The 42,727-nt window shown below is 68.6% G+C and carries 42 protein-coding genes (1 of these 42 running past the window's edge); 22 read left to right on the top strand and 20 right to left on the bottom strand.

From position 1 onward, the window contains the following. Positions 1–271 precede the first annotated feature (271 nt). Positions 272–1,042 carry an SDR family oxidoreductase gene (locus tag DEU38_RS17890; protein WP_114722741.1) on the top strand — a complete coding sequence of 257 codons (771 nt, stop codon included), beginning with the start codon at positions 272–274 and terminating at the stop codon, positions 1,040–1,042. 29 nt (positions 1,043–1,071) lie between these two features. Beyond that, entirely contained in the window at positions 1,072–2,157 is a 1,086-nt protein-coding gene (locus DEU38_RS17885; protein WP_258557982.1) for a lycopene cyclase family protein, read from the top strand. 1 nt (position 2,158) lies between these two features. Here DEU38_RS17885 and DEU38_RS17880 read toward each other — a convergent pair whose 3' ends face one another. Beyond that, entirely contained in the window at positions 2,159–3,154 is a 996-nt protein-coding gene (locus DEU38_RS17880; RefSeq protein WP_181818833.1) for an alkaline phosphatase family protein, read from the bottom strand. 196 nt (positions 3,155–3,350) lie between these two features. On the opposite strand from DEU38_RS17880, the gene DEU38_RS17875 reads away from it, so the two are divergent. After that, positions 3,351–4,184 (top strand): Ku protein, encoded by an 834-nt coding sequence (locus DEU38_RS17875; protein ID WP_114722740.1) that lies wholly within the window; start codon positions 3,351–3,353, stop codon positions 4,182–4,184. A gap of 4 nt (positions 4,185–4,188) precedes the next feature. Here DEU38_RS17875 and DEU38_RS17870 read toward each other — a convergent pair whose 3' ends face one another. The 8 genes from DEU38_RS17870 to DEU38_RS17835 all read right to left on the bottom strand — a co-directional run bounded on the left by DEU38_RS17870 (position 4,189) and on the right by DEU38_RS17835 (position 11,105). Then, positions 4,189–4,680, bottom strand: a complete 492-nt coding sequence (locus DEU38_RS17870) for a DUF1990 domain-containing protein (RefSeq protein ID WP_181818832.1) — start codon at positions 4,678–4,680, stop codon at positions 4,189–4,191. Positions 4,681–4,684: 4 nt separating this feature from the next. Beyond that, complete coding sequence (locus DEU38_RS17865; RefSeq protein ID WP_114722739.1) at positions 4,685–5,095, bottom strand: metal-sulfur cluster assembly factor; 411 nt, start codon at positions 5,093–5,095, stop codon at positions 4,685–4,687. After that, a complete protein-coding gene (sufU, locus tag DEU38_RS17860) occupies positions 5,092–5,586 on the bottom strand; it encodes a Fe-S cluster assembly sulfur transfer protein SufU (RefSeq protein WP_114722738.1) in 495 nt (164 codons plus the stop codon). Before sufU ends, DEU38_RS17865 begins: the two co-directional genes overlap by 4 nt. 2 nt (positions 5,587–5,588) lie before the next feature. Next, the gene (locus tag DEU38_RS17855; protein WP_114722737.1) at positions 5,589–6,851 is read right to left on the bottom strand and encodes a cysteine desulfurase; all 1,263 of its coding nucleotides are present in this window, start codon (positions 6,849–6,851) and stop codon (positions 5,589–5,591) included. Between the two features lie 5 nt (positions 6,852–6,856). Then, complete coding sequence (gene sufC, locus DEU38_RS17850; protein ID WP_114722736.1) at positions 6,857–7,654, bottom strand: Fe-S cluster assembly ATPase SufC; 798 nt, start codon at positions 7,652–7,654, stop codon at positions 6,857–6,859. 48 nt (positions 7,655–7,702) lie between these two features. Beyond that, entirely contained in the window at positions 7,703–8,890 is a 1,188-nt protein-coding gene (gene sufD, locus DEU38_RS17845; protein WP_114722735.1) for a Fe-S cluster assembly protein SufD, read from the bottom strand. After that, on the bottom strand, positions 8,890–10,335 hold the full coding sequence (gene sufB, locus DEU38_RS17840; RefSeq protein ID WP_114722734.1) for a Fe-S cluster assembly protein SufB: 1,446 nt from the start codon (positions 10,333–10,335) through the stop codon (positions 8,890–8,892). The genes sufD and sufB overlap by 1 nt, the downstream gene beginning before the upstream one ends. A gap of 71 nt (positions 10,336–10,406) precedes the next feature. Further along, complete coding sequence (locus DEU38_RS17835; protein ID WP_174910007.1) at positions 10,407–11,105, bottom strand: metalloregulator ArsR/SmtB family transcription factor; 699 nt, start codon at positions 11,103–11,105, stop codon at positions 10,407–10,409. A gap of 195 nt (positions 11,106–11,300) precedes the next feature. On the opposite strand from DEU38_RS17835, the gene mptB reads away from it, so the two are divergent. The 5 genes from mptB to DEU38_RS17810 all read left to right on the top strand — a co-directional run bounded on the left by mptB (position 11,301) and on the right by DEU38_RS17810 (position 17,456). Continuing rightward, positions 11,301–12,989: a polyprenol phosphomannose-dependent alpha 1,6 mannosyltransferase MptB gene (gene mptB / locus DEU38_RS17830; protein WP_114722759.1), complete on the top strand. Its 1,689-nt coding sequence runs from the start codon at positions 11,301–11,303 to the stop codon at positions 12,987–12,989. A 14-nt stretch (positions 12,990–13,003) separates the two neighbouring features. After that, complete coding sequence (locus tag DEU38_RS17825; protein WP_114722758.1) at positions 13,004–13,957, top strand: ABC transporter ATP-binding protein; 954 nt, start codon at positions 13,004–13,006, stop codon at positions 13,955–13,957. Further along, positions 13,954–14,751 (top strand): ABC transporter permease, encoded by a 798-nt coding sequence (locus DEU38_RS17820; protein ID WP_114722732.1) that lies wholly within the window; start codon positions 13,954–13,956, stop codon positions 14,749–14,751. The genes DEU38_RS17825 and DEU38_RS17820 overlap by 4 nt, the downstream gene beginning before the upstream one ends. Before the next feature lie 67 nt (positions 14,752–14,818). Continuing rightward, positions 14,819–16,384: a hypothetical protein gene (locus DEU38_RS17815; protein ID WP_114722731.1), complete on the top strand. Its 1,566-nt coding sequence runs from the start codon at positions 14,819–14,821 to the stop codon at positions 16,382–16,384. 97 nt (positions 16,385–16,481) lie between these two features. Next, positions 16,482–17,456, top strand: coding sequence for a heme A synthase (locus DEU38_RS17810; protein WP_114722730.1), 975 nt, complete (start codon positions 16,482–16,484; stop codon positions 17,454–17,456). A gap of 72 nt (positions 17,457–17,528) precedes the next feature. Here the strand turns inward: DEU38_RS17810 and DEU38_RS17805 are convergent, their stop codons facing one another. Next, complete coding sequence (locus DEU38_RS17805; RefSeq protein WP_114722729.1) at positions 17,529–17,882, bottom strand: hypothetical protein; 354 nt, start codon at positions 17,880–17,882, stop codon at positions 17,529–17,531. An 83-nt stretch (positions 17,883–17,965) separates the two neighbouring features. On the opposite strand from DEU38_RS17805, the gene DEU38_RS17800 reads away from it, so the two are divergent. Continuing rightward, on the top strand, positions 17,966–18,931 hold the full coding sequence (locus DEU38_RS17800; protein ID WP_114722728.1) for a quinone oxidoreductase: 966 nt from the start codon (positions 17,966–17,968) through the stop codon (positions 18,929–18,931). 80 nt (positions 18,932–19,011) lie between these two features. Here the strand turns inward: DEU38_RS17800 and DEU38_RS17795 are convergent, their stop codons facing one another. Further along, positions 19,012–20,001 carry a heme o synthase gene (locus DEU38_RS17795; RefSeq protein WP_114722727.1) on the bottom strand — a complete coding sequence of 330 codons (990 nt, stop codon included), beginning with the start codon at positions 19,999–20,001 and terminating at the stop codon, positions 19,012–19,014. A gap of 194 nt (positions 20,002–20,195) precedes the next feature. On the opposite strand from DEU38_RS17795, the gene tkt reads away from it, so the two are divergent. The 10 genes from tkt (at position 20,196) to DEU38_RS17745 (ending at position 31,217) form a co-directional block, all read left to right on the top strand. After that, positions 20,196–22,298, top strand: a complete 2,103-nt coding sequence (tkt, locus tag DEU38_RS17790; protein WP_114722726.1) for a transketolase — start codon at positions 20,196–20,198, stop codon at positions 22,296–22,298. Between the two features lie 6 nt (positions 22,299–22,304). Then, complete coding sequence (gene tal / locus DEU38_RS17785; RefSeq protein ID WP_114722725.1) at positions 22,305–23,438, top strand: transaldolase; 1,134 nt, start codon at positions 22,305–22,307, stop codon at positions 23,436–23,438. A gap of 4 nt (positions 23,439–23,442) precedes the next feature. Then, positions 23,443–24,984 (top strand): glucose-6-phosphate dehydrogenase, encoded by a 1,542-nt coding sequence (gene zwf, locus DEU38_RS17780; protein WP_114722724.1) that lies wholly within the window; start codon positions 23,443–23,445, stop codon positions 24,982–24,984. Beyond that, positions 24,981–25,889, top strand: a complete 909-nt coding sequence (opcA, locus tag DEU38_RS17775) for a glucose-6-phosphate dehydrogenase assembly protein OpcA (protein ID WP_368077042.1) — start codon at positions 24,981–24,983, stop codon at positions 25,887–25,889. Before zwf ends, opcA begins: the two co-directional genes overlap by 4 nt. Next, the gene (gene pgl, locus DEU38_RS17770; protein WP_114722722.1) at positions 25,882–26,640 is read left to right on the top strand and encodes a 6-phosphogluconolactonase; all 759 of its coding nucleotides are present in this window, start codon (positions 25,882–25,884) and stop codon (positions 26,638–26,640) included. The genes opcA and pgl overlap by 8 nt, the downstream gene beginning before the upstream one ends. A gap of 299 nt (positions 26,641–26,939) precedes the next feature. Next, positions 26,940–27,398 (top strand): DUF6389 family protein, encoded by a 459-nt coding sequence (locus DEU38_RS17765; RefSeq protein ID WP_114722721.1) that lies wholly within the window; start codon positions 26,940–26,942, stop codon positions 27,396–27,398. A gap of 258 nt (positions 27,399–27,656) precedes the next feature. Then, positions 27,657–28,277 carry an AIM24 family protein gene (locus tag DEU38_RS17760; protein WP_114722720.1) on the top strand — a complete coding sequence of 207 codons (621 nt, stop codon included), beginning with the start codon at positions 27,657–27,659 and terminating at the stop codon, positions 28,275–28,277. A 29-nt stretch (positions 28,278–28,306) separates the two neighbouring features. Continuing rightward, positions 28,307–28,990 carry an AIM24 family protein gene (locus DEU38_RS17755; protein WP_114722719.1) on the top strand — a complete coding sequence of 228 codons (684 nt, stop codon included), beginning with the start codon at positions 28,307–28,309 and terminating at the stop codon, positions 28,988–28,990. Then, positions 28,987–29,739 (top strand): AIM24 family protein, encoded by a 753-nt coding sequence (locus tag DEU38_RS17750; RefSeq protein ID WP_114722718.1) that lies wholly within the window; start codon positions 28,987–28,989, stop codon positions 29,737–29,739. The genes DEU38_RS17755 and DEU38_RS17750 overlap by 4 nt, the downstream gene beginning before the upstream one ends. A 152-nt stretch (positions 29,740–29,891) precedes the next feature. Further along, a complete protein-coding gene (locus DEU38_RS17745; protein ID WP_174909984.1) occupies positions 29,892–31,217 on the top strand; it encodes a VWA domain-containing protein in 1,326 nt (441 codons plus the stop codon). Between the two features lie 24 nt (positions 31,218–31,241). Here DEU38_RS17745 and DEU38_RS17740 read toward each other — a convergent pair whose 3' ends face one another. Beyond that, the gene (locus tag DEU38_RS17740) at positions 31,242–32,114 is read right to left on the bottom strand and encodes an alpha/beta fold hydrolase (RefSeq protein ID WP_114722717.1); all 873 of its coding nucleotides are present in this window, start codon (positions 32,112–32,114) and stop codon (positions 31,242–31,244) included. A gap of 106 nt (positions 32,115–32,220) precedes the next feature. On the opposite strand from DEU38_RS17740, the gene DEU38_RS17735 reads away from it, so the two are divergent. Continuing rightward, positions 32,221–32,697 (top strand): MarR family winged helix-turn-helix transcriptional regulator, encoded by a 477-nt coding sequence (locus DEU38_RS17735; protein ID WP_114722716.1) that lies wholly within the window; start codon positions 32,221–32,223, stop codon positions 32,695–32,697. Positions 32,698–32,744: 47 nt separating this feature from the next. Here the strand turns inward: DEU38_RS17735 and ppc are convergent, their stop codons facing one another. From ppc to secG, 3 genes are read right to left on the bottom strand one after another with little or no spacing between them, the layout of a single operon-like run. Next, positions 32,745–35,552 (bottom strand): phosphoenolpyruvate carboxylase, encoded by a 2,808-nt coding sequence (gene ppc / locus DEU38_RS17730; protein WP_114722715.1) that lies wholly within the window; start codon positions 35,550–35,552, stop codon positions 32,745–32,747. A 55-nt stretch (positions 35,553–35,607) separates the two neighbouring features. Then, entirely contained in the window at positions 35,608–36,018 is a 411-nt protein-coding gene (locus DEU38_RS17725; protein WP_114722714.1) for a PPOX class F420-dependent oxidoreductase, read from the bottom strand. A 2-nt stretch (positions 36,019–36,020) separates the two neighbouring features. Next, the gene (secG, locus tag DEU38_RS17720; protein WP_114722713.1) at positions 36,021–36,254 is read right to left on the bottom strand and encodes a preprotein translocase subunit SecG; all 234 of its coding nucleotides are present in this window, start codon (positions 36,252–36,254) and stop codon (positions 36,021–36,023) included. A gap of 449 nt (positions 36,255–36,703) precedes the next feature. On the opposite strand from secG, the gene DEU38_RS17715 reads away from it, so the two are divergent. Together DEU38_RS17715 and DEU38_RS17710 are read left to right on the top strand one after the other, a co-directional pair. Next, on the top strand, positions 36,704–37,615 hold the full coding sequence (locus DEU38_RS17715) for a tyrosine-protein phosphatase (protein WP_114722712.1): 912 nt from the start codon (positions 36,704–36,706) through the stop codon (positions 37,613–37,615). 83 nt (positions 37,616–37,698) lie between these two features. Beyond that, positions 37,699–38,259, top strand: coding sequence for a hypothetical protein (locus DEU38_RS17710; RefSeq protein WP_258557978.1), 561 nt, complete (start codon positions 37,699–37,701; stop codon positions 38,257–38,259). 111 nt (positions 38,260–38,370) lie between these two features. Here DEU38_RS17710 and tpiA read toward each other — a convergent pair whose 3' ends face one another. The 5 genes from tpiA to yvcK all read right to left on the bottom strand — a co-directional run. Next, positions 38,371–39,156, bottom strand: coding sequence for a triose-phosphate isomerase (gene tpiA / locus DEU38_RS17705; protein WP_114722711.1), 786 nt, complete (start codon positions 39,154–39,156; stop codon positions 38,371–38,373). Positions 39,157–39,159: 3 nt separating this feature from the next. Beyond that, the gene (locus tag DEU38_RS17700; protein WP_114722710.1) at positions 39,160–40,371 is read right to left on the bottom strand and encodes a phosphoglycerate kinase; all 1,212 of its coding nucleotides are present in this window, start codon (positions 40,369–40,371) and stop codon (positions 39,160–39,162) included. A 16-nt stretch (positions 40,372–40,387) separates the two neighbouring features. Then, positions 40,388–41,407, bottom strand: coding sequence for a type I glyceraldehyde-3-phosphate dehydrogenase (gap, locus tag DEU38_RS17695; protein ID WP_114722709.1), 1,020 nt, complete (start codon positions 41,405–41,407; stop codon positions 40,388–40,390). Between the two features lie 195 nt (positions 41,408–41,602). Then, positions 41,603–42,580 carry a DNA-binding protein WhiA gene (gene whiA / locus DEU38_RS17690; protein ID WP_174914673.1) on the bottom strand — a complete coding sequence of 326 codons (978 nt, stop codon included), beginning with the start codon at positions 42,578–42,580 and terminating at the stop codon, positions 41,603–41,605. Continuing rightward, positions 42,577–42,727, bottom strand: the end of a protein-coding gene (gene yvcK, locus DEU38_RS17685; RefSeq protein ID WP_114722707.1) for a uridine diphosphate-N-acetylglucosamine-binding protein YvcK. 911 nt of this gene lie beyond the right edge of the window; 151 of the gene's 1,062 nt are visible here — the last part of the coding sequence; the start codon falls outside the window, past its right edge; its stop codon occupies positions 42,577–42,579. The genes whiA and yvcK overlap by 4 nt, the downstream gene beginning before the upstream one ends.

Genomic DNA, 42,727 nt, shown 5'->3' with positions numbered 1-42,727 from the left:
CCCGACCAGACCGATCCGGTCCCCGGCCTGCACACGCAACGCCGAACCCGGGGCAGACAGCAGCGTCCGCACACCGGCACGAACTTCGAGGTCGGTGGCGGTAATCAAGCAAAACTCCCTAGGTGAGAAAAGGCGGGACGGCCCCGAAGCGCACGCACTGCGCCATTCGGACGTCATCGTGCCCGCGATAGAGCACAAGAACCACCGATTTTACCGTGACGCGGGATTGTCGCCACACCGCGGTGCAGTGAGTCGGCTAACGTTCGGCTCCATGACACGTGCGAACGATCTGCAGGGACGCAACGCCCTCGTCACCGGCGCCAGCCGAGGAATCGGCAAGGCCATCGCCGCGGAACTGCTGTGGCGCGGCGCCAACGTCGTGGTGACCGCGCGCAAACCCGAACCGCTCGAGGAAGCGGCCGCGGACCTGCGCGCCCTCGGGCACGCCGGCAAGGTCATCGCGATCGTCGGGAACTCCGGCGACGCCGACGCCCGCACCGAGGCCGTCGCCCGCACGGTGAGCGACCTTGGATCGATCGACATCCTGATCAACAACACCGGCATCAACCCGGTCTACGGCGCGCTGATGGACGCCGACCTCGACGCCGTCCGCAAGATCTTCGACGTCAATGTCGTCGCCGCCCTCGGCTACGTCCAGGAGGCGTACCGGGCCTGGATGGGCGAGCACGGTGGCGCGGTCGTGAACCTCGCGAGCGTCGCCGGCATCCGCTCGACCGGCGTCATCGCCGCGTACGGCGCCTCGAAGGCCGCGCTGATCCGGCTCACCGAGGAACTCGCGTGGCAGCTCGGGCCGAAGATCCGGGTCAACGCCGTCGCCCCCGGCGTGGTGAAGACCAAGTTCGCGGCGGCCCTCGTGTCGGCCGGCGAGGATCAGGCGTCGTCGGTCTACCCGATGAAGCGGCTGGGAACCCCGGAGGACGTCGCCGCCCTGGTCGGTTTCCTCGTCTCCGACGATGCCGCCTGGATCACCGGCGAGACCGTCCGCGTCGACGGCGGACTGCTCGCGACGGGCGGGCTCTGATCCCTACGTTCTCCGCCGATGTCGCGGTGGTGGGCCTCGGTCCCGCCGGCCGCGCCCTCGCCCACCGCGCCGCCGCCGCCGGGCTGCGGGTGGTGGGTGTCGACCCGACGCCCGACCGACCGTGGACGCCCACCTACGCGGCCTGGGTCGACGAACTGCCGTCCTGGCTGGATTCGTCGGTGTTGCGTGCCCGGGTGTCCCGACCCCGGGTGTGGACGACGCGCGAACGGAGCCTCGACCGCGCGTACGCCGTGCTCGACAACTCCGCCCTGCATGCGCGGCTCGGATTCGATCGCGTCGTTCGCGGGGTAGCGGCCGAGATCGGCCCCGGCACGGTCACGTTGCGCGACGGCACGCAGATCCGCGCGGCACGGGTGATCGATTCGCGCGGCCTGCGCCCCGATCCGGCGCTGGCGGAGCAGACCGCGTTCGGGATCGTGGTGTCCGAGGAGGTCGCGGCCCCCGCGATGGCCGGGGCCGACGGCTGGTTCATGGACTGGCGCCGCGATAACGGCACCGCGCCGGACGATCCGGCGTCGTTCCTCTATGCCGTCCCCCTCGGTGCCGACCGGGTGCTGCTCGAGGAGACCTGTCTCGTGGGACGGCCCGGGTTGCCGCCCGATTCGCTGCGCACGCGACTCGCGACCCGGCTGCGTAACCGCGGCGTCGAACTGCCCGCCGCCGCGCCGGCCGAACGGGTGCGCTTTCCCGTGGAGGCTCCGCGCGGTGGGTCCGCGGTGGCCGCGTTCGGTGCCCGGGCGGGGTTGATCCACCCGGGCACCGGCTACAGCGTGGCGGCGTCCCTGTGCGCGGTCGACGAGGTGGTCACCGCGCTCACCACCGGCAGGGACCCCACAAAAGCATTGTGGCCGTTACCCACCCGAGCCGTCCGGACCCTGCGCGAGGTGGGGTTGCGGGCGCTGCTGAGCCTCGATCCGGCATGCACCGCCGCGTTCTTCGAGGCCTTCTTCGCCCTGCCGGTGGACCGGCAGCGGGCCTACCTGTCCGGACGTGATCAACCCGCGGCCATCGCCGCGGCGATGTGGGAGATCTTCCGGCAGGCACCGCCGCCGATCCGTCGGACGCTGGCGGCAGCCGGCGTCCGACGGTCGTGACTCAGGACCCGAGCGAGCCCGTCGGGATCCACGACGGCAGCCGGCCGATGGAACCGGTCACGGTCGGCGCGGTCTTCGGCAGCGGGGCGCCGTCGAGGTCGGCGGGCTGGGCGATGCCCAGGTTGTCGAGGACCGTGGGAGCGACGTCGGCGATCGTGTACTCGTCGTCGGCGACGCCGGCCTGGTAGCCCGCACCGCGCGCGATCACGAACGTCGTTGCTTCCTCGGCACTCTGGCCGCCGTGGCCGCCGTTCGGCTTGTGGCCGTGGTCGGAGGTGACGATGATCGTCCACTTCTCGCCGGTGGCGTTGCTGCGCGCGTCGACCGCGTCGACGATCTTGCCGACCTCGGCGTCGACGCGCTCGAGGGCCGGCGCGTACTCCGATCCGACGGTGCCCGAGGAGTGTCCGGCGCCATCCACCTGGTCGAGTTGGGTGAAGACGAAATCCGGACCATTGGAGGCGATCTCGGCGGCGACGGCAGTCGCGGTGGCCGCGTCGGTCGCGGCCTCGCTGCCGGCACCCGGGGTCGTCACGACGACGTCGGCCTTGGGCGTGCCCGATCCGGCGATGGTGGCGATGCCGCCCCACGTCGAGATCGAGGCGGTGCGCAGTTCGGGCTTCACCTGCTCGATGCGGGTGAAGGCCGTCGGGTACTGGTCGTAGCGCGAGCCGTTGAACGAGTTGTCGACCACACCGTGCTTGGTGTGCCACACGCCGGTGAGGATCGTCGACCACGACGGACCGGAGATCGTCGGGTGACCGAGGATCGACGACTGCCCGCTGGTGCCCTCGGCGATCAGCCGATGCAGGTTGGGGGTGTTCGCGTCCTTGACGTAGTCGAGCATCGTGCCGTCGAGTCCGATGACGACGGTCTTGGTGACCGACGGCGTGGGCGCGGCGCTCGCGGTACCCGCTGCGCCGACGACACCGGCCGCGACGGCACCGGCGGCGAGGAGGAGGGACAGGGCCTTGGGGGATGTGATGTTGTTAGTCACAACGAACAGCCTGAATCGGACTAGACCAATTCTCCCGACGCCGGACGGACTGTTCGTCGACTGTTCGACGGGCGTTCGCCGCAGACGCCGCGACGACGCCTGCCTGTCGGTCCGACGTCGCCGAAATGTCTCGAGATGGTGATGATCTTCTCGGCGGAGCCGACACCGTGCCCCGATCTGGGCAATAGTGGGTTCCATGCGATCAATCTGGAAGGGTTCCATCGCGTTCGGGCTGGTCAACGTGCCGGTCAAGGTGTACTCCGCGACGGAGGACCACGACATCCGCTTCCATCAGGTCCACGCCAAGGACGGCGGACGGATCAAGTACAACCGGGTGTGCAGTGAATGCGGCCAGACGGTGCAGTTCGCGGACATCGACAAGGCCTACGACTCCGACGACGGCGATCGCGTCATCCTCACCGACGAGGACTTCGAGAAGCTGCCGGCGGCCGAGCAACACGAGATCCCGGTGTTGCAGTTCGTGCCCACCGACCAGATCGATCCGATCCTGTTCGAGAAGAGCTACTACCTCGAGCCGGACTCGGCCACACCGAAGGCGTACGTGCTGCTGGCGAAGACACTCGCGAAGACCGATCGCACCGCACTGGTGCACTTCACCCTCCGCCAGAAGACCCGACTGGCGGCACTGCGGGAACGGGACGGGGTGCTGGTGATCCAGACACTGCTGTGGCCCGACGAGGTCCGCGCGGCCGCATTCCCGTCCCTCGACGACGCCGAGGAACCTAAGGCCAAGGAACTGAAGATGGCCGGCACGCTCGTCGAGAGCATGGCCGAGGACTTCGACCCCACCGAGTTCACCGACGACTACCAGATCCAGCTCCGCCAACTCCTGGACGACGCGATCGCCAGCGGTGGCAAGAAGGTCATCCCCGCCGCCGAACGGGCCGAGGCAGGCGGCGAGGACGCCGAGGTGGTCGACCTGGTCGCGGCCCTGCAGCGCAGTCTCGAGGCGGCCGGCGAGGACGTCAAGCCCGCACCCGCGAAGAAGGCGGGCCGCAAGCGGGCCTGACGCGTCAGTCGGCGAACGCGTCCAGATAGCGCCGCGTCATCGCACGCTGCACGAGACGTGCCACCGGGTCGCCGACGCGGGTGAACCAGCGGCCGGGACGCGAGAACGCGGTGATCGTCGCGACCACCGCGCCGTCGGCGTGGCGTTCGACGCAGAACCGCTCCTCCCCCGACTCGGGATGACCGGTCAGCGTGCCGTACGCGAATCCGCGACGGTCGGGCTCGTCGACGACGTAGATCACGCGGCACGGGATCGTGAAGCCGAACCACCGCAACTCGACGGTGGTGCCGGGCACCGCGATCGGCGACTCGGCCTCCACCCGTAGGCATGCACGCCGGTGGACATCCCAGCCCATCAACGCGTCGGACGCGGCGAGGAAGGCATCCTCGCCGCGTCCGATGGCGGTCGATTCCCGCAGGTGTCGGTAGCCGGCCGGCAGCTCTCCGGCGGTGGCACCGACCTCGCGGTAGGTCAGTACCCGGGAATCCCGGGCCAACCCGCTAGACCGTGAAGCCGAGCGCGCGCAGCTGCTCGCGGCCGTCCTCGGTGATCTTGTCCGGGCCCCACGGCGGCATCCAGACCCAGTTGATCCGCAGCTCGTCGCACAGGCTGCTGTTCACCAGGGCGCGCTTGGACTGCTCCTCGATGACGTCGGTCAGCGGGCAGGCCGCGGACGTCAGCGTCATGTCGAGTAGGACGACGTCGATGCCGTTCTCGTCGATCTCCTTGAAGTCGTAGACCAGGCCGAGGTCGACGACATTGATACCGAGTTCGGGGTCGACGACGTCACGCATCGCCTCCTCGAGCTCGTCGAGGCGCTCCGGGGTGAGCGATGCGCCGTACTCGGCACCGCTCTCGGCCTCGGTCGCCGCGTTCTCGGGCTGGGCCTGCTCGGCCTGGGTCTCGGTCATGATGTCTGTCCTCCGGTTCGAGCAAGGTCGTCTTCGGGATTGCCGTCGACTATTCGAACAACGGCGTCCTTGAAAGCCATCCATCCCAGCAGCGCGCACTTCACGCGCGCCGGGTACTTCGACACGCCGCTGAACGCGATGCCGTCGCCGAGCACGTCCTCGTCACCCTCGACGGTGCCCCGACTGCTCACCATCTCGCTGAACGCGTCGACCGTGCGCAGCGCCTCATCGAGGGGCATACCCACGATCTGGTCGAACATCACCGACGTCGACGCCTGGCTGATCGAGCAGCCCTGGCCGTCGTAGGAGATGTCTGCGACGACGGGCCGGCCGTCCTCACCCTCCGACAGGTGCGCGCGCAGCGTGATCTCGTCACCGCACGTCGGGTTCACGTGGTGCACCTCGGCGCCGAACGGATCGCGCAGACCGCGACCCAACGGGTGCTTGTAGTGGTCCAGGATCACTTCCTGGTACATCTGCTCCAGACGCACGCTCAGGCTCCTCCGCCGACACCGAAGAAGTCCTGCACCCGCCGGATACCGGCGATCAGCGCATCGACCTCGTCGAGGGTGTTGTACAGCGCGAACGACGCCCGCGCGGTGGCGGCGATGCCGAACCGCTGGTGCATCGGCCACGCGCAGTGATGGCCGACGCGGACGGCCACGCCGTCGTCGTCGAGGACCTGGCCCAGGTCGTGGGCGTGGATCCCGTCGACGAGGAACGACACGGCAGAGCCGCGGTCGATTCCGTCCGTCGGGCCGACGATGCGGACGCCGGGAATCCCGGCGAGCCCCTCCAGCGCCGCGGTGACGAGCTGATGCTCGTGTGCCGCGATGGCATCCATGCCGATGTCCTCGAGGTACTTCACGGCGGCACCGAGCCCGACCACCTGCGACGTCATCGGCACACCGGCCTCGAAGCGCTGCGGCGGGGGCGCGTACGTGCTGCCCTCCATCGTCACGGTCTCGATCATCGAGCCGCCCGTGATGAACGGCGGCATCGACGCCAGCAGCGCGCGCTTGCCGTAGAGGACGCCGACGCCGGACGGGCCGAGCATCTTGTGTCCCGAGAACGCCGCGAAATCGACGTCGAGAGCGTGGAAGTCGACGGCGATGTGCGGCACGGACTGGCATGCGTCGAGCACCGTCAGCGCGCCCACGGCCTGCGCCCGCCGGACCAGCTCGGTCACCGGCGAGATCGCACCGGTCACGTTCGACTGGTGCGTGAACGCGACGACCTTGACCTTGTCGGTCAGCTCGAGCGAGTCCAGGTCGATGCGCCCGTCGTCGGTGATGCCGTACCAGCGCAGCGTCGCGCCCGTGCGGCGCGCAAGCTCCTGCCACGGAACGAGATTCGCGTGATGCTCGAGCTCGGTCACGACGATCTCGTCGCCCGGGCCGACGACCCGGGAGAACCGGTCGTCACCGAACACGTGCGCAACCAGGTTGAGCGACTCGGTGGCGTTCTTGGTGAACACCAGCTCGTCCGCGTCGGCGCCGACGAACGACGCGATTGCACTGCGGGCACCCTCGTACGCGTCGGTGGCCTCCTCGGCCAGCTGGTGCGCACCGCGGTGCACCGCGGCGTTGCACGTGGTGAGGAAGTGCCGCTCGGCGTCGAGCACCTGGACCGGACGCTGCGACGTGGCACCGGAGTCCAGGTACACCAAGGGCTTTCCGTCGCGCACGGTACGTCTCAGGATCGGGAAGTCTTCCCGGATCCTGGTGACGTCCAGCGCTGCCGCCGTGGTGGTCATCCGAACTACGCCTCTGCCCCGGACGCTGCAGCCTGGGTGAACCGCACGTAGCCGTTGGTCTCGAGCTCGTCGGCGAGCTCGGCGCCACCGGACTCGACGATGCGGCCGTTCACGAACACGTGCACGAACTCGGGCTCGATGTAGCGCAGGATCCGCGTGTAGTGCGTGATCAGCAGGATGCCGCCGTTCTCACGCTCCTTGTAGCGGTTGACGCCCTCGGAGACGACGCGCAGCGCGTCGACGTCCAGGCCGGAGTCGGTCTCGTCGAGGATCGCGATCCTCGGCTTGAGCAGACCCAGCTGCAGGATCTCGTGGCGCTTCTTCTCGCCACCCGAGAAGCCCTCGTTGACGCTGCGCTCGGCGAACGCGGGATCGATCTCGAGCTCGACCATCGCCTCCTTGGCCTCCTTGACCCAGTGGCGCAGCTTGGGGGCCTCGCCACGGACCGCGGTGGCAGCGGTGCGCAGGAAGTTCGACATCGACACGCCCGGAACCTCGACCGGGTACTGCATGGCCAGGAAGAGACCGGCGCGGGCGCGCTCGTCGACGCTCATCTCCAGGACGTTCTCACCGTTGAGGGTGATCGAACCGGAGGTCACCTCGTACTTGGGGTGGCCGGCGATCGCATACGACAGGGTGGACTTGCCGGAGCCGTTGGGGCCCATGATCGCGTGGGTCTCACCCGAGCGGACGGTGAGGTTCACGCCCTTGAGGATGTTGATCGGCTCGGCGTTCTCGTCCGAGCTGGCGACGTTGACGTGCAGGTCCTTGATTTCGAGAACCGAGTTTTCAGGGGTAGACATTCGATTTCCTCTGGGAAGTATCGGCGGAAAGCTGGAGGCGGGCCCGGATCAGGCGCCGACGGCGGCGAGTTCGGCCTCGACCGCGGCCTCGAGGCGCTCGCGCACCTCGGGAACGGCGATGCGGTTGATGATCTCGTGGAAGAAACCACGCACCACCAGTCGCCTCGCCTGGTCCTCGGGAATACCCCGGGCGCGCAGGTAGAACAGCTGCTCGTCGTCGAAACGTCCGGTCGCGCTGGCGTGTCCGGCGCCGACGATCTCGCCGGTCTCGATCTCGAGGTTCGGCACGGAGTCGGCGCGCGCGCCGTCGGTGAGCACCAGGTTGCGGTTGAGCTCGAACGTGTCGGTGCCCTCGGCCTCGGCACGGATCAGCACGTCGCCGATCCACACGGTGTGTGCGTCGGGCTTACCGGAGGCCGGATCGCCCTGCAGCGCACCCTTGTACACGACATTCGACTTGCAGTGCGGCTGCGAGTGGTCCACCAGCAGGCGCTGCTCGAAGTGCTGACCGGCGTCGGCGAAGTAGAGGCCGAGCAGCTCGGCGTCGCCGCCGGGGCCCGCGTACTTGACCGTCGGCGTGATCCGGACGAGGTCGCCGCCCAGGCTCACCGAGGTGTGCCGCAGCACCGCGTCCCGGCCGAGCATCGCGTGGTGGGCCGCCGCGTGCACCGCGTCGTCCTCCCAGTCCTGGACCGCGACGACGGTCAGCGACGAGCCGTCGCCGAGCACGAACTCGACGTTCTCCGCGTAGGTTCCGTTGCCCTTCTGATCGAGGACGACGGTCGCCTTCGCGAAGGTCTCGAGGCGGATCTGCAGGTGGCCGAACGCCACCTGGCCCTCACCGGGTCCGGTGACGACGATGTTGATCGGCTCCGCCACCTCGGTCTCGCGACCGACAGTCACGACGGTCGCCGTCTCGAACGACGAGTACGCCTGCGCGGCGACACGATCGAACGGGACGCCGCCCTGGCCGAGGCGGGCATCGTCACGGCCGACGGTCTCGACGGTGATGTCGCCACCGGTGACCTCGACAGTGGCCGAGCCGGATGCGACGGCGGTGCCGTCGTGCAGACCCCGCAGCCGGCGCAGCGGGGTGAACCGCCACGCCTCGTCGCGTCCGGCGGGCACCTCGAACGCATTCACGTCGAACGAGGTGAAGACCTCACCCTTGTTGGTTGCGGGGGCGACGTTCTCGCCGGCCACCGCACCCTGTACTCCCGTCACGGGGGTGCTCACTAGCCCACCGCCCCTTCCATCTGCAGTTCGATCAGGCGGTTGAGCTCGAGGGCGTACTCCATCGGCAGCTCCTTGGCGATGGGCTCGACGAACCCTCGCACCACCATGGCCATCGCCTCGTCCTCGGTCAGACCGCGGCTCATGAGGTAGAACAACTGGTCGTCGCTGACCTTCGACACCGTCGCCTCGTGGCCCATCGTCACGTCGTCCTCGCGGACGTCGACGTACGGGTACGTGTCGGAACGGCTGATCTGGTCGACCAGCAGGGCGTCACACTTGACGGTCGCCTTCGACCCGTGCGCACCCTTGTTGACCTGGACCAGGCCGCGGTAGGACGCGCGGCCACCGCCGCGGGCGACGGACTTGCTGACGATCGTCGACGACGTGTGCGGCGCCAGGTGCAGCATCTTCGCACCCGTGTCCTGGTGCTGGCCCTCGCCGGCGAACGCGACGGAGAGAACCTCGCCGCGGGCGTGCTCGCCCATCATCCACACGGCCGGGTACTTCATCGTGACCTTGGAGCCGATGTTGCCGTCGATCCACTCCATGGATCCGCCGGCCTCGACCTTGGTGCGCTTGGTCACCAGGTTGTAGACGTTGTTCGACCAGTTCTGGATCGTCGTGTAGCGGCAGTGGCCGCCCTTCTTGACGATGATCTCGACGACCGCGGAGTGCAGCGAGTCGGACTTGTAGATCGGGGCCGTGCAGCCCTCGACGTAGTGCACCGAGGCGCCCTCGTCGACGATGATCAGCGTCCGCTCGAACTGACCCATGTTCTCGGTGTTGATCCGGAAGTAGGCCTGCAGCGGGATGTCGACCTTGACACCCGGCGGGACGTAGATGAACGAGCCACCGGACCAGACGGCGGTGTTCAGCGCGGAGAACTTGTTGTCGCCGGCCGGAATGACCGAGCCGAAGTACTCCTGGAAGATCTCCGGGTGCTCGCGCAGACCGGTGTCGGTGTCGAGGAAGATCACGCCCTGAGCCTCGAGATCCTCACGGATCTGGTGGTAGACCACCTCGGACTCGTACTGCGCGGCGACACCGGCGACCAGGCGCTGCTTCTCCGCCTCCGGGATGCCCAGCTTGTCGTACGTGTTCTTGATGTCCTCGGGCAGGTCTTCCCAGCTCTCGGCCTGCTTCTCGGTGGACCGCACGAAGTACTTGATGTTGTCGAAATCGATGCCGTCGAGGTTCGAACCCCAGTGCGGCATGGGCTTCTTGTCGAAGGTCTTGAGCGCCTTGAGGCGGATGTCGAGCATCCACTCGGGCTCGTTCTTCTTCGAGGAGATGTCCCGCACGACGGCCTCGGACAGACCTCGCTGTGCACTGGCACCGGCGGCGTCGGAGTCCGACCAGCCGTAGCCGTAATTGCCCAGCGAGGCGATCGTCTCTTCCTGCGTCAGTGGCGCCTCGGGTGTCACCTGGTCTGATGTGACGGTCATGCGAGCTCCTTCCGGAGTCTTGGTACGTACCGGTGAGAGCTGGACACCGGCAGGGAGAAAATCGAGATCATCTATTCGGTCGTTCGGGGTAACGCGAGCGGGACATGCGTGGTGCAGGCGCAGTCCCCGTTGGCGATGGTTGCCAACCTCTGCACATGTCGGCCGAGCAAGGCGGCGAACGCGGCCCGTTCCGCCTCGCACAGTTCGGGGAACTCCTCGGCCACGTGCGAGACCGGGCAGTGATGCTGGCAGATCTGCACCCCGTTGCCGACCGGACGGATCGAGGCGGCGAACCCGGCCGAGGTGAACGCCTCCGCGATCTCCTCGGCGGTGGACTCCACCTCCTCCGGCTTGTCCTCGGTCACCGGCGCGACGTCGCCGACGATGGACTGCACCCGACGTCGGGCGAAGTCCTCGATGGCCGCGTCGCCACCGATCTCCCGCAACTGCCGCATCGCGGCACCGGCGAGGTCGTCATACGTGTGGCCGAGCTTGCCCCGACCCGCTGCGGTGATCTGGAACAGCTTCGCGGGACGGCCACGACCACGCTGCCGCCAACTGGCGGCACTCGCGGCTTGCGCCTCACCCGCATCGATGAGCGCATCCAGATGCCGTCGGACACCGGCCGCACTGAGACCGAGTCGCACGCCGATGTCGGTGGCCGAGATCGGCCCCTCCTCGACGAGCAATTGAACGACCGCGGCGCGAGTGTGTCCTTCGTGTGCACCGGCAACGGACACCGTGGAACCAGCGGAGGACGACGCAGTCACGTGAGCTGCGCTTTCTCCACTCGAACGTCGAGCCGCTTCCGATTTCACAACACCAGTGTGACGGAATTAGGCCCAGCGGTCCACGAAGGGTTGCCTGTGTAACGGGCGCCACACCGATTCGGCCGGGTCGTCGATCCGCCGTGACCGGAGTCCCCCGCCCGCCCCGCTACGCTGCACCGTGTGCCGCAGACCGAGATGGACAACGAGTCGGACGCCCCGGCCCGATCTCGGGCCGAGCGGGCGACGACCTTCGCCAAGCGCGCGCTCGGGATCGACGGGCGTTCCCCCCGCCCGTCGGTAGGCGACGCCCTCCACGGCGACGAACCGGAGTCGCCAGGTCTCAACGCCCGCGAGAACCGCCAACTGCACCACATCCGACTCTTCGGTGCGACCGGCGCAGTATTGATGGCCGTCGGCGCGCTGGGCGCGGGAGCGCAACCTGTTCTGCAGAACCCGGTCCAGGGCCTGCGGATCCTCGGCCTGCCGGCACGTATGCCGAGCGCGACCCTGAGCATGGCGATGACGGGCACCGTCATGGTGGTGCTGGCCTGGCTGCTACTCGGCCGATTCGCGGTCGGAAACATCCGCGGCGGCCGAGCGCCCCGACAGCTGAGCCGGTCGCAACTCGACCGCACCCTTCTATTGTGGGTGATTCCCCTCACAGTCGCTCCGCCGATGTTCAGCCGCGACGTGTACTCCTACCTCGCGCAGAGTGAGATCACCGCCCGCGGCCTCGATCCGTACGAGATCGGACCGGCCGGGGCACTCGGCGTCGATCACGTCCTCACCCGGACCGTGCCGAACATCTGGCGTGAGACGCCGGCGCCCTACGGTCCCCTGTTCCTCTGGATGGGACGCGGAATCACCTACCTGACCGGCGACAACATCGTGGCCGGGATCTTCCTGCACCGCATTCTCGCGCTCGCCGGTGTCGCGCTGATCGTGTGGGCGCTGCCCCGCCTCGCCCGCCGCTGCGGCGTCTCCGCTGTGAGCGCGTTGTGGCTGGGCGCGGCGAACCCACTGGTGCTGTTCCACCTGGTCGCCGGCATCCACAACGAGGCTCTCATGATCGGCCTGATGCTGGCCGGCGTCGAGGTGGCCCTGCGTGCCGTCGACAGCGTCCAACCGATCCGGGGCCGGGTCCTGCTCCTCCTGCTCGCGGGCGCGACGCTGATCGTGCTGTCCTCGACGATCAAGATTCCGTCGCTACTGGCACTCGGTTTCGTCGGCATGGCCCTGGCCCGGCGGTGGGGCGGCAACCTCAAGTCACTGGTGTCCGCTGCGGCCATCCTCGGCGCGGTGACCATCGCGGTGACGGTGTTCGTCAGCGTCGCGAGCGGACTGGGCATGGGCTGGACCCAGACGCTCGGCACCGCAACGGAGGTGCGCAGCTGGATGTCGATCCCGACGTTGCTCGGACTGGGAACCGGTCTCGCCGGCGTCCTGCTCGGCCTCGGCGACCACACCACCGCTGTGCTCAGCCTCACACGACCGATCGCGTCGCTGATCGCCGCCTTCATCACGGTCCGCATGCTGATCGCCGTCCTGGTCGGACGAATCCATCCGGTGGGCGCGCTCGGCGTCTCGCTGGGCGCGATCGTCCTCCTCTTCCCCGTGGTGCAGCCCTGGTACCTGCTGTGGGCGGTGATCCCGCTGGCCGCGTGGGCCACCCGGCCCATCTTCCGTATCCCCGCGATCGCCTTCTCGTCGTTCGTCAGCGTGATCTTGATGCCCAACGGCGCCGAGTACGAGCCGTTCATGATCGTCCAGGCCGCCATCGCGACCGCGGTGACGAGCATCGCCCTGATCGTCCTGACACGGAATCAGCTGTTGTGGCGGGCGCAGCCCGGACCGCCGGCTCAGACTGATCCGGCCGGGGCTTAGGCTGGTTCCTCGTGATTGTCAGAGCGTCGAACACGACGTCCAACAGGGGCGGTCCCGCCGTGCGACTCGAGGGCGTGGTCAAGTCGTTCGGCGACCTGCGCGCGGTCGACGGACTCGACCTCACGCTCGAGTCCGCGCAGGTACTTGCCCTGCTCGGCCCCAACGGCGCCGGCAAGACCACGACCGTCGAAATGTGCGAGGGCTTCGTCTCCCCCGATGCCGGGTCCGTGCGCGTCCTCGGTCTCGACCCCATCGCCGACTCGGCCGCCCTGCGCCCGCGGATCGGCGTCATGCTCCAGGGCGGCGGCGCCTACCCCGGGTCGAAGGCCGGGGAGATGCTCGACCTCGTGGCGTCGTACTCGGCCGACCCGCTCGATCCCGAGTGGCTCCTGAAGAGCCTCGGACTGCAGGACGCGCGCCGGACGCCGTACCGACGACTGTCCGGTGGCCAGCAGCAGCGCCTCGCGCTCGCATGCGCACTCGTCGGGCGCCCCGAGCTGGTGTTCCTCGACGAACCGACCGCCGGCCTGGACGCGCAGGCCCGTCTGCTGGTGTGGGAGCTGATCGACGCCCTGCGCCGCGACGGCGTCAGCGTCCTGCTGACCACGCACCTGATGGACGAGGCCGAGGAACTGGCCGACGAACTGGTCATCATCGACCACGGGCAGATCGTCGCGTCCGGTACACCGTCCGAGGTCACCCGGACCGGGGCCGAGGGCCAGCTGAGCCTCGTCGCGCCGCCCGGTCTCGACCTCGAGCGTCTGCGCGCCGTCCTGCCTGCCGACTACCAGGCCCTCGAGCGCACTCCCGGCAACTACGCGGTGCGCGGCACCATCGATCCGCACATCGTCGCGGCGGTCACGTCGTGGTGTGCCGGACAGGACGCGCTCGCCACGGAGATCCGGGTGGACCAGCGCCGACTCGAGGATGTCTTCCTCGAACTCACCGGACGGGACCTGAGGGGATGAGCGTGACGCACCACGACCGCCTGGCCGACAACCGATTCGCCGACGGAACCTTCACGCCGCGCCCGCAGCCGGCGCCCGCGGCCCGCATGCTCGCCGCGCAGACCCGGCTCGAGCTCACGCTGCTGCTGCGCAACGGCGAGCAGTTGCTCATCACCATGTTCATCCCGATCACCCTGCTGATCGGTCTGACGCTCCTCCCCGTCGGCGACTTCGGCGACGACCGCGTCGACACCATCGTCCCGGCCGTGATGATGGTCGCGATCATGTCGACGGCGTTCACGGGGCAGGCGATCGCGGTCGGCTTCGACCGGCGCTACGGCGCGCTGAAACGACTCGGGGCCACTCCCCTGCCGCGCTGGGGCATCATCGCGGGCAAGAGCGCGGCTGTCGTCATCGTCGTCGCGATGCAGTCCCTCCTGCTCGGAGCGATCGGCTTCGCCCTGGGCTGGCGGCCGGAGGCGCTCGGACTGCTCCTCGGCGGCGTCGTCATCGCGCTCGGCACGGTCACGTTCGCGGCGCTGGGCCTGCTGCTCGGCGGCACGCTGCGCGCCGAGATCGTTCTCGCTCTCGCCAACATCCTGTGGTTCGTGATGGCCGGTGTCGGCAGCGTCATCTTCGCCGATCAACTGCACAGTGGTGTCCGGATCGGCGCGCAGCTCATCCCGTCTGGGGCGCTGGCGCAGGCCCTCGAGGACGCGACCACGGGCAGCATCAACGTCATGTGCGTGGCAGTGCTGGCGGTGTGGGCGGCGGTGGCCGGTTTCGTCGCGACCCGCACCTTCAAGTTCACCTGACACGAGTATTCGTGCATTCGGCTCGTGTCGGGCGAAACGCTCCCGGCACCGACCGTCCGGTACCACAATGACCGTCGTGACTGCTTCCCTGATCACCGGATTCCGTCGTACCTCGATCGCCGCGTGCGGCGCACTCGCTCTGGCCCTGGCCCCGGTGACCGCGGATGCGGCCCCCGGGTGGGGGCCCCTCGCACCGGCCAACCCGTATCTGGGCCCCGACGGGACCTCCACCATGCACGGGGACGCCGGATCGTCGGACGCGACGCGGCTGGCCGGCCCGGGCGCCGGCGCGGTCTCGATCGCGCAGTACCCGCTCGCGTCGGCCTGCCCGACGCTGCTGCAGGGCTCCGACGGCCTGGTCGTCGCACTGTGCACGACGATGCTGGGCCGGACGCCCACCGTGCACCTGCTCGATCCGACCGCGTCGACGTTCCCGGTGGGTGGCACGCTGGCCCAGTTGGAGCTGGCCAGGGGCAGCCTGCTCGGCGGGGTGTACGCCTACCTGGATTCGGACGACCGCCTCGTGGTGGTCGACGGCAGCCGTCACCTGCTGCGGGTGGGCCACGCCCAGGACCCGGACGGCACCTGGACGCTCACGGTCGACTCGAGCACCGATCTGACGTCGGCGATTCCCGACGGCGACAACGTCACCGGACTCGCGCCCGACTGGGCCGGCAACGTGTGGTTCGCGACGGGCAACGGTGTCGTGGGCACGGTCGACCACACCGGCACCGCCCGCACCGTGCCCCTACCGGCGGGCGAACAGGTGCAGAACAGCATCTCGACGTCACCGACGGGCACCTCGGTCGCGTCCACCCACGCCACCTACCAGTTCACCGCCGGACCGGACTCGCAGCCGCAACTCGAGTGGCGGCAGGAGTACGACCGGGGGTCGGCGCGCAAGCCCGGCCAGCTCAGCTGGGGCACGGGTTCGACACCCACTTACTTCGGGCCCGCCACCGGATCCGAGTACGTCACGATCGTCGACAACGCCGACGGCCAGGTGAACCTGCTGGTCTACCGGTCCGACACCGGCGCCGAGATCTGCAAGGAACCGGTCCTGCCTCCGGGCGACGACGGCGGCAGCTTGTCGGGCAGCACCGGCAGCCTGAGCGGGAGCGCCACCGGGAGCACCGGATCGGGCAGCGGCAGCGAGAACTCCCCCATCGGCATCGGGCGCTCGGTGTTCGTCGCGAGCACCTATGGCTACCCGTACCCGACGGTCCCGGACGGCGCGGGCGAGGCGGTTCCCGCGTCGGCGCCGTTCCGCGGCGGGATGACGCGCGTGGACGTCGACACCGACGGCGAGGGCTGCAGCACCGTATGGCAGAACGAGGTCCGCAGTTCGGCGGTGCCGCACCTGTCCACGGCGGACGGCAACATCTACACGATGGTCCGGCAGGGACTGGACGCGACGACGCCGCTCGACGGCTTCGCCTACGCGGTGATCGACCCCGACACCGGCGCGGTGAAGACCACCAGGCCGATCACCGGCACCATGCTCGGGGACACCCTGCAGATGTCGGCGCTGATCACCGAGGACGGCCGGTACATGCAGGGCACGATCTCGGGGATCGTGTCGGTCAACCCGGACGGCGGCGGCTCGAGCGGCTCGGGATCGTCGGGGTCGTGATCCCCGCGGTCGCCGGGCACCGGGCCCGGGTCGACGACACCCCGGCCGAGCCGGGCCCAACTACACCGCGTAGTGGAAGGCCCTCTACCATCGGGTTGTGCTGTATCGCGGGTTTGTGAGCCTGGTCAACCGTCTACCGCTGCCGTCGCTTGCGGTCCAGAAGTGGATCGCGATCGCGGTGATCGTGACGCAGGGCGGCATCGCGGTCACCGGATCGGTGGTCCGCGTGACGGCATCCGGCCTCGGATGCACCACCTGGCCGCAGTGCTACCCGGGCAGTTTCGTCCCGACCGGTGATTCGACGGCGCCCTGGTTCCACCAGACCATCGAGTTCGGTAACCGCCTGCTCACGTTCCTGGTGATCGCGACCGCCGCCGCGGTGGTCCTCGCGGTCACGCGCGCGGCGCGGCGGCGCGAGGTGCTCGTGTACGCGTGGCTGATGCCGCTGTCGACCGTCGCGCAGGCGGTGCTCGGCGGGATCACGGTGCTCACCGGGCTGCTCTGGTGGACGGTGGCGCTGCACCTGCTGGTGTCGATGGCAATGGTGTGGCTGTCGGTGATGCTGTACCACAAGATCGACCAACCGGACGACGGCGTCGAGGTCACCACCCTGCCCAAGCAGCTGAGCTGGCTGACCGCCCTCACCGGCGTCGCGCTGGCCGGCACGTTGGTGGCGGGAACGATGGTGACCGGTGCCGGCCCGCACGCCGGTGACAAGAACCCGGAGCGCACGGTCGAACGTCTGGACCTCGACATCACCAACCTGGTGCACCTGCATGCCGAGTTGCTCGTCGGTTACCTGGCGCTGCTGATCGGCCTGGGCTTCGGCCTGTACGCAGTCCGGGCGAGCGCCGCGGTGAAGCTGCGCCTGAAGGTCGTGATCGCGCTGGTCGTCGCGCAGGCGTGCGTCGGACTCGTGCAGTTCTGGACGCACGTGCCGGCGGTGCTGGTGACGATCCATGTGGCGCTCGCCGGTGCGTGCACCGCCGCGACCGCTGCCCTGTACGCGGCGGGCCGGATCCGCGAGCCGGTGGCCGACCGCGCCGAAGCCGAAACTGTCGCGTCGGCCTGACGCCGCGTCACCACAACGAACAACGAAGGCCGGGTCCCCGCGACTACCGCGGGGATCCGGCCTTCTCAGGTGTCAGCGCTCGTTGCGAGCCTTCGGGAATCGCGTCTGGTGGGCCACCCAGCCCGCCATCTTCGCGAAATGACCTTTGCGCGGGGTCACGACGCTGGTGAGGGCGCGGTCCCACTCGGAGACCGTGATCTCGTCGAACGAAGCCACGACGGCGTTGGCGATCGCGACCGTGTCGACCACCTGGTCGCCGAGGATGCCGTCGGCGCCGACGAGGGTGATGCGCACGCCCGCGCGACCCACCGGCTGGATGACCGCGCTCGCGGATCCACCGTGCTCGGACAGGAACTTGCGGATCGCGGCGACCGTGCCCGAGGGCAGGACCGGGGCCGCAGCGGTGCTCTGGGTATCGGTGCTCATGGGGCCAGACTACTGTGCGGTAGCCGAACGACCGTCACGACCTTCCGGTACCGCACGGCGTGAGCCGGTGTAGAACAAAGAGCATGCGTGCAATCGTGGTGTCCCAGTTCGGCGGTCCGGAGGTTCTCGTCCCCACGGAGGTGCCCGATCCGGAGATCGGCCCCGGTGACCTGCTGGTTGCCACGGAGGCGATCGGCATCAACTTCATCGACACGTACTTCCGCACCGGAACCTATGCCCGCGACGTCCCATACGTGCCCGGCGACGAGGGGTCCGGCGTGGTCCTCGAGGTCGGGTCCGACGTCACCGACTTCGCGGTGGGCGACCGCGTCGCGTGGGCGGCCGCAGCCGCCGGCTACGCGGAGAAGGTCGCGGTGCCCGCCGCGGTGGCGGTGAAGGTGCCCGCCGGCGTGGCTCCCGAGTTCGCGGCGTCGGCGCTGCTGCAGGGCATGACCGCGCACTACCTGATCGAGTCGGCGTTTCCCGCGCAGGCCGGGGACACCGTCCTCGTGCACGCCGGAGCCGGCGGGGTGGGCCTGCTGCTCACCCAGATGGCCGCCGCGAAGGACGTCAAGGTCATCACGACGGTGTCGAGCGACGAGAAGGAATCGCTGTCGCGCGAGGCCGGCGCGTGGCGGGTCCTGCGGTACGGTGCCGGGCTCGCGGACCAGGTTCGTGAGCTCACCGGCGGCGAAGGGGTCGCCGCCGTGTACGACGGCGTCGGCAAGGACACGTTCGACGCGAGTCTCGCGTCGTTGCGGATCCGCGGCACCCTCGTGCTGTTCGGGGCCGCCAGCGGACCCGTCGCGCCCTTCGACCTGCAGCGTCTGAACTCCTCCGGATCGCTGTACGTCACCCGCCCCACGCTCGCGCACTACGTGCGGAATCGGGAAGAGCTGACGTGGCGCGCCGGTGCGGTACTGGACGCCATCGCCGCCGGGACATTGAAACTGCGAGTGGGCGGCACATATCCCCTCGCGGACGCCGCGCAGGCGCACCGGGACCTCGAGGGACGCCGGACCATCGGGTCGATCGTGCTGGTGCCCTAGCAAGCCCGTCGAACGACGGAGGCTGTCGAACGGCGAGGGCCCCGGTCGTCGAAACGACCGGGGCCCTCGCCGAGAGTTCGTCAGAAGTAACTGGCGATGGTGTTCCAGCCGAGCACGGAGTCGACGGCGAGTCCGCAGCACACGACTGCGAGGTAGTTGTTGGACTGCAGGAACAGCTTGAGCGGCTTGATCGGGGTGCCGCCGCGCACGCTGTTGTACAGCTGGTGAGCGACGAACAGGAACCACGCGCCGGCCAGCAGGGTGACGCCCGCGTAGATCCAGCCGGCCGCCGGGACCAGCGCCAGCGACGCGAGGACCGTCGCCCACGTGTAGATCACGATCTGCTTGGTGACGTGTTCCTCGGACGCGATGACCGGGAGCATCGGGACACCGGCAGCCTTGTAGTCCTCCTTGTAGCGCATCGCGAGCGCCCAGGTGTGCGGCGGCGTCCAGAAGAAGATGATCAGGAACAGGACGACCGGCTCCCAGCTCAGCGATCCGGTGACCGCGGCCCAGCCGACCATGACCGGCATGCAGCCGGCGGCGCCGCCCCAGATCACGTTCTGCCACGTCCGGCGCTTGAGCACCATCGTGTAGACGAGCACGTAGAAGGCGATGGTGAGAACCACGAGGAACCCGGCGAGCAGGTTGGCGCGCCACCACAGCCACAGGAACGACGCGACACCGAGCGTCACGCCGAACACGAAAGCGTGCCGGGTCGGGACGGCCTGACGTGCGAGGGGACGCAGCGCCGTCCGCTTCATCACCTTGTCGATGTCGGCGTCGACGACGCAGTTGAGCGAGTTGGCGCTCGCCGCGCCCATCCATCCACCGAACAGGGTGCTGATGATGAGGACGAGATCGATGTGGCCGCGGTCCGCGAGCAGCATCGCCGGAATCGTGGCGACGAGCAGCAGCTCGATCACCCGCGGCTTCGTCAATGCGATGTACGCCAGAATCGTCGCCGAAACGCGGCCCCACAGCGTGGTGGTGTCCCGCGCAGTCTTCGATTCGGATGCGGCGGCGGGGCTGCCGAAGCCATGTCCGCTCGGCCGATGCCCTGTACGCACGCTATCTCCTTGCCCCACGCGACTACATCCTCGCTTGCTACTGCACTACTACAAACGATGGTAGACGCCGCAAACCTGCGAACCGAATCGACCCGAATGGGGAGGCACAACTAGGCTGGAGGCGCACAAGAGGCCCGCTAACGCCCACAGCTCCCTCCGGCTCCACGTACAACCATGTCAGGAGACATCTGCCCGTGTCGATCACAGACGAGATCCGCGTCCTCACGCAACCGGTCCACCCTGCCGATTGGACCGACCTGGACACCAAGGCCGTCGACACCGTCCGAGTCCTCGCCGCGGACGCCGTCCAGAAGGTCGGCAACGGCCACCCGGGCACCGCGATGAGCCTCGCACCTCTCGCCTACACCCTGTTCCAGCGGGTGTTGCGCCACGATCCGAAGAACCCGGAATGGGTGGGTCGCGACCGCTTCGTCCTGTCCTGCGGCCACAGCAGCCTGACGCTGTACCTGCAGCTGTACTTGTCGGGTTACGGACTCGAGCTGTCCGACATCGAGGCACTGCGCACGTGGGGCTCGCTGACCCCGGGCCACCCGGAGTACGGCCACACGGTCGGCGTCGAGATGACCACCGGGCCGCTCGGCCAGGGCCTGGCGTCCTCGGTCGGCATGGCGATGGCCGCCCGCCGCGAGCGCGGCCTGTTCGATCCGGACGCCGCGGCCGGCGCCAGCCCGTTCGACCACTACGTCTACGTGATCGCCTCCGACGGTGACATGGAGGAAGGCGTCACGTCGGAGGCGTCGTCGATCGCCGGTGTCCAGCAGTTGGGCAACCTCGTCGTCTTCTACGACGACAACAAGATCTCGATCGAACACGACACCGCGATCGCCCTCGGCGAGGACGTCGCCAAGCGCTACGAGGCGTACGGCTGGCATGTGCAGACCGTCGAGGGCGGCGAGAACGTCTCCGCGATCCTCGACGCTGTCGAGGCCGCCAAGGCGGTCACCGACAAGCCGTCGATCATCCTGCTCCGCACGATCATCGGCTACCCGGCGCCGACCATGATGAACACCGGCGACGTGCACGGTGCCGCTCTGGGCGCCGAAGAGGTCGCCGGCGTCAAGCGGGCCCTCGGATTCGACCCGGAGAAGAGCTTCGACGTCGATCCGGCCGCGCTCGCGCACGCCCGTGAGGTCCTGGATCGAGGCGCCGCGGCACACGCACAGTGGCAGGCCGACTTCGACGCGTGGGCCGCTCGTGAGCCCGAGCGCAAGGCGCTGTTCGACCGCCTCCACGCCGGCGAGTTCCCCGAGGGCTGGACCGACAACCTGCCGACGTGGGACGCGGACGCCAAGGGCGTCGCCACCCGCAAGGCGTCGGGCAAGACCCTCAACGCGCTGGGCCCGATCCTGCCGGAGCTGTGGGGCGGCTCGGCCGACCTCGCCGGCAGCAACAACACCACGATCGACGGTTCCGACTCGTTCGGTCCGACGTCGATCTCCACCAAGGACTGGAACGCGCAGCCCTACGGCCGGACGCTGCACTTCGGCATCCGCGAGCACGCGATGGGCTCGATCCTCAACGGCATCGTGCTGCACGGACCCACCCGCGCCTACGGCGGCACGTTCCTCGTGTTCAGCGACTACATGCGTCCCGCGGTCCGACTGGCGTCGCTGATGAAGACGCCGGCGATCTACGTGTGGACGCACGACTCCATCGGTCTCGGCGAGGACGGCCCCACGCACCAGCCGATCGAGCACCTGGCCGCGCTGCGTGCGATCCCGAACATGTCCGTGATCCGTCCGGGTGACGCGAACGAGACCGCGCAGGCCTGGAAGGCCGCGCTCGAACACAAGACCGGCCCCACCGCCCTGGCCCTGACCCGTCAGGACATCCCGGTCCTCGAGGGCACCCGCGACAAGGCCGCCGAGGGCGTCGCCCGTGGCGCGTACATCCTGGCCGAGGCGTCGACGGGCACCCCCGAGGTGATCCTGCTGGGTACCGGTTCGGAGCTGCAGCTGGCAGTCGCCGCCCGCGAGGTGCTCGAGGCCGACGGCATCGCCACCCGCGTCGTGTCGGTCCCCTGCCTCGACTGGTTCGAGCAGCAGGACCAGGCCTACCGCGACGCGGTGCTGCCGCCGGCGGTGCGGGCCCGCGTCTCCGTCGAGGCCGGTATCGCGATGCCGTGGTACAAGTTCATCGGCAGTGACGGCGAGGCCGTGTCGATCGAGCACTACGGCGCTTCCGCCGACTACAAGACGCTGTTCCGCGAGTTCGGCTTCACGGCCGAGGCGGTCACCGATGCGGCTCGCCGCACCCTCGCACGTGTGAAGGGATGAATCACCATGACTGACACTGCAACCCAGAATGCAAACCTCGCGGCGCTGTCCGCGGCGGGTGTGTCCGTGTGGCTCGACGATCTGTCGCGCACGCGGCTCGAGACCGGCAACCTCGCGGAGCTGATCGCGACCCGCAGCGTCGTCGGCGTCACTACCAACCCGACGATCTTCCAGGGCGCCCTCACCAAGGGCGAGGCGTACGACGCGCAGCTGCGCGAGCTCGCGAAGAACGGCGCCGACGTCGACGAGACCGTCCGCGCGCTCACCACGGACGACGTCCGGGCAGCGTGCGAGGTGCTGGCCCCGCAGGCCGAGGCCTCCGACGGTGTCGACGGCCGGGTGTCGATCGAGGTCGATCCGCGACTGGCACACGAGACCGACGCGACGGTGGCGCAGGCCATCGAACTGTGGAAGCTCGTCGACCGCGACAACCTGCTGATCAAGATCCCGGCCACCATGGCGGGTCTGCCCGCGATCACCCGGGTTATCGCGGAGGGCATCAGCGTCAACGTCACGCTGATCTTCTCGGTCGAGCGCTACGAGGCCGTCATCGACGCGTACCTCGCGGGCCTCGAGGCCGCGAAGTCCGCCGGACACGATCTGTCGAAGATCCACTCGGTCGCGTCGTTCTTCGTCTCCCGCGTGGACAGCGAGATCGACGGACAGCTCGAGAAGATCGGCTCGGACGCGGCGCTCGCACTGCGCGGCAAGGCCGGTCTGGCCAACGCCCGCCTCGCGTACGCCTCGTACCAGCAGGTGTTCGAGGGCGGGTCGCGCTGGGAGGCGCTGGCCGCCGCCGGCGCCCGCGTGCAGCGTCCGCTGTGGGCCTCGACCGGTGTGAAGAATCCCGACTACTCGGACACGCTGTACGTCACCGAGCTCGTCGCCCCTCACACGGTCAACACGATGCCGGAGAAGACCATGGAAGCGGTCGCCGATCACGGCGTCGTCTCCGGGGACACCATCTCGGGCACCGCCGCGGCGTCGCAGGCCGTCTTCGACCAGCTCGCCGCCGTCGGTATCGACATCCCCGCGGTGTTCGACAAGCTCGAGACGGAGGGCGTGGACAAGTTCGAGGTCTCGTGGAACGAGCTCCTCGACGCGATCTCGGAGCAGCTCACCGCTGCTCGAGAGAGCTGACCCCGTGAGCGGACCCGCGGCGGACGGTTGGACCAACCCACTTCGGGACAGCAGGGACCGGCGACTGCCTCGCATCGCCGGCCCCTGTGGCCTGGTGATCTTCGGTGTCACCGGCGATTTGGCTCGCAAGAAGCTGATGCCCGCGGTCTACGACCTCGCCAACAGAGGCCTCCTTCCGCCCGGGTTCGCTCTGGTCGGGTTCGCCCGGCGTGACTGGGCGGACCAGGATTTCGCCCAGGTCGTGCACGACGCCGTGCGCGAGCACGCCCGCACACCGTTCAGCGAGGACGTGTGGGAGCAGCTCGCGAAGGGCATTCGCTTCGTGCAGGGCAGCTTCGACGACGCCGAGGCCTTCACGAACCTCTCGAACACCCTCGATGCCCTGGACCGTGAACGCGGCACCCGCGGCAATCACGCTTTCTACCTGTCGATTCCGCCCGCCCAGTTCCCCACGGTGTGCGAACAGCTGTCGACGTCGGGTCTGGCCAAGTCCGCGGACGGGCAGTGGCGCCGGGTGGTCATCGAGAAGCCGTTCGGGCACGACCTCGAGAGCGCGCAGGAACTCAATGCGGTGGTGAACAACGTGTTCCCGGAGGACACGGTGTTCCGCATCGATCACTACCTGGGCAAGGAGACGGTACAGAACATCCTGGCGCTGCGGTTCGCGAACCAGTTGTTCGACCCGATCTGGAACGCGCACTACGTCGACCACGTGCAGATCACGATGGCCGAGGACATCGGTCTCGGGGGGCGCGCCGGGTACTACGACGGTATCGGCGCCGCACGGGACGTCATCCAGAACCACCTGCTGCAGCTGCTGGCGTTCACCGCGATGGAGGAGCCGATCAGCTTCGAACCGTCCGAGCTGCAGGCCGAGAAGATCAAGGTGCTCTCCGCGACCCGCCTCGCCGAGCCCCTCGACGAGACCACCGCACGCGGTCAGTACGCCGGTGGGTGGCAGGGCGGACGCAAGGTCGTCGGCCTCCTCGAGGAGGAGGGATTCGCGAAGGACTCCACCACCGAGACCTACGCGGCGATCACCCTCGAGGTGGACACCCGCCGCTGGGCCGGGGTGCCGTTCTACCTGCGTACGGGAAAACGGCTGGGCCGCAGGGTCACCGAGATCGCCGTCGTGTTCAAGCGGGCCCCGCATCTGCCGTTCGACGCGACCATGACCGAGGACCTCGGCCAGAACGCCCTCGTGATCCGGGTCCAGCCCGACGAGGGCGTCACCATGCGGTTCGGCTCCAAGGTGCCGGGATCGAGCATGGAAGTCCGGGACGTCAACATGGACTTCAGCTACGGACAGGCGTTCACCGAGTCCTCCCCGGAGGCCTACGAGCGGCTGATCCTCGATGTCCTGCTGGGCGAGCCGTCCCTGTTCCCCGTCAACGCCGAGGTCGAGTTGTCGTGGAAGATCCTCGACCCGGTCCTCGAACACTGGGCGAAGCAGGGCAAGCCCGAGCCCTACGAGGCAGGCACGTGGGGTCCGCCGTCGGCGCAGGAAATGATGCGCCGCACCGGTCGTGAATGGAGAAGGCCGTGATCATCGAGCTGCCGGGAACCACCACCGGAGCGATCAACAAGAAGCTCGTCGAGCTCCGCGAGTCCGGCGGCGCCGTCACGTTGGGCCGCGTCCTGACGCTGGTCGTGTGCACCCGGGACAGCAAGAACTCCGAGGACGTCATCGACGCCGCGAACGAGGCCAGCCGGGAGCATCCCTGCCGCGTCATCGTGGTGGCGCGCGGATCCCGCTCGGAGGAGACACATCTCGACGCCGAGATCCGGGTCGGCGGCGACGCCGGCGCCTCCGAGGTCGTGGTGCTGCGGGTGTACGGAGAGCTTGCCGACCACGAGGCGAGTGTCGTCGTCCCGTTCCTGCTGCCCGACACCCCCGTCGTCGCGTGGTGGCCCGAGGACGCCCCCACCGTGCCGGCACTGGATCCGGTGGGTCGCCTGGCGATCCGCCGCATCACCGACGCCACCGGCGCCGAGGACCCGACATCGACGATCAAGAGCCGGCTCGGGTCGTACACCGCCGGGGACACCGACCTGGCGTGGAGCCGGGTCACGTACTGGCGCGCGCTGCTGACCTCCGCCCTCGACCAGCCGCCGCACGAGCGCATCGTCTCGGCGACGGTGTCGGGTCTGGCCACCGAACCGGCCCTCGACGTGCTCGCGGGCTGGCTGGCCGATCGCATCGACGGCCCGGTCCGCCGGCAGACCGGTGATCTGTTCGTCGAGCTGAAGCTCGCGAACGACACCATCTCGATCAGCCGCCCGCAGGCCGAGACGACCGCGACGCTGAGCCGGACCGGCCAGCCCGACGCCCTGGTGGCGCTGGCCCGGCGCGAGACCCGCGACTGCCTCGCCGAGGAACTGCGCCGGCTGGACCCGGACGAGATCTACGAGGCCGCACTGACCGGACTGTCGAAGGTGGAATATGTCTGACGTGAATGCACAGCAGGAGATCCAGCGGTACCCGGACACCGACGCACTGGTGCAGGCTGCGGCCACGCGGTTCGTCGACGCCGTCGTCGCGGCGCAGCGCGAGCGCGGGTCGGCATCGGTGGTCCTCACCGGAGGCGGCACCGGCATCGCACTGCTCGAGCACGTCCGCAAGAACCCGGGTGCGATCGACTGGTCGGCGCTCGACGTGTTCTTCGGCGACGAACGCTTCCTGCCCTCGGGTGATCCCGAGCGCAACGAGGTGCAGGCACACCAGGCCCTGCTCGACCACGTCCCGGTCGACCAGTCCCGGGTGCACGTGGTGGCGGCATCGGACGGCGCGTACAACAGCGATCCGGTCACCGCGGCGGCCGCGTACGCCGAGGTGCTCGATGCGTTCGGGTCCGATCGCACCGGCCCGTTGTTCGACATCCACCTGCTGGGTATGGGCGGTGAGGGACATATCAATTCGCTGTTCCCCCACACCGATGCGGTCCGCGAGAGTAAGCAGCTGGTCGTCGCCGTCACCGACTCCCCCAAGCCGCCGGCGGTCCGCGTGACGCTCACGCTGCCGGCGCTGCAGTCGGCGCGCGAGGTGTGGCTCATCGTCTCGGGCGAGGCGAAGGCCGACGCGGTCGCCGCCGCGATCGGAGGCGCATCCGCCGAGGAGATCCCGGCCGCGGGTGCTCGGGGGATCGAGAAGACCGTGTGGCTGCTCGACGAGACCGCGGCGGGCGCACTGCCCCGCGCCTGACCTCGACGTCCGTCATTCCGGCTGGTCGTCGACGGGCCGGACCGACTGCGGAGGTTCACCGGTGTCGGCCACGATCGGTCGTGGCCGACATCCGGTCGACAGCAGTCCACCGCTGCGCGGCCCGGCCGACGCGCGCAATGTCGGCCGCCGATACGTGGCTCCCCTCGGGCACCGATCCATTCGCGCACTCCCTCCGCCGCCGTTCCCCTTTTTCGAATCCGTTCGCTCTGTAGGACGCGACGAATCGTCGAACGGTTCCCTCGCCGCCGCCGGCCGGGTCCCGGCGCTACCATTCCGTCGTGAACCGCACCGAGTACCTGTCGGAACTGGCGACCGTCCTCGGCCGCTACACGGAGACTGCCGCGCAGCGGATTTCGGAGATTCTCGACGCCTGCCCCACCGAGGCGACCGCCCTGTGGTTCGAGGTGTTCCCCGATCAGGACGGGGAGGGAACCTTCGATGTGTGGGCGCGATTCGACGGCCCGGACGCCTTCGTGCTGAACCGGCCGATCGACGACCACCGCCACCTGTTCGGGGTGGTCCACACCGAGGACGGACTCGACCCCGACGTTCCGCTCTGGCCCACCCGCAACACGCCCTTCTGCATCCAGGACGCGGTGGTCGACGCCGCCGCGACCTGGCTCACGACGTTGTGGTCCCGGGTCGGTGAGGGTCGCTCGACGGTGCCCTGGCACATCGAGGGCGACGACGGCTACGGAACCATCACCCCGCTGCTGTTCACCCCGCCGACCGGGTAGGGACCGCGGCGTACGGGGCCCTGCACCCCAGAGCGTGTCTCCTGAAGAGAGACGGTCGGATCGGAGCACCTGGCTGCGACTCCTCGCCGAACAGGAGACGAACCCCAGCCCCCGTGAGCAACTCGGTTGGCCCGCAATGATCAACTTGGGTCGCCCAGTTCCCGAGGCGGTCGAGTTCACCTCCAGGCCCCCGTGATTCACTCTGTACCGAGATGTCGCCGGCGAAGGGCTGCCGGTCGAACGTATGGGGAGACGAACATGCAGTTGGTGCAGCGATCCAAGAGGATCCTCGAGGCGCACCTGACCGGCGACACTATCCGCGCACTGAGCGGATCGATGATCGCCTACGACGGCAAGGTCACGTTCAAGTCCGCCGGATTCGGTGGCGGCGACGGGGTGCTCGCAGCGCTGAAACAACGCACCACCGGCGAGGGTTTGTCGCTGATGGAGTGCACCGGCACTGGCACCGTCTATCTCGCGCACGACGCCGCAGATCTCACGCTCATCGAAATGGCGGGCGAGACGCTGCAGGTCGAGTCCGAACAGTTACTGGCACTGACCGGGAACCTACGCACCGCCGTGTCATTCACCGGACTGCGCGGAGCGATGAGCGGCCAGGGCCTGTTCACCACCACGGTCACCGGCACCGGCCAGGTCGCATTGATGTCCCACGGCGGTCCTCTCGTCCACCTCGAGGTGGCCCCGCAGCACCCACTGGTCGTCGACCCCGATGCGTTCGTGTGCGCTCGTGGTCAACTCACCCAGTCGTTCGTCACCGATGCGTCCTGGCGGACCGCGGTGGGCCAGGGCAACGGTGAGGCGTTCTCCCTGAAGTGGGACGGCACAGGCGTGGTGTCGATCCAACCGGCCGAACGCTGATCCGTCACAGCGGAGACAGGGAGCAACGGATGTTCACACAGGTCAACGACAAAGTTGTCACCGTGGATCTGGGCCGGACAGGGCCCGTGGTGGCGCGCCGCGGCGCGATGCTGTTCTACACCGGGCAGGTGCAGTTCACCCCGCACCACGTCCCGGGTCTCGGGGGCGGTGGCGGGCTCGGGGCCATGGCCGGCCGAATGCTCCACGGCGAGCACGAGGCGACGATGCTCGCGCAGGGAACCGGCTCCGTGCACTACGGGTTCCGCGGAATCGAAACCCACATCGTCGACGTTTCGGCCGCGGGGCAACTGCGGGTCGAAGCCTCCCGTCTGCTGGCCTACACGAGCGGGTTGCAGGTCTCGGTCGTCTCCGCGGCCGCCCCGTCCGGTGGTGGGGGCGGCGGATTGCGGGGGACGCTGCGTGGCGCCGCCGCAGGAGTGGCCACCGGGCAAGGCATGTCGACCACACAGCTCTCCGGACACGGTTTCGCGGTGGTCCTCGGTCACGGCGGATTTCTGGAACTCCAGGTCACCCCCGATCGGCCGGTGACGGTCGATCCGCAGGCCTACGTCGCAGCCCTCGGGTCGGTGACGACGACATTGAAGTCCGGGATGAGCTGGCGCAACGTCGCCCGCAGCGGCGGGGAGAACATGCAACTCGAGTGCACCGGTCACGGTGTGGTGTTCGTCCAGGCATCGGAGGAGAAACTGTGAGCACGGTCTGGAATCCGGCGACGCTGCCCGGCAACGACAACATCCCAGGCAACCACTACACGTTCACCGTGGATCTGCAGCACCCGTGGTTCATGTCCAAGGGCGCCATGATCGCCTACTACGGGCAGATGACGTTCACCTCGCTCCAGCACGGTTTGCAGGGCCACATGCTGCAGATGGTCGCCCAGCAGTTCTCCGCTCCCCTGCACCTGCACGACTTCGTCGTCGCCGACGGACAGGGCAAGCTGATCCTCGGCGACCGCGGCTACGACATCAACTCCTACGACCTCGATGACGGCAACCTGACCATTCGAGCCGCGAACCTTCTGGCGTTCGAGCCCGCCCTGGCGCTCAACCAATCGATCGTTCCGGGCTTTGTGACGCTGATCGGCACCGGCAAGTTCCTCGCGTCATCGAACGGGCCGGTCATGTTCGTCGAGCCACCGGTGCGGGTGGACCCGGAAGCGCTTGTCGGGTGGGCGGACTGCCCGTCGCCGAGCCACCACTTCGACCAAGCGTGGGTGACCGGGTTCGTGCAGGCCGCCGCGCGCCGCGTCGGCGTGCAGTCGGGCGAGGAACGGCAATACGACTTCACCGGCGCCGGCACCGTGTTGGTGCAGTCCAGCGAGAAGGTCATCAACGATCAGTCGCTGGTTCGTAGCATCCTCGGCATGCTGCCGGGGGTCTCCTCGCCAGGACTGCATCAGATCAACCAGGAGATCAGCAGCCAGCTGGGAAGCCAGCATTGACGACATCGGTGATCGGTGTCGGGATTCGGCACGAGCCGCATGGTGCCCGAGCGGTGGGGTCATATGCTTCGCGGCGTTGAGCCAGTCACGCAACAGCATCCGCCAGAGGGTCCGCCCGGGCTCCGCCTCCTGCCGAAAGGACTGACCGACCCGTGACCGCCCTGACCCGAGGCGCCAATACCAGCGTCGCCACCACTGCCACCACGATCGGAGTGACCGGAACCTCTCCCGGCAGCGTCGACCTGTTCGTGTTCCAACTCGACGAGCGTCGCAAGGTCCGCAGCGACGAGGACCTGGTGTTCTTCAACAACCCGACCTCCCCGGAGGGTGCAGTCACCCTCGTGGCCCAGGGGCAGGTGCGACTCGATCTCGCGGCGATCCCCGCGGGAATCGAGCGGATCGCGATAGCGGTGTCGGTCGACGAAACCGTAACCGGCCCACTGTCGGCGGTGCCCGCGCTGGCGGTTGCCGTGACCCAACCTGGCGGCACGACCGTCACCGCGGCTGCGGAGGGACTGACCACCGAGCGCTCCGCGGTGCTGCTCGAGGTGTACCGCCGGAACGGGGCATGGAAGGTTCGCAACGTCTCCGCCGGCTGGAACGACGGCCTGGTCGCATTGGTCACCGAGCACGGCGTCGCCGTTGACGACACACCGGCACAACCCACCACCTCCACCTCCGTACCTGCTGTCACGGCTACCGCGCCGACCCCACCTGCGGGGGTGGCGACGGTGGACGCAGACGGGGTTCGCACGGTTCCGGCTGAGGCGAAGCTGTCGCTGGAGAAGCGACAGAAGCTGGACCTGCGCAAGAAGGAGGTCGCGAAGGTCCTGCTCGCCAACGGCGCCCGAGACTACGTCGGTCGGGTGATCCTGGTGATCGACAAGACCGGATCGATGAGCCGGCGCTACTCTGACGGCGAGGTGCAGGAGACTGTGCGCCGCATGGTCCCGGTGGCCACGCAGCTCGACGCCGACGGACAGCTCGAGGCATACCTGTACGGCGTCAATTTCGCCAAGCTCCCCGACGTGACAGTCGACCGCGCCGACCAGTGGATCGACGAGTACATCCATCTGCAAGGGGTACACGGCGGTATCGACTACGACAACGAGATCGGTGGCTTCAACGACGAGATCCCCATCATGACTGAGGTTCTCGCCGGCTTGGACGAGAACACCACCGTACCGACGCTGATCCTGTTCTTCACCGATGGCGGATTCAGCAAACGCTCTGCCATCGAAAAGCTGATGCGCCGGGCCTCATCTCGGCCGGCGTTCTGGCAGTTCATCGGGATCGGCCGAAGCAGCTTCGGTGTGCTCGAGAAGCTCGACACAATGTCCGGTCGGAAAGTCGACAATGCGGGATTCTTCTCCGTGAACAAAGTCGACGCGCTCTCCGATGCGGAGCTGTACCGACTCCTGTTGTCGGAGTATCCAGATTGGCTGCGCGCCGCCCGCGCCGCGCACATCTTGCGCTGACACCGGGCCGCAGGGAGACACGCACTAGCCGAGCGCGGTCCGCAGCGCCGCGCCCAGTTCCGGCGATGAGCTCATCGGCAGCGTGTAGTGGGACTCACCGGGAATGACGCGAATTGCGGCCCGCGGCATCGAGCTCCGTGCCCGCTCACCGATCCGCGCCGCGTCATGTACCCGGCTGCGCTCCGCCAGCACGACGGTCACCTCGGCTCGGAGTTCCTGGAGATCCTGTGGCCGGGGTCGCCGCGGCACCACCGGGCGGTGTGCCGGGAACCGTTCGGCGCCGAACGCGACCAGGTCGAGCCAGTCGGCGTCCATCGTGGCGCCGGCCGATTCCCATCCGATGAGGCGTCGTTGGCGTTCACCGGTCGGGCGAACGAGCAGCGGGACTGCACGGGCGAGGTACTGCGGACTCATGCCCGCGAAGCACGAGTTGGGATCCAGCAGTACGAGCCTGTCCAACCCGTCGGGTCGCCGCACGGCATGCGCGAGGGCGACCATCGCGCCGTACGAATGACCCACGACGCCATACGTTTCCAGCTCGAGACCGTGAACGACCGCCGATATCCAGTCCATCAGATCGTCCCGGCTCCGCAGCGGTTCGGTGACCACCCCGAGCCCGATGTCGCCGGGGAGATCGACCGCGAACACCCGGTGGTCCCCGCAGAGCTCCGCGGCCACGGCGAACCACACGGTGGAGGTGGCTCGGCCACTGGGCAAGAGGATCACGGGCGGCGCGTCCTCGGGCCCACAGACGTTGACGCGTGTGGTGCCGAACCCGGTGCCGACATCGACACGCTCCACCGGTCCCGGCCACCGCCCGAGCACCCGGTCGTACCGCCGCTCGAACTCGCGCCCGCTCTCCGTCGACGCGAAATGGACTGCATCACTTCGGTTCATCTGCCCACCCCTGGTTGAATCCTCGACACTCGACATTTATCTCGATCATCGAGATACTAGGCAGACGAGGCAACTGGCGTCCAGACCCAGCCGGAAAGAGGCAGCAATGCACGACGACGAACTCGACCCCCGAATCCGGGGCCACGCAACGGTGCATCAACTGCGGGCACTGACCGTGGAACTCAACCTCTTCGGCGCCGAGTTCGCCAGGAGCCACCACCTCCACACCACCGACCTGCGCGCGCTGATCACCCTCCTCGACGCGGCCCGCGCGGGCCATCCCGCGACACCGGGATGGCTGGGGCAGCAGCTGGGCATCAGTTCCGCCTCCACGACCGCCCTGATCGACCGGCTCGAGAAGCAGGGACTCCTGTGCCGTTCGCGCGACACCGCCGATCGCCGTCGGGTCGTCGTCGAGGTCACATCCCACGCCGTGGACCTGGGCACGTCGTTCTTCGGGCCCCTCATCGACCGCGCGGTGGTGGCAATCGAATCCTTCTCGCCACGCGAGCGGGAGACGATCGGAGCATTCCTCGAGAAGATGCACGCCGTGGCGGCGGGCGTACGCGCCGAACAACTCTGACGCGCTGGCGCGCCACCCCGTCGCATCCGGTGGCGATCGCGGTCGGATCAGCCGCTGTTCCGCAGCGCGGTCGCAAGACCGTTCATCGTCAACTGGATGCCGCGCCGGACGCCGTCGGAGTCGTCGCCGGCGCGGTAGCGGCGCAGCAACTCCACCTGCAGATGGTTGAGCGGCTCGAGGTACGGGAACCGGTTGTGCACGGAGCGGTCGAGAGCCGGGTTGTCCCACAGCAGATTGTCGTGCCCGGTGATCGACGTGTACATCGCGATCGTGCGGGCATGCTCGGCGGCGATCTTGCCGAACACCTCGTCCCGCAACGCGACGTCCGGCACCAGTTCCGCGTAGCGCGCCGCGAGGCCCATGTCGGACTTCGCCATGACCTGCGCCATGTTCGACAGCACGGTACGGAAGAACGGCCACCGCTCGTACAGGTCGGTCAATGTCTTCAGTCGCTGCTCATCGCCGCCCACCCACTGCTCGAAGGCCGTTCCGGTGCCGTACCACCCGGGCAGCATCACCCGCGATTGGCTCCAGGACAGCACCCACGGGATGGCGCGCAGGTCGGAGATCGACGCGGTCGGCTTGCGGGATGCGGGCCGGCTGCCGATGTTGAGGGCACCGATCTCCGCGACCGGCGTCGACGCCTTGAAGTACTCCACGAAGCCGGGGGTGTCGTGCACGAGGTCCGCGTACGCGACGCGCGCCAGCTCGGCCAGTTCGTCGAGGATCTCGTACGCGGGTGCCGCGTCGTCGCCGAGCCCCTCGACGTCGAGCAGGGTCGATTCGAGGGTGGCCGCGACGAGCGCCTCGAGATTGCGGCGGGCGAGCCGCGGCTCGGCGTACTTGGCCGCGATCACCTCACCCTGCTCGGTGATCCGCAGCGACCCCTGCACCGCGCCCGGCGGCTGCGCGAGGATCGCATCGTAGCTCGGTCCGCCGCCGCGGCCCACGGTGCCGCCGCGACCGTGGAAGAGCCGCAACCGAATTCCTGTCTTCCGCGCCGCCTGCACCAACTCGAGCTCGGCCCGGTACAGCGCCCAGTTCGCGGCGAGATATCCGCCGTCCTTGTTCGAGTCGGAGTATCCGAGCATCACTTCCTGGCTGTCGCCGCGGTTCGCGACCAGAGCCCGGTAGATCGGCACCTCGAGCGTTCGGGTGAGGGTCGCGGCGCCGTGCCGCAGGTCCTCGATGGTCTCGAACAGCGGCACGATCCCCACCGGGCACCACGGTCCGTCGTCGCCGTCCGGGTCGAACAACCCCACCTCGGCGAGCAGGATCGCGGCCTCGAGCATGTCACTCACCGAGTCGCACATGCTGATGATGTAGTTCGGGATCGCGTCCGGTCCGATCCGCTCGACGGCCTCGGCGGCGGCCCGCAGGATGCCCAACTCCTTCGTGGTCAGCTCGCTGAACTCGGCGTGCGGACCCGACAGCGGCCGACGGGTCGCGAGTTCCCGGGACAGCAGCGCTATCCGCTCGTCCTCCGACAGCGACCGGTAGTCCGGGTGCACCCCCGACCACGCCAGCAACTCGGCGACCACCGACTCGTGGACCTCCGAGTTCTGCCGCATGTCCAGACCGCACAGGTGGAAGCCGAAGACCTCCACCGAGTTCCGCAGCTGCGCCAGACGGTCGTCGGCGACGGTGTCGTCGCCGTGCGATCGCAGCGACGTGTCGATGACATCGAGGTCCGCCAGCAGCTCGGCCGGGCTGTCGTATCCCGGCAGGTCCGTCGAGGCCGCTCGGACGCGGTGAACGGCGGGATGGCCGAGGATCCGGTCCGCGGTGACCGTCAGGCGTGCACGCAGACCACGGACGGCGCGCCGGTAGGGCTCGTCCGCGCGGAACGCCGACTCGTCACCGGACTCGTCCGCGAGCCGGTCCAACTCGGCGGTCACCGTGACCAGCCGCGCCGACATCGACAGCTCCCGTTCCAGTACCTCGAGCTCCTCGAGGTGATGTTCGAGCGCGGTCTCGGCCGCACGGTGAGTCGCCCGGCCGACGACTTCGGCTGTGACGAACGGATTCCCGTCCCGATCGCCGCCGATCCACGACCCCGGCCGCAGCATCGGTTCCGCGAGTAGGGTCGAGCCCGGCCACCGGGCCCGCAGACCGTCCCGGAGGTCGGCGTTGATCTGTGGGACCACCTCGAACAGTGAGGCATCGTAGTAGCGCAGGCCCACCTCGATCTCGTCCTGGATCCGCAATCGGGACAGGCGGATCAGCGCCGTCTGCCACAGGGTGAGAATCTGGCGGCGCAGCTGGAGACCGATCGCGGCCGCCTCGTCGACGTCCCCGGCAACCCACTCCCGCATCCGCATCAATTCCATGATGCGGTTCTGGGTCTCGAAGATCGTCCGCCGGCGCGTCTCGGTGGGGTGCGCGGTGATCACCGGCGCCACGAGCGCACCGACCAACGCGGCGCTCGCGGTGGCCGGGTCGAGGGTCGCCGCATCGAGTTTCGCGTAGGTGGCCGCCAGGCTGCTGTCCTGTGGAGGTTCGCCGGCCCGGACGTGGATCGCGCGCCGCCGCTCGCGGTGAATGTCCTCGGCGACGTTGGCAAGCAGCGCGAAATGGCTGAAGGCTCGGATCACCGGGATGGCGTCCGCGGTGTCGATCTGCTCGAACATCTCCGCGAGTTCCGCCCGGTCGATCTCCGAACGCCGGACCCGGAACGACTCGACCCGCGCCCGCTCGACCAGCGCGAAGATCTCGTCACCGGACTGCTCCCGGACGATCTCCCCCAGGATGCCCCCGAGCAGGCGGATGTCCTCTCGGAGCGGTTCGGTGGCAGCACGCGGAGCCGACGAAGGCGGAGCGGAGGACGCTGGCGATGAATCGGGGATCCCGGTCATCACCTGATTATCGACCGATGACCGGACACCCGCACGGCAACCGTCCGACCGGGCGTCAGCCCTTCCAGATCACCTTCGACGGCTTCAACCGCACGATCACCCGCGGGGTGTCCGGTGTGTCGTGCTCCCAACGCGCGGCCCCGGTGTACTTGCGGGCCAGCTTGTGGATCAGCGACCCACCCGGGTCGTCGGTGATCGTGGCGGTACCGCGGATCTCGACGTAGCGGTACGGCCCGCCGGCCGGATAGATCAGCACCGTCGCACGCGGGTCACGCTGGAGATTGTCGGTCTTGCGGCGGCCACGGACGGTCGAGATGAGCACCTCGTCGCCGTCCCGCTCCAACCACACGACGGACAGCTGCGGCTGGCCTCCGGGCTCGACGGTCGCGAGTGTCGCGAATTCGGGCGCGTCGATCAGGGCCGCAGCAGCATCGGGGATGGAGGTGGAGCTGTGGTACCCCGCCATCGTCAGCTGAACTTGATCTCGAGCCCGATGCCGAGGATCGCGATCAGCCAGATCGCCGCGGTGAAGACGGTCAGTCGGTCGAGGTTCTTCTCGACGACGCTCGAGCCGGCGAGGCTGGACTGGACACCGCCACCGAAGAGACTGGACAGACCGCCGCCCTTACCGCGATGCAGAAGGATCAGCAGGATCAGCAGCAAGCTGGTGATGACCAGCAGGATGTCCAGGAACAGTGCCATTTCGGTATTCGCTGCCCTTCACGCACGACGGATTTCGGCCACTAGCGCGCTCAGCTTACCTGTTACCTGGGCGATCGAGCGCAAACCCGCCACAGTGGCCGGGAGACGGAACCTGACGATCGGGACGCGCCGATCGTTCGTTTGTCGTTACCGTCCGTATCTGTTATGGAGATCACACCGCACCGCCCCTGTACCCCACCGCGGTCACGAAGGCAGCCGACACCACCGAGGGATCGCCTCACCGGCCTACCGGAAGGCTCACTCGCGACGTTCGGGTCGCTCGGTAACCTGCCGACCCGCTTCCCGTGCGCAATTCGCTCGCGCGGGAAGCGGTTCCGAGCGACCGTCACCACAATCCTCCCGTGTAGTGAGACAACTCACTTTCGTGGCACAACGTGCCGCATTACCTTCCGAGCAGTCAGTCACCCCCATGCGAGGAAGGCCTCACCATGACGCACCGCTCCACAGCTCTGCGCCACACCACCCGGACCGCAGTGGCACTCGCGGTATCAGGCTCGTTCCTGTTCGCCGGCACTGCCGCGGCAGGGGCCACCGGTTCCCTCGACCTGTCGTCCTTCGGATCCTCCGCACTCGGCTCGAGCGCACCGACCATCGTCGAGGCGCCCCGGTTGGCGACTGTCGACAACTTCCGGGACGTCGCCGGCCCCGGCTACAAGACTCCACTCGGCCTCATGCGCACCGGCGTCTTCTACCGTGCCAACGCGCTCACCCCGAACGACGCCGACCTCGCGACGCTCGAATCGCTGAAGCTGACCGCGGTGTACGACGTCCGCACCGAGGAAGAGGTGGCCCACAAGCCCGACCGCACCGTCGCCGGCACCGCCTACGTGCACATCCCGATCCTGTCCGGCGATCTCGAGGCCGGCGTCGCCAAGCTGAAGACCCCTGAGGACTCGCAGAACTTCATGCGGGACATGAATCGTGCATTCGTCAACGATCCCGCGGCGCGCGCGGGGTTCACGAAACTGCTCACCGATCTGGCCGAGACCCCCGGCTCGCAGGTGTTCCACTGCACCGCCGGTAAGGACCGGACGGGCTGGGCGTCCATGTTGCTGCAGAGCATCGCCGGCGTGCCGCGCGAGACGATCATGAGCGACTACCTGCTCACGAACGAGTACACCGTCGCATCCATGGCCAGGTCCCGGGCCGGCATCGTCGCCAGCCAGGGTGAAGCAGTCGCCCAGGTCTACGACCCGCTGCTCGGCGTCGACGCCAGCTACCTGCAGGCCGGCCTGGACGAGCTGACCGCGAAGTACGGCACCGTGCAGAACTACCTGCGCACCGGTCTCGGCCTCTCGCCGGTGACCATCGGCAAGCTCGCCCTCAAACTGCTCGGCTGACACACACCCGTGAACGCGGCTGGGCGCGCGACAGATTCACTGTCCGCGCCCGGCAGCGCCCGTAACGCCTGGCGAACCACTGAGTGAGACCACTCGCAGTGCAGGCGTTCGTCGATACCTTCCAGTCGGACGACACCGACGCGGAAGGAATCATCGATGTGACGAACCCTGTGCACCGCAAGCGTTTCCGACGTGGCCGAACGACGGCCGCACTGACCGTGACGGGGCTACTGCTCCTCGCCGGACCGGCCGTCGCCGACGCCTCGTCACCGAGCTCGCTCGGTTCATCGGATCCGGGATCCGGCGTTCCCGGGCAGGCCGAGACGCCACGCCCTACGTCGGTGCACAACGTCCGTGACATCGCGGGAAACGGAGTCGGGTACACCGGCCGCGGCGGGCTGTCCAACGAGTACTCGGCCGCGACGATCCGGGCCACTCTCGACCAGATCCCCGCAGTCAAGGGGCCCGAGGCGGCCGAGATCTACCACCAACTCATCGGGGTCGATGCGAGCTACCTCGAAGCCTCGTTCGCGGGAGGTCGACCGGAACTACGGCACCTTCGACCGGTACCTGGCGGAGGGACTCGGCGTCGACCGGGCAACGATCGTCACGCTGCAGGCAAAGCTGCCCCTCTGCGCGCATGAACGAAAAACGCTGGGCGCGTGACCTTCACGGTCACGCGCCCAGCGTTCGTCTTCGGTTGCTACCGGATCACGGCAGCGACATCAGCCGTTCACGGCAGCGACATCAGCCGTTCACGGCAGCGGGCCACCGGCCGCAATGGCCGACAGCGTCGCGAACTCGTCCGCCTTCAACGAGGCGCCGCCCACGAGCGCACCGTCCACGTCCGCCTGGCCGACGATCTCGCCGACGTTCTTGGCGTTGACGGAGCCGCCGTAGAGCACGCGGACACCGGCAGCGACCTCCGGGGAAGCCAGCTCGACCAGGGTCTCGCGCACTGCCTTGCAGACCTCCTGGGCGTCGGCGGCCGAGGCCACCTTGCCCGTGCCGATGGCCCACACCGGCTCGTACGCGACGACGACCTTGGCGATCTCGTCCGCCGACAGGCCCGCGAGCGAGCCCTTCAGCTGCGCGACGTTGTACGCCACGTGCTCGCCGGCCTCGCGGATGTTCAGGCCCTCACCGATGCACACGATCGGGGTGAGCCCGTTCTTCAGCGCCGCCTTGGTCTTGGCGAGCACCAGCTCGTCGGACTCACCGTGCAGCGTGCGCCGCTCGGAGTGTCCGACCACGACGAACGTGCAACCCAGCTTGGCCAGCATGGAACCGCTGATCTCGCCGGTGAACGCGCCCGAATCCTGCGCCGAGACGTCCTGCGCACCGTAGGTGAGCAGGAGCTTGTCGCCCTCGACCAGCGTCTGCACGCTGCGGATGTCGGTGAACGGCGGGATCACCGTCACGTCGACCTTCTCGAAGTACTTCGCGGGCAACGAGAAAGCGATCTTCTGCACCAGGGCGATGGCCTCGAGGTGGTTGAGATTCATCTTCCAGTTGCCGGCGATCAGGGGCTTTCGAGTCAAACCTCAGCCCTCCAGTGCTTCGATGCCGGGCAGGGTCTTGCCCTCGAGGTATTCGAGGGACGCGCCGCCGCCGGTCGAGATGTGCGAGAAGCCGTCCTCGGGCAGACCGAGCTGACGCACGGCCGCCGCGGAGTCACCGCCGCCGACGACGCTGAACGCGCCCTTGCCGGTGGCCTCGACGATCGCCTCGGCGACACCCTTGGTGCCGGCCGCGAACTTCGAGAACTCGAACACACCCATCGGGCCGTTCCAGAACACCGTCTTGGCACCCGAGAGGATCGCCGCGAAGCGCTCCACCGACTCCGGTCCGATGTCCAGACCCATCCAGCCGTCCGGGATCTCGAGGACGGAGACCGTCTTCGACTCCGCGTCCGCCGAGAACGAGTCCGCGATCACCACGTCCTGCGGGATGTGGATGACGTCCGCATACCGCTCGAGCAGGTCCTTGCAGGTGCCGATCATCTCTTCCTGGCACAGCGAGTTGCCCACCGAGATGCCCTGCGCGGCAAGGAAGGTGTAGTACATGCCGCCACCGATGACGAGGGTGTCGACCTTGGGGGCCAACGCCTCGATCACGGCGAGCTTGTCCGACACCTTCGAGCCGCCGAGCACGACCGCGTACGGACGCTCGGAGTCCTGCGTCAGCTTCTGCAGCACCTCGACCTCGGCCGCGACCAGGTTGCCCGCGTAGTGCGGGAGCAGCTCGGCCACGTCGTAGACCGACGCCTGCTTGCGGTGCACGACGCCGAAACCGTCGGAGACGAACGCGCCGTCGCCGTCGACGAGGTCGACGAGCGCCTTCGCCAGCGCCTCGCGCTCGGCGTCGTCCTTGCTGGTCTCGCGCGGATCGAAACGGATGTTCTCCAGCAGGAGGACATCGCCGTCCGTCAGGCCCTCGGAACGCGCGAGCGCGTCCTGGCCCACCACGTCACCGGCCAGCTGGACGTTGCGGCCCAGCACCTCACCGAGCTTCGTGGCGACAGGCGCCAGCGACAGCGCCGGATCCGGCTCGCCCTTGGGGCGGCCGAGGTGCGCCATCACGATGACCTTGGCGCCCGCCTCGGCCAACGCCGAGATGGTCGGCGCGGACGCGACGATCCGGCCCGGATCGGTGATCGTTCCGTTGTCCAGCGGAACGTTGAGGTCGGAGCGCACCAGCACGGTACGGCCCTCGACCCCCTCGTCCAGCAGATCCTTCAGAGTCTTGACAGCCACGTGGACCAGACCCGGATCAGAGGGACTTGGCGACGAGGCCGATGAGGTCCGCGAGGCGGTTCGAGTAGCCCCACTCGTTGTCGTACCAGGAGACGACCTTGACCTGGTCGTCGATGACCTTGGTCAGGCCGGCGTCGAAGATCGAGGAGTGCGGATCCGTCACGATGTCCGAGGACACGATGGGAGCCTCGGTGTACTTGAGGATGCCCTTCAGCGGGCCCTCGGCGGCAGCCTTCATCGCGGCGTTGATCTCGGCGATGGTGGCCGGCTTCGCGAGGTTCACCGTCAGGTCGGTGACCGAGCCCGTGGGGATCGGCACGCGCAGCGCATAGCCGTCCAGCTTCCCCAGCAGCTGCGGGAGGACCAGGCCGATGGCCTTGGCGGCACCCGTGCCGGTCGGAACGACGTTCAGCGCGGCGGCGCGGGCGCGACGGAGGTCGCTGTGCGGGCCGTCCTGCAGGTTCTGGTCCTGCGTGTACGCGTGGACCGTCGTCATCAGACCCTTGACGATGCCGAACTCGTCGTCGAGGACCTTGGCGATCGGGCCGAGGCAGTTGGTGGTGCAGGACGCGTTGGAGATGATGTCCTGGCTGCCGTCGTACTTGTCGTCGTTGACGCCCATCACGATCGTGATGTCCTCGCCCTTGGCGGGCGCGGAGATGATGACCTTCTTGGCACCGGCCTCGAGGTGTCCCTTGGCCTTCTCGGCGTCGGTGAAGATGCCCGTGGACTCGACGACGACGTCGACGCCCAGCTCGCCCCAGGGGAGCTCGCTCAGCGGGCCGCGGTGCGCCAGCGCCTTGATCTTGGTGTCGCCGACGACGATGGTGTCGTCACCCTCGAGCGAGACCTCGTGCGGCAGACGACCCAGGATCGAGTCGTACTTGAGCAGGTGAGCCAGCGTCGCGTTGTCCGTGAGGTCGTTGACCGCCACGATCTCGATGTCGGTGGTGCCGAGCGCCTTCTGCGCATCGACCGCCCTGAAGAAGTTACGTCCGATACGACCGAAGCCGTTGATGCCTACCCGGACCGTCACAGTTAGCTCCTTTGCCCATCTACTCTGGTGTGCCAGTTTTTCGCCCGCGAGAACCCCGCGAGCACGTGATACCCACGACTATCGAACCGAAACGCGAGACTCATCGGTCGATGCGTGTCCCACCCTAGTGCGCGCACCCGCATACGCGCGCATCTGCCCCGGTCACCGGAACCGGGGTGGGTCGTCGACCGATCGTCACGCCTCTTCGAGCAACTCCGGGGTCACCGCCGACTCCGTGTCGGGGACCCCGACCTCCTTGGCCTTGCGGTCCGCCATCGACAGCAGTCGCCGGATGCGACCGGCGACGGCGTCCTTGGTCATCGGCGGATCCGCGAGCTGCCCCAACTCCTCGAGCGAGGCCTGCCGATGCTTGACGCGCAACGTGCCCGCCGCCGCGAGGTGGTCGGGGACGTCCTCGCCGAGGATCTCGAGGGCCCGTTCGACCCGCGCCGCAGCCGCGACGGCCGCGCGCGCGGACCGGCGCAGGTTCGCGTCGTCGAAGTTCGCGAGACGGTTCGCCGTGGCGCGCACCTCGCGGCGCATGCGGCGTTCCTCCCACGTGAGCCGGGTGTCCTGCGCACCCATCCGGGTGAGCAGCGCGCCGATCGCCTCGCCGTCGCGCACGACCACCCGGTCGGTGCCACGGACCTCGCGCGCCTTCGCAGTGATGCCGAGCCTCCGGGCCGCGCCGACCAGCGCGAGGGCCGCCTCCGGGCCCGGGCAGCTGATCTCCAGGGCCGAGGAGCGCCCCGGCTCGGTGAGCGAGCCGTGCGCCAGGAACGCGCCGCGCCACGCGGCCTCCGCGTCCCCCACGCTGCCGCCCACGACCTGCGCCGGCAGGCCCCGCACCGGACGCCCCCGCATGTCGAGCAGTCCGGTCCGGCGGGCCAGCGCCTCGCCCTCCTTCGCGACCCGCACGACGTATCGGGAGCTCTTGCGCAGGCCACTGGCGCTCAGCACGTGCACGTCCGAGTGGTACCCGTAGAGGTCGAGGATCTCGCCGCGCAGGCGCCGTGCGATCGATCCGAGGTCCACCTCGGCTTCCACGACGACCCGGCCGCCCACGATGTGCAGCCCGCCGGCGAACCGGAGCAGCGCCGACACCTCCGCCTTCCGACAACTCACCTGAGTCACCGTGAGCCTGCTGAGCTCGTCCTTGACCTCGGCTGTCATCGCCACGTGGCGCTCTCCCTTCCCCCTGCTGTCCGTTCGGCAGGCTGCTCGCTCCCGCGCACCTCGACCGGGCGGTGCTCGCCCGTCTGTTGCGCGGTGAGGCGTTCGAGCACCGCCGCGAGCTTGCCCGCATGATGCTTGTGGGTT

This window comes from Rhodococcus sp. AG1013 (assembly GCF_003350365.1).
Taxonomy (GTDB): domain Bacteria; phylum Actinomycetota; class Actinomycetes; order Mycobacteriales; family Mycobacteriaceae; genus Prescottella.
This window is presented reverse-complemented; position numbering and strand designations above follow the sequence as displayed.

Excerpts from the sequence above, each read along its gene's own strand:
- DEU38_RS17890 (WP_114722741.1), top strand. The coding sequence starts at position 272 with ATGACACGTGCGAACGATCTGCAGGGACGCAACGCCCTCGTCACCGGC.
- DEU38_RS17875 (WP_114722740.1), top strand. The coding sequence starts at position 3,351 with ATGCGATCAATCTGGAAGGGTTCCATCGCGTTCGGGCTGGTCAACGTG.
- DEU38_RS17865 (WP_114722739.1), bottom strand. The coding sequence starts at position 5,095 with ATGACCGAGACCCAGGCCGAGCAGGCCCAGCCCGAGAACGCGGCGACC.
- DEU38_RS17855 (WP_114722737.1), bottom strand. The coding sequence starts at position 6,851 with ATGACCACCACGGCGGCAGCGCTGGACGTCACCAGGATCCGGGAAGAC.
- sufC (WP_114722736.1), bottom strand. The coding sequence starts at position 7,654 with ATGTCTACCCCTGAAAACTCGGTTCTCGAAATCAAGGACCTGCACGTC.
- sufB (WP_114722734.1), bottom strand. The coding sequence starts at position 10,335 with ATGACCGTCACATCAGACCAGGTGACACCCGAGGCGCCACTGACGCAG.
- mptB (WP_114722759.1), top strand. The coding sequence starts at position 11,301 with ATGGACAACGAGTCGGACGCCCCGGCCCGATCTCGGGCCGAGCGGGCG.
- DEU38_RS17820 (WP_114722732.1), top strand. The coding sequence starts at position 13,954 with ATGAGCGTGACGCACCACGACCGCCTGGCCGACAACCGATTCGCCGAC.
- DEU38_RS17815 (WP_114722731.1), top strand. The coding sequence starts at position 14,819 with ATGACCGTCGTGACTGCTTCCCTGATCACCGGATTCCGTCGTACCTCG.
- DEU38_RS17805 (WP_114722729.1), bottom strand. The coding sequence starts at position 17,882 with ATGAGCACCGATACCCAGAGCACCGCTGCGGCCCCGGTCCTGCCCTCG.
- DEU38_RS17800 (WP_114722728.1), top strand. The coding sequence starts at position 17,966 with ATGCGTGCAATCGTGGTGTCCCAGTTCGGCGGTCCGGAGGTTCTCGTC.
- tal (WP_114722725.1), top strand. The coding sequence starts at position 22,305 with ATGACTGACACTGCAACCCAGAATGCAAACCTCGCGGCGCTGTCCGCG.
- pgl (WP_114722722.1), top strand. The coding sequence starts at position 25,882 with ATGTCTGACGTGAATGCACAGCAGGAGATCCAGCGGTACCCGGACACC.
- DEU38_RS17760 (WP_114722720.1), top strand. The coding sequence starts at position 27,657 with ATGCAGTTGGTGCAGCGATCCAAGAGGATCCTCGAGGCGCACCTGACC.
- DEU38_RS17755 (WP_114722719.1), top strand. The coding sequence starts at position 28,307 with ATGTTCACACAGGTCAACGACAAAGTTGTCACCGTGGATCTGGGCCGG.
- DEU38_RS17740 (WP_114722717.1), bottom strand. The coding sequence starts at position 32,114 with ATGAACCGAAGTGATGCAGTCCATTTCGCGTCGACGGAGAGCGGGCGC.
- DEU38_RS17735 (WP_114722716.1), top strand. The coding sequence starts at position 32,221 with ATGCACGACGACGAACTCGACCCCCGAATCCGGGGCCACGCAACGGTG.
- ppc (WP_114722715.1), bottom strand. The coding sequence starts at position 35,552 with ATGACCGGGATCCCCGATTCATCGCCAGCGTCCTCCGCTCCGCCTTCG.
- DEU38_RS17725 (WP_114722714.1), bottom strand. The coding sequence starts at position 36,018 with ATGGCGGGGTACCACAGCTCCACCTCCATCCCCGATGCTGCTGCGGCC.
- secG (WP_114722713.1), bottom strand. The coding sequence starts at position 36,254 with ATGGCACTGTTCCTGGACATCCTGCTGGTCATCACCAGCTTGCTGCTG.
- DEU38_RS17715 (WP_114722712.1), top strand. The coding sequence starts at position 36,704 with ATGACGCACCGCTCCACAGCTCTGCGCCACACCACCCGGACCGCAGTG.
- whiA (WP_174914673.1), bottom strand. The coding sequence starts at position 42,580 with ATGACAGCCGAGGTCAAGGACGAGCTCAGCAGGCTCACGGTGACTCAG.